Origin of the sequence: Niabella agricola (genome assembly GCF_021538615.1) — a bacterium.
Taxonomy (GTDB): Bacteria; Bacteroidota; Bacteroidia; order Chitinophagales; family Chitinophagaceae; genus Niabella; species Niabella agricola.
The window spans coordinates 2,882,902-2,940,572 of the sequence record NZ_JAJHIZ010000003.1 but is presented as its reverse complement, the minus strand read 5'-3'; the positions used below and the strand labels follow the sequence as shown (position 1 = coordinate 2,940,572).

General features: G+C 41.9%; 48 protein-coding genes, 1 tRNA gene and 3 pseudogenes (1 of these 52 running past the window's edge). 32 read left to right on the top strand and 20 right to left on the bottom strand.

From position 1 onward, the window contains the following. Nucleotides 1-77 precede the first annotated feature (77 nt). Both LL912_RS17715 and LL912_RS17710 read right to left on the bottom strand, forming a co-directional pair. A complete protein-coding gene (locus LL912_RS17715; protein ID WP_235554931.1) occupies nucleotides 78-1,241 on the bottom strand; it encodes a PepSY-associated TM helix domain-containing protein in 1,164 nt (387 codons plus the stop codon). Next, nucleotides 1,222-3,573: a TonB-dependent receptor gene (locus LL912_RS17710; RefSeq protein ID WP_235554930.1), complete on the bottom strand. Its 2,352-nt coding sequence runs from the start codon at nucleotides 3,571-3,573 to the stop codon at nucleotides 1,222-1,224. Before LL912_RS17710 ends, LL912_RS17715 begins: the two co-directional genes overlap by 20 nt. A gap of 340 nt (nucleotides 3,574-3,913) precedes the next feature. On the opposite strand from LL912_RS17710, the gene LL912_RS17705 reads away from it, so the two are divergent. Continuing rightward, the gene (locus LL912_RS17705; RefSeq protein WP_235554929.1) at nucleotides 3,914-4,864 is read left to right on the top strand and encodes a hypothetical protein; all 951 of its coding nucleotides are present in this window, start codon (nucleotides 3,914-3,916) and stop codon (nucleotides 4,862-4,864) included. A gap of 387 nt (nucleotides 4,865-5,251) precedes the next feature. On the opposite strand, the gene LL912_RS26120 is transcribed toward LL912_RS17705, so the two are convergent. Continuing rightward, entirely contained in the window at nucleotides 5,252-6,688 is a 1,437-nt protein-coding gene (locus tag LL912_RS26120) for a glycoside hydrolase family 2 protein (protein ID WP_319941332.1), read from the bottom strand. Between the two features lie 14 nt (nucleotides 6,689-6,702). On the opposite strand from LL912_RS26120, the gene LL912_RS17695 reads away from it, so the two are divergent. The 3 genes and pseudogenes from LL912_RS17695 to LL912_RS17685 all read left to right on the top strand — a co-directional run. Then, nucleotides 6,703-8,241 (top strand): hypothetical protein, encoded by a 1,539-nt coding sequence (locus LL912_RS17695; RefSeq protein ID WP_235554927.1) that lies wholly within the window; start codon nucleotides 6,703-6,705, stop codon nucleotides 8,239-8,241. Nucleotides 8,242-8,251: 10 nt separating this feature from the next. Beyond that, entirely contained in the window at nucleotides 8,252-8,866 is a 615-nt protein-coding gene (locus LL912_RS17690; protein WP_235554925.1) for an SGNH/GDSL hydrolase family protein, read from the top strand. A gap of 122 nt (nucleotides 8,867-8,988) precedes the next feature. Then, a pseudogene (locus tag LL912_RS17685) lies at nucleotides 8,989-9,102 on the top strand (ISAon1 family transposase); the annotation flags it as partial. A gap of 61 nt (nucleotides 9,103-9,163) precedes the next feature. Here LL912_RS17685 and LL912_RS17680 read toward each other — a convergent pair. Continuing rightward, a pseudogene (locus LL912_RS17680) lies at nucleotides 9,164-9,764 on the bottom strand (helix-turn-helix domain-containing protein); the annotation flags it as partial. 98 nt (nucleotides 9,765-9,862) lie between these two features. Between LL912_RS17680 and LL912_RS17675 the strand changes: the two are divergent. Continuing rightward, a protein-coding gene (locus LL912_RS17675; RefSeq protein WP_406603614.1) for an IS3 family transposase occupies nucleotides 9,863-10,971 on the top strand; the annotation gives its coding sequence in 2 pieces (ribosomal slippage) (nucleotides 9,863-10,115 and nucleotides 10,115-10,971; 1,110 coding nt in all). A 964-nt stretch (nucleotides 10,972-11,935) separates the two neighbouring features. Here the strand turns inward: LL912_RS17675 and LL912_RS17670 are convergent. Then, on the bottom strand, nucleotides 11,936-12,619 hold the full coding sequence (locus LL912_RS17670) for an aspartate/glutamate racemase family protein (RefSeq protein WP_235554922.1): 684 nt from the start codon (nucleotides 12,617-12,619) through the stop codon (nucleotides 11,936-11,938). A gap of 267 nt (nucleotides 12,620-12,886) precedes the next feature. Between LL912_RS17670 and LL912_RS26280 the strand changes: the two are divergent. From LL912_RS26280 to LL912_RS17655, 3 genes and pseudogenes are all read left to right on the top strand, one after another. Next, a pseudogene (locus tag LL912_RS26280) lies at nucleotides 12,887-13,132 on the top strand (YkvA family protein); the annotation flags it as partial. A gap of 802 nt (nucleotides 13,133-13,934) precedes the next feature. Next, a complete protein-coding gene (locus LL912_RS17660) occupies nucleotides 13,935-15,287 on the top strand; it encodes a tyrosine-type recombinase/integrase (protein ID WP_235554921.1) in 1,353 nt (450 codons plus the stop codon). Between the two features lie 119 nt (nucleotides 15,288-15,406). Further along, complete coding sequence (locus LL912_RS17655; protein ID WP_235554920.1) at nucleotides 15,407-16,285, top strand: hypothetical protein; 879 nt, start codon at nucleotides 15,407-15,409, stop codon at nucleotides 16,283-16,285. Nucleotides 16,286-16,304: 19 nt separating this feature from the next. On the opposite strand, the gene glf is transcribed toward LL912_RS17655, so the two are convergent. The 6 genes from glf to LL912_RS17625 all read right to left on the bottom strand — a co-directional run bounded on the left by glf (nucleotide 16,305) and on the right by LL912_RS17625 (nucleotide 23,695). After that, on the bottom strand, nucleotides 16,305-17,432 hold the full coding sequence (gene glf / locus LL912_RS17650; protein WP_235554919.1) for a UDP-galactopyranose mutase: 1,128 nt from the start codon (nucleotides 17,430-17,432) through the stop codon (nucleotides 16,305-16,307). After that, nucleotides 17,416-18,165 carry a glycosyltransferase gene (locus tag LL912_RS17645; protein WP_235554917.1) on the bottom strand — a complete coding sequence of 250 codons (750 nt, stop codon included), beginning with the start codon at nucleotides 18,163-18,165 and terminating at the stop codon, nucleotides 17,416-17,418. Before LL912_RS17645 ends, glf begins: the two co-directional genes overlap by 17 nt. Before the next feature lie 11 nt (nucleotides 18,166-18,176). Then, nucleotides 18,177-20,033 carry a glycosyltransferase family 2 protein gene (locus LL912_RS17640; protein ID WP_235554916.1) on the bottom strand — a complete coding sequence of 619 codons (1,857 nt, stop codon included), beginning with the start codon at nucleotides 20,031-20,033 and terminating at the stop codon, nucleotides 18,177-18,179. A gap of 104 nt (nucleotides 20,034-20,137) precedes the next feature. Beyond that, on the bottom strand, nucleotides 20,138-21,694 hold the full coding sequence (locus tag LL912_RS17635; protein WP_235554915.1) for a DUF6734 family protein: 1,557 nt from the start codon (nucleotides 21,692-21,694) through the stop codon (nucleotides 20,138-20,140). A gap of 96 nt (nucleotides 21,695-21,790) precedes the next feature. After that, entirely contained in the window at nucleotides 21,791-23,335 is a 1,545-nt protein-coding gene (locus LL912_RS17630; protein ID WP_235554914.1) for a TlpA family protein disulfide reductase, read from the bottom strand. Between the two features lie 99 nt (nucleotides 23,336-23,434). Continuing rightward, the gene (locus LL912_RS17625; protein WP_235554913.1) at nucleotides 23,435-23,695 is read right to left on the bottom strand and encodes a hypothetical protein; all 261 of its coding nucleotides are present in this window, start codon (nucleotides 23,693-23,695) and stop codon (nucleotides 23,435-23,437) included. A gap of 484 nt (nucleotides 23,696-24,179) precedes the next feature. On the opposite strand from LL912_RS17625, the gene LL912_RS17620 reads away from it, so the two are divergent. Genes LL912_RS17620 through LL912_RS17605 form a run of 4 tightly spaced genes read left to right on the top strand, consistent with a single transcriptional unit; the run spans nucleotide 24,180 to nucleotide 29,803 of the window. Next, on the top strand, nucleotides 24,180-25,880 hold the full coding sequence (locus LL912_RS17620) for a vitamin K epoxide reductase family protein (RefSeq protein WP_235554912.1): 1,701 nt from the start codon (nucleotides 24,180-24,182) through the stop codon (nucleotides 25,878-25,880). Between the two features lie 7 nt (nucleotides 25,881-25,887). Next, nucleotides 25,888-26,220 (top strand): hypothetical protein, encoded by a 333-nt coding sequence (locus LL912_RS17615; protein WP_235554910.1) that lies wholly within the window; start codon nucleotides 25,888-25,890, stop codon nucleotides 26,218-26,220. Between the two features lie 15 nt (nucleotides 26,221-26,235). Then, nucleotides 26,236-28,446 (top strand): peptidase domain-containing ABC transporter, encoded by a 2,211-nt coding sequence (locus LL912_RS26115; protein ID WP_235554909.1) that lies wholly within the window; start codon nucleotides 26,236-26,238, stop codon nucleotides 28,444-28,446. 13 nt (nucleotides 28,447-28,459) lie between these two features. Beyond that, nucleotides 28,460-29,803 (top strand): HlyD family secretion protein, encoded by a 1,344-nt coding sequence (locus LL912_RS17605; RefSeq protein ID WP_235554908.1) that lies wholly within the window; start codon nucleotides 28,460-28,462, stop codon nucleotides 29,801-29,803. A gap of 215 nt (nucleotides 29,804-30,018) precedes the next feature. Here the strand turns inward: LL912_RS17605 and LL912_RS17600 are convergent, their stop codons facing one another. Next, nucleotides 30,019-30,210 (bottom strand): hypothetical protein, encoded by a 192-nt coding sequence (locus tag LL912_RS17600; protein WP_235554907.1) that lies wholly within the window; start codon nucleotides 30,208-30,210, stop codon nucleotides 30,019-30,021. Here LL912_RS17600 and LL912_RS26275 point away from each other — a divergent pair. The 8 genes from LL912_RS26275 (at nucleotide 30,151) to LL912_RS17565 (ending at nucleotide 35,536) form a co-directional block, all read left to right on the top strand. Beyond that, entirely contained in the window at nucleotides 30,151-30,303 is a 153-nt protein-coding gene (locus LL912_RS26275; RefSeq protein WP_406603628.1) for a helix-turn-helix domain-containing protein, read from the top strand. The two genes, LL912_RS17600 and LL912_RS26275, sit on opposite strands and share 60 nt — an antisense overlap. Then, entirely contained in the window at nucleotides 30,300-31,265 is a 966-nt protein-coding gene (locus LL912_RS17595) for a toprim domain-containing protein (protein ID WP_235554906.1), read from the top strand. The genes LL912_RS26275 and LL912_RS17595 overlap by 4 nt, the downstream gene beginning before the upstream one ends. Then, nucleotides 31,265-31,531, top strand: coding sequence for a hypothetical protein (locus tag LL912_RS17590; RefSeq protein ID WP_235554905.1), 267 nt, complete (start codon nucleotides 31,265-31,267; stop codon nucleotides 31,529-31,531). The genes LL912_RS17595 and LL912_RS17590 overlap by 1 nt, the downstream gene beginning before the upstream one ends. Nucleotides 31,532-32,029: 498 nt before the next feature. Further along, complete coding sequence (locus LL912_RS17585) at nucleotides 32,030-32,413, top strand: plasmid mobilization protein (protein ID WP_235554904.1); 384 nt, start codon at nucleotides 32,030-32,032, stop codon at nucleotides 32,411-32,413. Further along, nucleotides 32,410-33,432 (top strand): relaxase/mobilization nuclease domain-containing protein, encoded by a 1,023-nt coding sequence (locus tag LL912_RS17580; RefSeq protein WP_235554903.1) that lies wholly within the window; start codon nucleotides 32,410-32,412, stop codon nucleotides 33,430-33,432. Before LL912_RS17585 ends, LL912_RS17580 begins: the two co-directional genes overlap by 4 nt. 33 nt (nucleotides 33,433-33,465) lie before the next feature. Beyond that, entirely contained in the window at nucleotides 33,466-34,146 is a 681-nt protein-coding gene (locus LL912_RS17575; protein WP_235554902.1) for a hypothetical protein, read from the top strand. A 268-nt stretch (nucleotides 34,147-34,414) separates the two neighbouring features. Further along, complete coding sequence (locus LL912_RS17570; protein ID WP_235554901.1) at nucleotides 34,415-34,987, top strand: hypothetical protein; 573 nt, start codon at nucleotides 34,415-34,417, stop codon at nucleotides 34,985-34,987. 3 nt (nucleotides 34,988-34,990) lie between these two features. Then, a complete protein-coding gene (locus tag LL912_RS17565) occupies nucleotides 34,991-35,536 on the top strand; it encodes a nucleotidyl transferase AbiEii/AbiGii toxin family protein (protein ID WP_235554900.1) in 546 nt (181 codons plus the stop codon). A 670-nt stretch (nucleotides 35,537-36,206) separates the two neighbouring features. Here the strand turns inward: LL912_RS17565 and LL912_RS17560 are convergent. Together LL912_RS17560 and LL912_RS17555 are read right to left on the bottom strand one after the other, a co-directional pair. Beyond that, nucleotides 36,207-36,280: transfer RNA gene (locus LL912_RS17560), tRNA-Asn, on the bottom strand. A 96-nt stretch (nucleotides 36,281-36,376) separates the two neighbouring features. Next, nucleotides 36,377-37,267 (bottom strand): aldo/keto reductase, encoded by an 891-nt coding sequence (locus LL912_RS17555; RefSeq protein WP_235554899.1) that lies wholly within the window; start codon nucleotides 37,265-37,267, stop codon nucleotides 36,377-36,379. Between the two features lie 194 nt (nucleotides 37,268-37,461). Here LL912_RS17555 and LL912_RS17550 point away from each other — a divergent pair, with 194 nt between their 5' ends. Both LL912_RS17550 and LL912_RS17545 read left to right on the top strand, forming a co-directional pair. Continuing rightward, nucleotides 37,462-37,911: a MarR family winged helix-turn-helix transcriptional regulator gene (locus LL912_RS17550; RefSeq protein WP_235554898.1), complete on the top strand. Its 450-nt coding sequence runs from the start codon at nucleotides 37,462-37,464 to the stop codon at nucleotides 37,909-37,911. A gap of 41 nt (nucleotides 37,912-37,952) precedes the next feature. Further along, a complete protein-coding gene (locus LL912_RS17545; RefSeq protein WP_235554897.1) occupies nucleotides 37,953-39,176 on the top strand; it encodes a glycoside hydrolase family 10 protein in 1,224 nt (407 codons plus the stop codon). A 199-nt stretch (nucleotides 39,177-39,375) separates the two neighbouring features. On the opposite strand, the gene asnS is transcribed toward LL912_RS17545, so the two are convergent. Beyond that, complete coding sequence (asnS, locus tag LL912_RS17540) at nucleotides 39,376-40,815, bottom strand: asparagine--tRNA ligase (protein WP_235554896.1); 1,440 nt, start codon at nucleotides 40,813-40,815, stop codon at nucleotides 39,376-39,378. A gap of 313 nt (nucleotides 40,816-41,128) precedes the next feature. On the opposite strand from asnS, the gene LL912_RS17535 reads away from it, so the two are divergent. From LL912_RS17535 to LL912_RS17525, 3 genes are all read left to right on the top strand, one after another. Next, nucleotides 41,129-42,223: a CapA family protein gene (locus tag LL912_RS17535; protein WP_235554895.1), complete on the top strand. Its 1,095-nt coding sequence runs from the start codon at nucleotides 41,129-41,131 to the stop codon at nucleotides 42,221-42,223. 167 nt (nucleotides 42,224-42,390) lie between these two features. Next, nucleotides 42,391-44,112 (top strand): transcription termination factor Rho, encoded by a 1,722-nt coding sequence (gene rho / locus LL912_RS17530; RefSeq protein ID WP_255785744.1) that lies wholly within the window; start codon nucleotides 42,391-42,393, stop codon nucleotides 44,110-44,112. A gap of 200 nt (nucleotides 44,113-44,312) precedes the next feature. Continuing rightward, nucleotides 44,313-45,020, top strand: a complete 708-nt coding sequence (locus tag LL912_RS17525) for an NUDIX hydrolase (RefSeq protein ID WP_235554893.1) — start codon at nucleotides 44,313-44,315, stop codon at nucleotides 45,018-45,020. 22 nt (nucleotides 45,021-45,042) lie between these two features. Here the strand turns inward: LL912_RS17525 and LL912_RS17520 are convergent, their stop codons facing one another. Together LL912_RS17520 and LL912_RS17515 are read right to left on the bottom strand one after the other, a co-directional pair. Continuing rightward, entirely contained in the window at nucleotides 45,043-45,375 is a 333-nt protein-coding gene (locus LL912_RS17520; RefSeq protein ID WP_235554891.1) for a hypothetical protein, read from the bottom strand. 55 nt (nucleotides 45,376-45,430) lie between these two features. Then, nucleotides 45,431-47,617 (bottom strand): S46 family peptidase, encoded by a 2,187-nt coding sequence (locus tag LL912_RS17515; protein WP_235554890.1) that lies wholly within the window; start codon nucleotides 47,615-47,617, stop codon nucleotides 45,431-45,433. Between the two features lie 573 nt (nucleotides 47,618-48,190). Between LL912_RS17515 and nadA the strand changes: the two genes are divergently transcribed. The 4 genes from nadA to LL912_RS17495 all read left to right on the top strand — a co-directional run bounded on the left by nadA (nucleotide 48,191) and on the right by LL912_RS17495 (nucleotide 52,721). Further along, on the top strand, nucleotides 48,191-49,201 hold the full coding sequence (gene nadA, locus LL912_RS17510) for a quinolinate synthase NadA (RefSeq protein ID WP_235554888.1): 1,011 nt from the start codon (nucleotides 48,191-48,193) through the stop codon (nucleotides 49,199-49,201). A gap of 19 nt (nucleotides 49,202-49,220) precedes the next feature. Next, nucleotides 49,221-50,411 (top strand): PQQ-dependent sugar dehydrogenase, encoded by a 1,191-nt coding sequence (locus tag LL912_RS17505; protein WP_235554886.1) that lies wholly within the window; start codon nucleotides 49,221-49,223, stop codon nucleotides 50,409-50,411. A gap of 82 nt (nucleotides 50,412-50,493) precedes the next feature. Continuing rightward, entirely contained in the window at nucleotides 50,494-51,249 is a 756-nt protein-coding gene (fabG, locus tag LL912_RS17500; protein ID WP_235554885.1) for a 3-oxoacyl-[acyl-carrier-protein] reductase, read from the top strand. Between the two features lie 233 nt (nucleotides 51,250-51,482). After that, entirely contained in the window at nucleotides 51,483-52,721 is a 1,239-nt protein-coding gene (locus tag LL912_RS17495) for a chromate transporter (RefSeq protein ID WP_235554884.1), read from the top strand. Here LL912_RS17495 and nadD read toward each other — a convergent pair. Together nadD and LL912_RS17485 are read right to left on the bottom strand one after the other, a co-directional pair. Further along, the gene (gene nadD / locus LL912_RS17490; protein WP_235554882.1) at nucleotides 52,706-53,278 is read right to left on the bottom strand and encodes a nicotinate (nicotinamide) nucleotide adenylyltransferase; all 573 of its coding nucleotides are present in this window, start codon (nucleotides 53,276-53,278) and stop codon (nucleotides 52,706-52,708) included. The two genes, LL912_RS17495 and nadD, sit on opposite strands and share 16 nt — an antisense overlap. Nucleotides 53,279-53,285: 7 nt before the next feature. Then, nucleotides 53,286-53,531 (bottom strand): FeoA family protein, encoded by a 246-nt coding sequence (locus LL912_RS17485; protein ID WP_235554881.1) that lies wholly within the window; start codon nucleotides 53,529-53,531, stop codon nucleotides 53,286-53,288. Nucleotides 53,532-53,590: 59 nt separating this feature from the next. Between LL912_RS17485 and ybeY the strand changes: the two genes are divergently transcribed. The 3 genes from ybeY to LL912_RS17470 all read left to right on the top strand — a co-directional run bounded on the left by ybeY (nucleotide 53,591) and on the right by LL912_RS17470 (nucleotide 57,201). Further along, entirely contained in the window at nucleotides 53,591-54,028 is a 438-nt protein-coding gene (ybeY, locus tag LL912_RS17480; RefSeq protein ID WP_235554880.1) for an rRNA maturation RNase YbeY, read from the top strand. A gap of 489 nt (nucleotides 54,029-54,517) precedes the next feature. After that, nucleotides 54,518-56,386, top strand: a complete 1,869-nt coding sequence (mnmG, locus tag LL912_RS17475) for a tRNA uridine-5-carboxymethylaminomethyl(34) synthesis enzyme MnmG (RefSeq protein WP_235554879.1) — start codon at nucleotides 54,518-54,520, stop codon at nucleotides 56,384-56,386. A gap of 77 nt (nucleotides 56,387-56,463) precedes the next feature. After that, nucleotides 56,464-57,201 carry a DUF2490 domain-containing protein gene (locus LL912_RS17470; protein WP_255785742.1) on the top strand — a complete coding sequence of 246 codons (738 nt, stop codon included), beginning with the start codon at nucleotides 56,464-56,466 and terminating at the stop codon, nucleotides 57,199-57,201. A 240-nt stretch (nucleotides 57,202-57,441) separates the two neighbouring features. Here LL912_RS17470 and LL912_RS17465 read toward each other — a convergent pair whose 3' ends face one another. Beyond that, nucleotides 57,442-57,671: the end of a winged helix-turn-helix domain-containing protein gene (locus tag LL912_RS17465; protein WP_235554877.1), read on the bottom strand. 802 nt of this gene lie beyond the right edge of the window; the window shows 230 of its 1,032 coding nt (coding positions 803-1,032); the start codon falls outside the window, past its right edge; its stop codon occupies nucleotides 57,442-57,444.

The window sequence follows — 57,671 nt, the reverse complement described above, 5'->3', positions numbered from 1 at the left end:
ATTACGTATAATAGACAGCGTAAGGCCTTGCGGAAATGCTCGAACGTTAACTCAGATGCTCCGACAATATATTCAGCTTATACCTGCTTCTTTTTGTAGTATTCTTTTTGCTGCCGGCGTTTCCTTCTTTTCCCCAACCAGATACAAAACCCTGTAACGGGCAGCGATGCAGCGATCAGTCCGGTAAAAAATACAAGGGTACGGCCGGCCAGACCTCCAATGCCGCCGGTGTGGATATCATAGGTCATGCGGTTGGCTTTTTCCCCTGCATTGGCAGCCGCATACAGACCCCAGTTTTTTGCCACGAAACGCTCGCCGGTATACTGGTTAAAGTACAGGTTGTCGGCCGGCGCATACCGGCCTTCTTTCAGGTATAGAATTACCTGAACCGCAGCACTGTCGCTATCCGGCAGGCGAACCTGGTAATGTTCAATACCGGGATAGCCTTGCCTGGCCGTATACAATATTTTATCGATTACTGTGCCGGCTGCTTCGCTGCCCTCATTACGTGAGATAAATTTGGGAGGAGCGGGACGTCCGCGGCCGCCGCTGAACAGCCAGTACTCGGCTTTCATTACCGTTTCAAAGCTCCAGGCCAGGCCGGTAGCCAGAATAAAAACCAGCACCCAACTGGCATAAAATCCCAGTATCCGGTGCAGGTCGTAATTCAGCCGTTTGGGAGAGGCGCGGAATTTAACCGTGTAGCTGCTTTTGCGAGCGTTCCGGTTGCGTGGCCACCACAGTATAAGCCCCGATACCACAATAAGGGTAAAAATGACGGTACAGGTAGCCACTACCGGCTTACCGATGGATGGGGGCAGCCAGAGATACATATGCCCGCGCAGGATAAACCTGAAAAATTCGGTATCCATGTCACGGGTTTTCAGTACTTCGCCGGTATACGGGTTCAGGAAAACGGCCCAATAGTATGAGGCTTTTCCTCTCCGGATAAAATGTACGGTTACGGCCTGGTCCTTTGCATAATAAATGATCCGTGAAGGCTGCTTTCCGGGCAGCTCTTTAGCGGCGATGACCTGCAACTGCGAAACCGGAAGATACGGCCGCTGCTCCGCCTTAACACTGAGATAGGGCTGGGTGAGCCGGGACAACTCGGGCTGAAAAGAATAGATGGCCCCAGTGATACCCATAATAAAAAACACCAGCCCGGACGCCAGTCCGAGCCAGAGATGCAGCCATCGAATGACCTTTTTAAACCTGCTTTTAGAGCTTAAGCGAAACACTGGCGATAAAGTTGGACGGTTTTTGCGGGCTGCCGTTATTGTTCCAGTAGCGCTCGTTCGATAAATTGTTTCCTTTCAGGGCAAAACGGTACCGGGTCACATCATAAAAAACCGATGCACTGAGCAAGGTATAGCCCGGTACTTTGAAGCTATTGGCCGCATCATACCACGAGTCGCCTACATAGTTCACACCCGCGCCAAAGCCCAGCCCCTTGGCTTTATGCTCGGGTATGGAGTAGCTCACCCAGAGATTGCCGATATTTTTCGGGCTGAAAATCACATTTTTTCCCTGTAGCGCGGGTGATGCATTACGGTACCTGTTCTCGTTAAAACCGTAGCCGGCTACAATGTTCATGCCCGGCACAGGGTTGGCAATGATCTCGGCTTCCACACCACGGCTACGCTGGGTACCATCCTGGAAGGTAAAATTTTTGCCGTCCACCAGTTGGGTACGGGTAGAATTGGTAACACAGATATCATATATACTGACGCTTCCGGCCAGTTTGGTATTAAACAGGTCAAACTTTACACCGCCCTCCAGCTGGTTACCATACTGTGGTTTCAGCACAAGGATGGTATTATCGGGCTGGGTTACCGGGGCCAGGTTTACAAACCCGTTCATATAATTACCAAATACGGATAGCCTGTTGGCAATCAGCTGGTATACCAGGCCAAACTTCGGCGACAGTGAAGTTTGCTCATACGCCCCGGTATACAGGCCTGTCAATGCATTATAAGTGCCTTTGGTGGAATAGCGGTCTACCCGCAGGCTCAGCATCGCCAGCAGCTGATCGGTAATGTTCACGACATCGGATGCATAAAGGCTGGCATTTTTTGCAACGGTAGACGTGGTGGAAAAACCCTGCCGGGCCGACATCGAATCAAGCGCAGGCCGGCTCATGCCGCGTATAGGCTGGCGGATATTCATAACGTCGAAATTAACCGTCGCCCGGTACAGATCATTGTAGTTATAGTTATAGTCGATGCCCGCAACCAGGCGATTGCGTACCGATCCGATTTTAAAATCACCGGTAAAGTTTTGCTGCACTTCAATATTGCCAAAGGTTTCCGGTGTTTGATTTCTTACCACCCTGTTAAAGGTAGAGTCGGAGGTCATGTTCAGGGCTGTCCAATACAGGTGATTATAAAAACCTACCGAATACAGGTAGTTGGTCTGCGATTTCCACCGGTCGGATATTTTATATGTTACCTGCGCCTGTATATTATTGATGCCATTGTTTACGTTAATGCTGTTATTGATATAGGATTTTTTATAATCCAGGGGCAGATCTTTAAAGCTGCGGGACGTAATATTAGCCAGGTTGCCCAATCCGAAAGACACTACCGTATAATTACCACGGGTGAGCTCCATATCGAGCACGAACTTCAGGCGATCATTTACCTGGTAGGAAAAGGTAGGAGCAATGGTATAGTTCTTATTAAAGCCCTGGTCCTGGAAGCTGCCTTCCGACTGGGCCGCTGCATTGATACGGAATAATGCGGTTTTGTCTTTATTAACCGGGGTATTGATATCTGCCGTTATCCGGCCAAATTCAAAGCTACCCCCGGCTACGCTGAGCTCCCCGCCAAAGGCTTCGTAAGGACGCTTGGTCACATAATTATACACACCGCCAAACGTTACATTCCGGTTGCTGCCAAACAGTGTACCCGACGGACCTTTGATCGATTCGATACGTTCCAGTATGGCTGGGTTTAGGGGTACGATGGCGCTGGTGGCCATCCCGTTTCTCATACCGATGGTGGTAGAAAATCCCCGCATGCTCAGCCCCATCGAGCCTCCGGCTGAAAAGTTAGGCACCGATCCGGGAATATTACGATACAGGTCTGTACGCTCTATGATTACCTGTTCCTGTATCAGCGCCCGGCCCACCACGTTGTACACCTGCGGGTTTTCAAGATTTTTTAGCGGCATCCGTGCCACGTATTCACTGGATTTATATACAAATTTGTTTTTAGAACTGGTTACAATCACTTCCTGCAACTGGCTGTTCGAGATGGTGATCCTGAAATCGGCGATCACCGGCAGGTTAGCTATTACGGTTACCTGCCGGGTAATGGTTTCGTAACCGGTAAAGGAAGCTTCCAGGTTATAGTTCCCTTCCGGCACTCTGCTAATGGTGTAAAAGCCGGCCTCATCGGTAATGGCATTGCGGCTGGTGCCCACCGCCGTAATGGTTACATAAGGTGCCGGCTGATTATCGCTGGTCGTTACGCGTCCTTTTATAGTTCCCCACTGTGCCCACGCCCCGCTGCCTGTTATCAGTAATATCAAAAGCAGCATTACCTGGTACCGGGTTCCAGGTTGTTTCATCGAAGTCATCTACAATTTAAATTAGGTATGATAAAGAAGTGCCCGAAGGTATCAACACCCCCGGGATAAGCAGTTACGAAATGCGGAAAATCTGCGGAATAGCTGATATTCCAGTTAAAGATTGCCCCCGTCTATAAGCATTCCGTCAGGAGGCCATTTCCATCTTTTTGAAGAACACAACCCGTAACAATTTGCGGGCCACACAAACGAACCATTGTGCCTGTTTCCCGGCCGGCATATATCCACTTGGCATTTTTATTCACAATAGGATCCATCCTGAATTTTATGTATATTTAGTTGACCGGGTACAAAACCCTCCTGGAGTTTCTATTCCTTATTTATGACAGTGAAACAACTTACCAGCATCCTGGTGATCCTGACCGGCTTTCAACCGTTACAAGAGCCAATCCTGCACCAACCAGGCAGCTCCCTTGCAGCACAGTATCCCAATGATGTAGGCATTGAACAGGACCCCGACGTGCTTTATGCAGAAAAATTTAATGATGGGATGCCCAATATCCAGGCCCGGTACAGTGATATAGTCAACAGCGAAGGAATGAGCCTCGATAGTATAGATGTTCCGGCCAAAGGCTGTGTAGCGCTTAAAATAACCAACCAGGGAGGAAAAAATGAGGGCGGGCATTTATTCCGGAAATTTGATCCGGGATTCGATAGTGTGCTGTACCTACGATATTACGTCAAATATCCATCCGGTTCGAAAGGATACATCCACCATGAATCGGTTTGGATCGGCGGCTATGATCCTGCCCCCCGGTATCCGAATCCCCGGGCCGGCACCTGCGGACTTGGAGATCAGCGGATCTCCATAGCCTATGAACCCGTTGGTTCGCGGGATGACATGGACACCTATCTTTACTGGGGGGATATGCGGGCCGGCGCCCGTGGAAAATGTTATGGCAACGATATGATAAACGGCAGCCCGCAATCGAAAAAGATACCCTGGGATAAGTGGATGTGCGTTGAGCTGATGATTCGGCTCAACAATCCCGCATCGGCATCAAACGGCGAGTTGCAGGTTTGGCAGGATGGTGCGGTAGTGGGACATTGGGGGGCCGGTTTTCCAACCGGTAAGTGGCTGGCGGACTCCTGGATGAACGATAGAAGCGGGCAGCCCTTTGAAGGGTTTCGCTGGAGAACAAATGAAAAACTAAACCTCAATTATATCTGGATCGAGTTTTACGACGACACCACCCCTGAAGGCGCCTCGCATCATATCAAATTTTCCAACCTTATTATTGCCAAAAGATACATCGGACCGATTAAACCCTGAATGCTGGCTGCAGGCCATGATTTGTGCCCCGGACAGTTTCAAGTCATGCGTCACACTTTCCTTCTGATTTATTTTCGTAAATTTTAGTCAGGCTGGTTTTAAATAGTTGCCTTCTTACAGGGCATTATCAGGCCAGGTCCATAAAAGGCGACTGCTTAAAATGAACAAGCCAACGGCGAACGATTATATGCCGAATACTTTCAATTTCCTGTTCATAGAACACAGGCTGATTGAGGAACCAACTTCTTCACCAAAAACTTTCTGAAATTTTTTACAACAATGGCTAATTTTCTTTATAATAATTATTAATGATATACCAAGCCATCTTTTTGTTTCCCTTTTCAGAGAGCAACCCCTTTCTGTTATATCCTTTCTGAAAAACCTGGTTCATACGCACGGGCGACTTATAATCAAACAATATCCAGGGAGCAATACCACATAACCCGGGCACCTGCTCAAACATCCGGATTTGATCTTGGTAAATCTTTTTCTGATACTCCTCGGTCCAGACCGGCATGGTGCCTGAGCCGGATGCCCTGTTCCCAAACAAGGATTCGCCACCAAATTCTGAATGAACAGAGGTTTGTCCGGAAACTTCGTTTCCCATTTTGTTTTTGCGGGGTTGCCCTGCCAGGGCAGATACCAGCCAAGGTATTCATTTACAGCAACCAGGTCGGAATAATTATAAATGGAGTCCCATACCGTTATTACATTGTTGGCATATCCTTGTGTATTGGCCACATGTACAATCAACCTTGTGTCATCTGAATTCCGGCATGCATTTGTAATGTTTATCAGCGTAGCATCCCGGTTGGGCGTACCAGGATAGGTTTCGTTCGAGAGTGCCCATATGATAACAGCACAACGATTTTTATCCCTGGCGATCATCTCTTGTTGCATGGCAGTAATTTTATGCGGAACCGTACTGTCTGAAAAATCAATGTGCTGGTACACGGGTATTTCACTCCATACCATTATTCCCATTCTTTCGGCAGTTCTTACCATCGCTTCATTGTGGGGGTAATGCACTAAGCGCACCATATTACAACCAAGGGATTTTGCCGCAGACAGCAACAGGCCGGCATCGTCTGCGTTGGTGCACCGGCGTTTTTTCAAAGGGTTTTCTTCGTGTATATTAACTGCTTTCAGAAATATTTTTTCCCCATTGAGCCACACATTTGTTCCTTTTACTTCAATTGTTCTAAACCCAATCGTGTCTACCAGCTTTTCGTTGCCATTTTCAATCAAAACCAGGTACCTTTTGGGGTTTTGTGGGGACCAGCGTTGCAGATCGGCCTTAAAATTTATTTTAGCATACCCTTTATCATCTGTTTTTAACTGCTGACTAAATTTAATTTCCGGTATTGAAAATCTAAGATGAACCGGAAATGCTTTCCCATCAAGCTGAACCCAGCCGCTAATGGTGTTGGCGCTGCCTTTCTTGAGCTGGATAAAATAATCCTTAATAAACGTTTGCCCGGTAGTTATGATCGCCACATCCCTCGTAATGCCCCCATAATTAAACCAATCAAAGCCCAGTCCTGGCAGGCCATTCCTGACGCGCCTGTTATCCGCTTTAACCATGATCGTATTGATGCTATCGGTCAGCAAATCGGTAACCTCGAACTGAAACGGGGTAAAGCCGCCTTCATGCGATCCTAACTTCACTCCGTTAAAAAAAACATCAGCTAAATAGTTCACTGCACCAAAATACAAGAAGTATCTTTTTCCTTTATTCTTCGGCAGACGCAGGTCTTTTTTATACCACACTACACCTTCGTATAAACTTAATTCTTCCCGCTGTGAATTAAAATCTCCCGGCACTCAGTTACCGCAATATGGTTGATTTTATGGCAGGTGCCAGGCATTATGTGGGAAGTACGAATTTGATAAGGTCTCTCTCCTGGGAATGGCGTGACGGTGATTTTTTCAATTGGGCACAACAAAGTATGGTGTCTTTATACTTGTCCAATCCACAGGCCTTTGATCGGATGAAAAGAACGATCCAATACGAGCATAACAGTAGTTTTCCCTTAGCGTATAAAGGTAAATGGGGGGCATTGGAACCCTATTTACCGGAAGCTCCAGATATTGTTAAATTGATCCATTGGGACGCAGATGTGAAGATAAGTCAGCAGCTGGAACACGAAATGCAAAAGGCTGAACTCGCTTATTTCCTTTACGCATGGCTTTATTTAAAACAATGGCTACCCCAGCAAAATTTTGATATGGTATATAGCTATGTCAAAAAAAAATGGACTAAAAAAGAAGTAGAAAAATACTCGACTACACAATACGATATCAGTCCTGAGCATAATTTGTTGGCATTAAAAACCAAACTAGGGACCACCAAAGGAGAACTGCCTCCAGGGTACTCTGTGATACCGAACCTGATGATGTATGAGGTCGCTAAAAGACAGGGAGAAATCGATGCGGAAAAGTACTTTCATGCGGCGTATAACCAATTGGATTGGATGATTAAAAACATCGACTGGGAGGATCCTATGACAACTAAAGGACAGCGGATGTCCGAAAACATGACCATGAGAGCCTTTGCTTATTTTTTACATGAATATCCAGGTAGAGCGCCTGAAGGTATCCGGAAAAAAACAGAAGATTGGGCTAAAATCATGCTATCACGGTCCGATAACTATTGGGACTTTCGGAAATATAGTAATGATGAATGGGCACCACCAAGCTGGAATGAAACGGGTAACGTACTGGGGTTTCCTGCTGCGGTATTTGCAGCAATGGATATTCTTAAAAACAATCCTATTTCTGATAAATTGGAAATTTTGGCGTGGTCACATTTTGATAATGCTTTTGGTCGAAACCCAACAGGACGACATTATTCTTATAAAGGCCCCGAAGAGGTGGAAGGTGTCGATCTTGGCTGGTATAGCAGGCACAAGGGCGGTATAGGTCTGCTAGATAAAGTTCGCTTTGTTTTTGATGGCTCTCCAAAATCTTTCCACTACCCCAATCATCCAGAGGTTGGAAACCTAGGTTGGACAGAGGGATGGGTGCAGTTCAATACGGCATATAATCTGAGTATGGCGTATTTGACCAACTACTATAGTGAAGTCTCCCTCCAGCGAGAGGGAGCTGAAGTAATTGTGAAGGTTAAAGCTCCGCTAAATTTTGATTACGATAAGGAAGAGTTCATGGTTGTCGAGTTGAAAAACGAACGCGGAGAAAAGCTGAACGTAACGTTAAAGGAAATTTCTCAATACTCAGATATGTTGGTTGGAAAAGTGAAAATTCGAAAGGGAAAAATCATGAACAACAAGGGACAGCTGTTTTCTTCGAAAGGTGACCTGATTACCGCCAGTTATGGATTTGGGTTTATGAAGAAGGAAGCAGGATTGCGGCTATAAATAAAAAGATATGAACAAGATGTTGAATATACAAATCATGATGATCTGTTTAGTGTTGATGGTTCCCTTGGGACTTCTACCGCAAGAAGGAAAACCGAATCAAGCATCTCCCATTACGTTAATGGGATTGGGTGATTCGATTACAGAGGGAGGGGCTAAGACCTCATCTTATCTTTTTTCGTTATGGAAAAAACTAAAAGAAGCGGGGTATAATGTCAACTTTATCGGACCAAGGCAGACGACCTTGAAAGATATAACTCTTAATCATTCAGGTTTTGGTGGACAGAACGCCGAATTTTTAGAAAAGCGAATCGATAGTATCTATCGGGAGTTTCCGGCTGATGTGGTATTGTTACACTCAGGTCACAACTATTTTGTTGAAGATAAACCGATTTCTGTAATAATCGAGGCACAAAAGTCTATCATCTCAAAGATAAAAGCGATTAATCCAGGTGCCGCAATCTTTGTTGCACAGGTCATCGAGAGCGGGAAATTGCCAAAGTATTCTTATATCCCCGAATTGAATAAGAAGATAAAATCCTTAGTAGATGATTTACAGAAGACCTGGTCCGGGGTTTATTTGGTAGGCCGGCTGCTACATTCGATTGGAGATATGATACAATAGAAGACAAAGTGCATCCTAATGACAGAGGAGCTGAAAAGATGGCGGAGACCTGGTTCAAGGAGGTGAAAAAATATGTAGAAAAAAAACTGGCAACAAGGAAATTATGATAAAACTATTTTAACAACCGGAGTACCAATGCTGCCGCTGAATCTTTGAGCGCTAAAATTAAAGCCTCCAGAGCCGCTGCAAGAGGCGTAAGAGATATTAACTCTTCCCTGTGTAAAGTCATGATTTGATCCGACTGTAAGGAATGATTTTTAAAATTTTCAAAAGGGTTAGGATTAAAAATTTAAGCTGTTTACTGGTATACAACTTTGCAACAGCTAACGGCTATAAGCGTCGATAAAGGTCCGCTGGTAAATACGCCCAACACCTTTGATCGTTCCAACATAGTAGGTGTCCTGGGAGCCAAGATAACCCGGGCGCTCTGTCTCTATTTCGCCATGAGCCTCCTGCCTTTCCCGCTTACGTTCCATTGCTATCGTCTGAGCCTCTGTTAACACCCCTGAGCCATCCGGGCTTCTAATGCCTTCAAGCGTTTTTCAAACGTTTCTAAATCATGTCGTTGCCACACGCACCGAACACCTGCCGCTGAAATAAAAATCCCTTCCCGGCGCAGTTCATTACTGGCTCTTAACTGGCCAAAGGCAGGATTGATGAAGGCCAGTTTTACAACGGCTTCTTCAATAAAAGGCTCCACTCTGTTTTTGGGGATTGGCTTACGACGGCTGACTTCCCGAAGGGCTTCTTCGCCTCCGGTCTCGTAAAGTTGTTTGATGCGATAAAAGCTATCCCGACTTGTACCCATTAACTTGCAGGCTCGGGTTACGTTGTTTAATTGTTCCGCTAAATGGAGTAATCCAACGCGGGATTTGATTAACTTAGTCTCTAAATTCATAATCTGACTTTTTGGGGTTAATTAATATATTATGTAAGTATCCCTAAAAACCAGACAGTTTAAAATTAGAGAGATTTACTAAATTTAAACTGTAAAAAATGAAAAAGACAAGATTCACAGAGACACAGATTGTTTCAGCCTTAAAGCGCCAGGAAGGCGGTATACCGACCAAAGAACTCTGTCGTGAGCTGGGCATATCCGAAGCCACTTTCTACAATTGGAAGAGTAAGTATGGCGGCATGGAAGCCTCAGATGTGAAGCGCATGAAAGAGTTGGAAGAAGAGAATGCCCGATTAAAACGCATGTATGCGAACCTGGCAATGGATAACGAGATATTAAGGGATTTGTTCTCAAAAAAAGGCTGGGCCCTGCCACCAAAAGGCAATTAAGCAAGGAGCTTGTAAAGGAGCGAAAGATACCGGTGAGCCGGGCCTGTAAGATAATCTCATTACCACGATCCCAATATTATTATTCGTCAGTCAAGGACGACTCAGCAGTAATAGAAGCCTTGCAGGAGTTGGCATTTGCCCATCCATCGTATGGCTTCAGAAAGCTCTTTGCATATTTACGGCGCTCAGGAAAAAACTGGAACCATAAAAAGGTTTATCGTGTGTATAAGCAGTTAAAACTTAACAAAAAACGCAAGGGTAAAAGAAGGCTCCCGGCACGTATAAAACATCCCCTGCAACAACCCGAAACGGTAAATAAAGTATGGAGTATGGATTTTATGAGCGATAGCATGACAGGTAACCGGAAGTTCAGAACCTTCAATGTAATCGATGATTGCAGCCGGGAGGCATTGGCTATTGAAGTGGATACCTCAATATCTTCAAGGCGGGTGATCAGGACACTCAACAGGGTTATCGAAAGCAATGGTAAGCCCATGGCCATAAGAGTGGATAATGGTCCGGAGTTTACCTCAAAGGATTTTGAGCTGTGGGCGAAGGAACAAGGGATTAGTATCCTGTATATCCAACCCGGAAGGCCTATGCAAAACGGCTATATTGAACGATTTAACCGACTTTACAGGGAAGCTGTATTGGATGCATATTTGTTTTTTGACCTCTACCAGGTAAGGGTACTAACACAGGAATGGATGGAAGAATACAATCACAAAAGACCACACGAGTCACTGGACAACCTGACACCGCTTGAATACAAAAAGTTGGCTGGTGAAAAGAAAAATATTCAACTTATAGCTGTCTGAAAAAGGGGGTACTTACAATAGCCTACCGCCGTATTACCGGAAATAACGTATATTTTGTTGTTTTTAGTGAACGTGACCGGGTAAATAGAAGTAAAAATGTCCTGTGCCCTCTCGCCTGAAGGTAGAATTGATGTATCAATAACAGAATAAAATCCATCATACTTTACCAGGGTAGTATCACCCTTTGGAGGGTTACGAAAATAGCCAGGAAAAGTTAATTGTTTAGCCTTCAAACAAGAGGTAAAGAGAGTAGCAGCGGCTATAGCAGTCAAAAAAATCAAATTATAACTTTTTTTTGTCCCATAAGTCCTTTGTGTCTCCTTAAACAATGATTTTTTCACTTTCTAAAGATCTACTAAATTTTTGAAACTCTGCTATTTTTGCTTTAACGTATTGGAATTTTAGCAATTACATTTGCTTAGTAAAAGAGATAATTGGGGTTAAATCCTCCATAAAGGCCATAATAATCGCTCAGACGATTTCTATCTGGAACGTTGAAATTGGATCCATCGCTTGTCATGTAGGATCGTTATTCAATGTGTCTATCCAATTATTCGTTTCAGTATTTCACATTGTTCGCCTGATAAGAGGTTGGGAATAATAGCATAACCGTTTGTGTACATTGTGTCGGTTATGGTTTGGCAATCTATATTCTGCAACTTTTGCTTTATCATTTTATAACTGAAATGCCTGCGTCCACCGTTAATTCCGTTCCGTGTATGTAAGAAGCTTCCTTCGAAGCAAGAAATAGTATGGAATGGCCTATTGAGTTTTTTATAATGTTGGAGTACCTGTCTGTTGTTTGGGCAATATTTGAACAACAGGATCAAGGGGACCTCTATGTGTAATATGTCACCAGCCTTTGATTTTTTCTTGTGTTGTCATCTAAATATGTGCTCATTTGTGCTATAAAAATTAAAGATTACAGAATATTCCCTGATCGATATCAATAATCTGTAAACTATCATTCAGAAACGATAAAATCAACAATTGCTTCGGAATGGATTTTAGCAGTATCAAAAACCGGGATGGTAAAATCTGCCTGACTGATCAGCATTGGAATTTCCGTACAGCCCAAGATAATACATTCAGCACCCCGGTCTATCAGATCTTTTACAATAGCAATATACCGGGTCTTTGTCTCCGGGTTAATGAATCCCACGCCTAATTCGTCCTTTACAGTGTATTGGATGTAGTCTCTTGTTTCCTGCAGTTCGGGGATCAAAACTTCCAGCCCGTATTCTTCGAGTTTGTCCCTGTAAAAGTCCATTTCCATTGTAAATTTGGTGCCCAATAACCCGACTCTTTTATACCCGCTTTTATTCACGGCTTTTGCCGTTTCTGCGCCGATATGGATAAAATGAAGATGTACTGCATCCTGGAGCCGATCTGCAAAAAGATGTGCGGTGTTGGCACAGAGTACAATACCTTCTGCTCCACTTCTTTTGAGGCTTTCGCAGGCATTTAATAACAATTCATAAGCGTTTTCCCAGGTTTTAGCCTGTACATCCCCAAAATTCAAAGAGTAGATAATACATTCGGCAGCATTCAACCCACCAAGTTTTGCATTTACCCCTTCATTTATAAATCTGTAATAGTCCAGTGTAGATACCCAGCTGATGCCGCCTACAAGTCCGATCTTTTTCATCTGTTTGTTTATTTTTATTCCTCAGGAAACCCTGTTGGGACCAAATGTCTGTTCTTTCTTTCAAATTTAATAAAAAATCTATAGTGCTATAGGACAATAGGGGACTTACTGCGATTAATTATGAGGATTATGAAGCTGTTGTCCAGCTTAATATATATATGTGATTCTAAATGGTGTAAAGGTTTTTCGCCTTAACTGAGCAAACGTAGATTATTGATGTACTAATGACATTGAGTGAAGTAATGACTCCCAGCGGGATTTACAGTAGGATATTTATTAAGTCCAATAAACCTTATTCCTGACTTCATTCCAATTTTGGGATTATTGGACGACCTTATCATTGTCCCGCTGTTGATACGGGCAACAATTAAATTAATACCTAAATCAGTAATAGACTATATAAAATCAAACCTTGATGATAATGAAGGGTTGCCAAAAAAGTGGTATTACGCCATGCCAATAATTATTTTATATGGCTTGGTTCTATTTATTCTCTTTAAGCACATACGTTAACACGAAGTTTCTATGCAAGTTCCATTGTTGCTTTTTCTCGCCTAGTTTCTTCCGAATTTTATTAGCAAAACTTTCGAAGGAATAATGGCATCTGTACAAATTTTACTGATTATTAAGAATAGACCCCTGTCAAAACAGGGGTCGCAACCAAAACTAACTGCTTATGAGAAAATTGACTATTCTATATAAGATCCGGCAAATAACAGGCCAATTAGCTAAGTGATTGTAGTCACTATTTAAAACAATTTTTTCGCATTGCTTTCCGGATATACCAGCATCAAGAGTAGTTGGCTGCGTGGAAGATCTTTAGTATCCAGCGCAATGGTGCTCGGCCCAAAAACCTTTTCCACCAAATTCATTTTCGACGGTCCTCTTATTAATCACTCGCAATGTTTGATATGCAGCGAAACTCATATTACAATGAGTTTTTATCTCCCAATAACTGTTGATTTCACAGGGTTTTTAATAAAAATTGAGAGCCAGAACTTAGTAGGAAAATGTTTGTACATTGTTTGTACGTGAGGCGTAAAAAAGGCAGTTACTCCGTTGTAACTGCCTGATTATCAAGCTCCCCCTGCTGGACTTGAACCAGCGACCCTCTGATTAACAGCCGCGATCAGTCGCTTTTCTATCTTAATCAGAGTGAACGAAATCTTACTTAATCGTTTATATTTCAATTATTTATATCGAGTGCAGTAATTTTGAATAAACCTATGAACAGGTGTTTTAACCCTGGTTTACTGGCAAATTACTGGCAAATTTTGAAGCGAGGGTATTTGTGAATTTTGAAATATAGCAAGCCATGTCTGTATCAATTGTTATTACGCTCGACACCCGTAGAATGAAAAAGAAAACGGGAACCTATCCTGTGAAATTACTGGTCACAAATAACAGTGTGCCCAAACGGTATCAAACCATTTTTGATCTTTCTGAACAGGATTTCAATGCCATTTCGGCAAAGAATATGTCGGCTCATCTTCGTACCATACGCGATGAATTGAAGCAAATTCAGCGCAAGGCAGAAGATGTAGCCACGGACTTATCGCCATTTACCTTCGCTGAATTTGAAAAAGATTACATCCTGAACAATCCTTCTTTTCACCAGCGAAAAGCCATAAAGGAAACTACAGCTTTAGTAAATCATCAGTTCAATGAAGTGATCTACGACAACCGGTTCCCTATCTTTCGCTTACCCAAACCAGAACCCGATACTATCCTCGCAACTTTCCTGTTTTACATCAGCAAATTGTTGAGCGAACATCGGATCCGTACCGCGGCTAATTATCAGACAACCTATAATACTATAGCCAGGTTCCGGGGAAATGTGCGATTTATTGATATCAATGTCGTGTATCTGAAAAGGCTGGAGGCCTGGATGTTGGAACAGAACTATTCCAAGACGACCGTTGGAATTTACACCCGATGCCTGCGCGCTATCTTCAACGAAGCCATTTTCCAGGGAATTATTAAACGGGAAAAATGTTATCCCTTCGGCCGTCGATTATACCAGCCACCATCTTCCCGCAACATTAAAAAGGCGCTTACTTTAGAAGATGTAAGTAAAATCTATTACTATCAGCCGGAATGTGAACGGGAACGAAAAGCGAAAGATTTCTGGTTGTTCTCCTATCTCGCCAACGGAATTAACCCTACAGATATCGCACACCTGAAGTACAAAAATATTGATGGGGAATACCTGGTTTTTGAAAGGGCTAAAACCGAAAATTCCACACGGCTGGATCCCCGGCCGATTACTGTTTTTATTACTGAGGATTTACAGAAGATCATGGACTATTGGAGTAACAAAGACAAAAGCCCCGGTAATTATATTTTTCCAATCCTTGAATATAATATTACTCCATTACGACAAGTAGAATTAATTGAACTTTTCGTTCAGGCTATTAATGATTGGATGGCTAAGATTAGGAAGAGGTTGGGCATTGAAAAGAAGGTCACTACCTACGTAGCAAGACGTACTTTTTCTACTATAATGAAACGAGCAGGAGTGAGCACAGCTTTCATCCAGGAATCACTGGGCCATACAAACATTAAGACAACAGAAAATTATCTGGATAGCTTTGAAAATAAAGTAAAAAAAGAATATGCAAGTCAATTGACGGCGTTTAAAAACCCGGGGCCAGTAAAGTCGATGTAGACACCACTGATCCACATAATCTTTTTAAATTATAGTAACTTTATTAAAAGCGCCTATGGACATCCGGTTATATGTTCATTTGCTTTGTCTGTATTTTTTTGAATTAAAAATGAAAAACAATGAACTGGAAAGATTTTATTGATAACAACATGCTACTCCGAAATATGACAGGGGACTTGTTTGGAAGGGCCGAGTACTCTAATGCCCCAGGTGCGTTCACCCCCTATTTTCAATACAGGATTGGTCCAAAGCGAAATGACTACTTTCTTTACTTTCCGAAAGAACCTTTTTTGATCCGATATTATAATGAGTTCTTTAACAAACTTTCTGGACTGTTGGGCGCTGACATTTATAAATACATAGAGTTTCACTGGGAGCGATATGAAAATAAGCCGGATTTTCTTCGTTTTTTACGATATGAGTTAAGTGATCGCTTGAAAAAGAAGCTTTCTTCTACTTACAAGCAGAAGTATCAAACAGCAATGGAATGGACTTTGGAAAAGCAAACGACATGGCAGGCGGATCAACAAAAGTTACTTAGGAACGAAGTTGAAAATAGCGTTCAGGAAATTATTAGTCATCAAAATGGGGCTACTTCTATCAGTACTGAATCTGTCGCACGGCAGATAAGTGAAAAAGTTCAGGATTATCTGGATAAAATTACTTTTGCAGCGGAAGAAAAACTGGCTACAGCCTTCCTAAAACTCCCTTCAGGCGACATCGAACTGAATAACCGAAATCATGAAGAAAAACTCATTCAATTTTTTCTGCTTCTAAGAGAGGTAAAGGCCCCTCTCCACATTGGGAAGACAGAACAGCTCTTTAAACGATTTGCAGATATTGATATCGCCTCAATTTTACACCTTCATTTTGATAGCTATTGGGACAAAAAAGTCCCTACTCTCCAAAAAAATATCGGACAACTAAATAGCCAGATCAAACCGAACGATCCCCGGATCAAAAAGCTTGCAGACGCAATGCGAGAGTTTTTTTATTGAAAACTTTCTTACATTACAACTACCATTTCATTTCCTCCTTTTTTACTACAGTAAGTGCCGAAGCAATTACTTGATGCATATCGTAATAACGATAATCGCCTAATCGCCCTCCTATAATCAAATTGGTTCGCCCATTTGCCAGTTCTTTATACTTTTTATAAAGTCTATTATTTTTATCATCGTTAATTGGATAATATGGTTCTGTCTCCTTGGAGTTAGAAAATGTAACAGGGTATTCTCGTGTAATAATTGTATGGTTTTGATTGCCAAACTCAAAATGTTTATGTTCAATGATACGGGTATAAGGAACATGGGCCTCAGTATAATTGACCACCGCATTTCCTTGGTAATTAGCTACCTCCAATCTTTCGTGATCGAAGTGAAGACTTCGATATTCCAGTTTTCCCAATTTGTAGTCAAACAGTTCATCTAGCATTCCTGTATAAACAACTTTCTCAGCCATATCATCTAACATTATTTGGTTACTAATATAGTTAATGTTGAGGCGAACTTCTTTTTCGGCTAATAATCCTTCGCTCAAACGGTTATATCCACCAATAGGGATGCCCTGATACAAGTCATTAAAATAATTATTATCATATGTAAACCGGACAGGAATACGTTTAATAATCTCGGGGGGGAGCTCCCTAGCATCTTTACCCCATTGTTTTTTGGTATATTCTTTTATAAAACTATAATAGATATCATAACCGACAAGAGACAATGCCTGCTCTTCAAGATTGCGTGGTCGTTTTATATTGATTGCATTTACTTGTTGTTCTATTTTCGCTCTTGCAGCTTCGGGTGTTGTTACTCCCCAAAGTTGCTGAAACGTATTCATATTAAAAGGCAGATTATACAATCGGCCGTTATACATAGCAAGCGGGCTATTAGTATAACGGTTAAAAGAAGTGAAGGCATTTACATATTTCCATATAGCCTCGTCATTAGTGTGAAAAATATGAGCACCATACATATGCACATTAATTCCATCCCAATTTTGGCAATAAATATTTCCGCCGATGTGATTCCGTTTGTCGATAACGAGGCATTTTTTATCCCGTTTGTACATTTCATGGGCAAAAGTAGCGCCAAATAAGCCCGCACCAACAATTAGATAATCGTATGGCTTAACCTTGTTGTTCATCGTGTGTTATTCTCACTTTGTATTTCTTCTTCAATCGCTCAAATAATGAATGTGGATGAAATTTCCTATATAAATCAAAGCCCGCCTCACGCAATTTATTATTATAAAAATGAACAGCATAAGTCATGTGTGAAAACCTTACATATGCGTTTTGAAATAATATTTCTGAGGAAGAAACAGAAACTGGTATAAACACATTCGGGTCTAAAATAAAGTCTTCCAGACCATTTTCTTTAATTTTTATTGTAAGAATATCCGCCCCTATCGCAAACCAATTGACAGTTGACAAATCCTCCGTTTTGTAAATAATACTGAGACAGTCACTCATTAATTTGCACCGTGGAGGGACTTTAATATTGGAAATTGCGATTACACATTGATCAATGCCACATAATTCCGTTGCAAAAACATAGTCCTCCTCCGCGTCAAAATATTTCATACAAACTACATCCATATCAGTCCACCAGCCACCATATTTGTATAGAAGCTCATACCGGAACCAATCGGAAAAAGTTGCATAACTGTTATATTTATCTTTAAAGATTCTTTCCTTTTTAATAATTTTATTAGCGTCTTTTAGAACTGTTCCCTTAGGAACCTCCATTTTCTCATAGGTATACAGATGAAATTCATGACCGTGAAAAAGAAAAGAGTTTATACACAAAAGTGCCAAGGGATTTAAGCGTGACCCGATCCAAAGACCGCGGATAATCTTATTTGCGTTTTCATCCATAATGCAAATTTTTAATTATTTTGTTTCTTAGTGGCTATAACATTTTCGAAAAAGGTTAATAAATCATCTATGTAGTAATCAAAGGAAAAACGTTCCCTGTTTCTCCAACAATTTTCCTTTAACTGATTAAGGGTGTCCTTTTCATTCAGTTGACCTCCCAAATCGTCAAAAGACCTAAAAAGCACTCCAATCTGTAGCTTTTCCAGCAGCCTCTGAGAAGAAACCTTATGGCCATTGTTATTTTTTTGAATCATTGGCAGTCCGCCGACAGCAAGTGTTGACATTCGTGCCGGGTAATTTAAATCGTCCCAACTGCAGCGGATTAATTCGCCTTGGTTTTCGCTTTCAAAACAATGCAGCCAGCCGGCATCATATTGGGAAAATTCCTTGGACCAGTTCTCCGGTTTACAATGGGAATGAAGATGTAAATATCCACTAGCCATTTGCTCGCTCTCGTTCACCCACGCTTTCCACTTTTTTTGGTAAAACTCCCCATATAGATGCAAGTGAACTTTGTGACTAGCAAGAACCGCCATATCAGAGGGTGTTATTCCATATGGCCGGCCTGCCATTACAGTGTGTGTTTCACCATCTGATGAGGACAACAAAGGAGAACGAATATCAGTAAACCATTTTTTAGGAGGAAGATCTCCGTCCAAAATGTACGACGGACGATTTTGATCTCCAATAAATTGCTCGTACCAATCTTTGCATTCTTCATTAATGTAAATGCGGCCATCTGCATTATAGTATAGCTCAAACAATTCTTTCCAAATTCCTGCATTCCTGCAAAAAAAAGGTCCTTCTTTAAAGTGCCAAACAAATGGGATGTCCGGATTTGACGTCATCACATAATGTGCGAGTCTTACAGCCTGTGTATTTAACAGGGCATAAATGATATCCGGCCTGACTTCCTCAATTTGCTTTTTTAAATGTTCTACATTTAGAGTAATTATATTTCCGAAGGAAAACGGTCCTACTGAGTTATGAAGATCTGGATTAGGAATCCATACTCCAAAAAGCCGGTGGCCATGCTCTTCAAGCACCGACAACCTTTCTGGATTGAAACCTAGTTCTCCAACTATAAGGATCTTTAGCTTTCCTGGCGCAATCCTGATATTTTGCCTTTCAGTTAATTTTTTTTCTTCATTAATGCACTCTCCGCCATCAGTGTAAAAGCTAAGCGATTCTTTGACACCATAGTATTCTTTATAAAAGGGTAATCCCCCACCAAACTTTTTACTAATGATTTTATGACGTTGCAGTGGATGGCTGACCCATTCACAGGATATATTTTTCGAACCAACAAATTGCCCAACCTGCTTTAGTTGCTCCCAAAACATTTTATTTAAATCAGCAGTAACAAAAACATCTCGTTCAACCCATTTAAAGGCAGTTTTTCTGTGCATTACCTGAACCAGTTGCAAACCCTTGTCCTCTATAGGTCCGACAGTTCTTTCTACGGATAGGCCGGTTGCATAATTATCGCTATTATTATAAGTTAATCCAGAATAACATAATACCGCATCAGATCTTACCGACAAAGTTGAAAATAAGGATGAGAGATGGTCTGCATAATAAATATCATCGGAGGGTAAGTAACTAATATATTCATAATTTGCGTACTGAATACCTAAGTTCAAACAAAATCCTAATCCTTTATTTTCGCTATTCTTGTAATAATGAATTCTGCCTTCTTGAATATATTCCTGTACTAGATCTTCTGTATAATCGGAAGATCCGTCATTAACTATAATCAGCTCCCAATTATTAAAATGCTGGGCAAAAAGGCTAGTTATAGCCCTTTTTATAAAAGCACCTTGGTTATAAGTAGGCATAATGACCGAAATCCCTGCTAGATTATTCATACCTTTATATTCTGATTTTGGTCTTTTCCTGCGTCCTAAATTTAATGGAAGCCCTCAGACCAATACTTTATAAGAAGCAAAATCAAAAACCAAAAAAATCTCAGTTATATTTTGCTTTCATCCCCTGACGTTTGTACGACAAATAATATTTTATTAGTAATCAGATATTCCATTTTTAAAAGCATTAACTCATTAAAAGATTTCTCTTCACTTTTCCCCCCACTTTTGGGAAAATAATGTTTCGCCGATGTAGTTAACTGACTATAGGAAATCTCTTGCTCGGCAAGTATTATTAAATTAACACTGATATCATCCAGCGCCACCTCTCGAAAGCCACTGAAAAACATCTCTGGTAAAATTCCTATAACTATATCTTTTTTGTTAGATGTTTTTAAACCAATGTAGCCCTTCTCCGCTATCTGTAGAGTTGTCCAATCATTAGCAGAATAAACAACTTCCAAATACGGATTTCTTTTGAAAACTGTTGCTTGCTGAACTTCATCGCTTGCCGACAAAAAAGCAAGCGATGAAATTGAATCCATTTCCAGTTGTTTTAATATGGCTGCATCCTTCTTTTTAAATTTTGTACAGAGCTGTTTAATTTTTTGTTCGTAGGCAAAAAGAGCTTTTATCACTAAATTTTCACTTTGACTTACATAACTTTTTAACTGAACTAATGATTTAAAACTGATCTCAGAATCAAGTCGTTTCAATAAACGTTCTGTTCTAGTGAAAGAGAAAGCTGTTTTGTTATTAGGGACTTGTAATGAATGAGCCTCCCGTATTTTAGATGTGTAGAAATAATGCTTTTCTTTAAATAGGGCAATGATGCGCAAATATAATTCAGGATTTTCGTGAAAGAGATGCCGAGCTACCCAATCGCAGATCTCCTTATCACGTTTGTAAGCACCGATTAAATGCAGGTAACGTAATTTATTTGCATTGGGAAAAAATGCGACCTCGGACCTAGTATATCCGTTATCGCCAAATATTTTATCTAATAAACAGCTAACTTGTTTTTTATTTTGTTTAGCTAATGAATAGAAAAGTAGTTGTTCATAAAGTATGTTGAAGTTGGTATTCAATTCAACAGATTTGTTTTTTTCAATAAACTTCATTGCCGTTGCAACATATGTCTTGAAGAATGCGTTGTCGCTCCCACCCAGAATACCAGCATTGTAAGCTCTGAGGTTTGTAGAATACAAATTTGATTTAAGCCATTGGGGCATATATTTTAGCTTTTCTACCAAAGGGGCAAAAACCTGATAGTAATGCCCGGTTCCCTTTTCTAAATTCTGTGCAATCAAATTAGCCGATAACAACTTTTCTTCAAACGGATGCCAAACAAAAACATCACCATCTACATGTAGAAAAGCTTCGTCTTGTTTTGCGTAAGTTAATAACTTTGGAATAGCCCAGAGATCTGTTTGCACATCCAGCTTTGAGTACTCGTTCAAAATACTTGAATAGGGAAGGTTAAGCTCGTCTTTAAAAAGTTCGACCCCAGAAGCATCTGTATAGAGATTTACAGTTGAGTAATTACTCGTTAATTTCAAACAACTTAGGGCCCATCCCATAATGTGATGTTGTGGGCTAAGCCAGCCAAAGCTATCTTTTAGGAGGTTTTTGTCATTTACCCAAAGTGTCTGGCAAATAGTCATATGGCAAAATAGGTTAAAGTGAAGGGCGGGCGCAATACATATTTACAATCACTTTCCAAGTGTCTTTAATATACATCAGAAAGAAACCAATAACAGTTACCGCGTTCCGTATAAATAGTGACCAATTTTTTTCGAGAAATGTTTCTGTTGGCTAGGCCGAACAAGATTTGTATCTACGATTCGTCCTGTGCTATCAATAAAAAAATATCGTGGAATAGTTCGATTGTTTTCTGCTCCATTATAAATTCTTTTTATAATGTCCTTTTGCAACGCGTAAGTCATCATTACATGAGTGCCAGATAAATGGTACGCGTAGATATCATTAATCATCACATTTTTATCCGTCATTGGGTCAAGAGAAATGTATAAACGTTTAATATTGTAATTCCTAAAATATTGCTCTAGTTCAGGATTGTGTAGGAACTCCTGTTTGCAGGGCACACACCATGTTGCCCAAAGATCCACCAGAACATTTTCATTTTTAAAGTGCTTTGAAATAATACTATCGATATTGTCTTTATTACCAATTGCAATGATTTTAACTTTAGACAGAGAATCTTCTTTTGTCCAAGGGAAAAATCCAAAAACCGGAGGTTGTAGGTATTTATTAAATGGACTGTTTGGATAATATGCTTTATATGTATCAACATCCCTTTGATTATAACTACCTCCGAATAATCGTTTCAAACTAATTAAGCTCAATGCCCAAAGACCTTCCGCTAGTTGTTTCGGTGCATATTGATGCAACGCCAGATTCCTATTCAAGAAATATTTATGCCCATTTATAGTAACATATCTATCCAATGCGGTTCCATTATTTCCTTCTTTTAATGCTCGCAAATAATCTAATTGCCAACCTGAAATAAAGCCGGAAAAGAAACTGTTTCGAAATAGAGGATCGGAGAACGGTAGTTGATACTTACTATAGAACGCTCCAAGAAATTCCATCTTTTCTTCAGGTGAGTAATTTCTGCTTTCCTTCACTTGGCCAGCGACTGCACTGACTAAATAGTTCTTGATGATTGACGTAACAAAAATGTGATACGGTTTGGAGACTTCTCCTTTTAAATAAAGGTTATCAAACATTTTTGTCTGAGTATTCAATAACGAGTCGAAAAGTGTTAACCTCCTTAGTCCTCCATACCAGTTTGAATTTTCTAAGAATTTTCTAAAGTCCTGATACATCCCAATAGGTGGAAAGCAGTGTGTTCTAAATAGAGTGTGTCCCGCATTATTCTTTCCTTTAAATTCGACTGCATCTACTATATTGGAATTGCCTTCAAGCTTCGGAACATTGATCCTCAAATTAATTGTGTCCCCGGGGATACCCAAAAAATCTATCCGATTGGAGCCAATTATTATGCCTAATTGAAAGGGTTCTTTAAGAGGAATACTTCTTTCGAAGTTGCCGTTCGAATCTACCCTCAATTCGTATGACGAATCAACAATATGAATAGTATAAAAACCGCTGATAGGAGTAACTACAAAAATCCTTTGTTTATCAGGGCTAAGAATGGAGCCACTTACAACAACTTGGCTTTTACCGATTATAGAAAAGTATAGGATACTTAAAACTGTAAGAAAAATATTTTTTGCTGAATTTAGTTTGAAAAGATGCGAATCTAGGGCGGAGTTTATCATAAAATATACCACTGGTTAATAAAAATAAACAGTTATTCAAAATATCAATAATTAGCATAGTTCTTCATGATGTTTCCAACACCAGATTCGCATGCTTTTTTAACAAGTAACCTCGGGATTTCCACATGTTACCCAACCACATTCAGAAGTTGCTCCAGCGCAAGCCGCAGAAGTGGAACTATCAATAGTGCTCTGCTCTGGAGTAGATGAACCCTGGTATTGCCATGCGGAGCCGCTGTTAGCGCCTCCTACACAATGGCATTCATAACGTTGTTCTCCACCCATTACCTTTTTCATTTGCTCTCTTGTTAAGATTTCGGTAGCTCCCAATTCAAGCACCTTGAGTTTTAACTTTTTCATTGTTTTTACATTTTAAAATTAGAAAAAATGATTTAACAATACAAAGTTCTAACCCCCTAATCTATTATATTTAGAACGAAAAAATATTATTTCTCCTTTAAAATCTGTAACATTTTAGCATTCTGCCATTGTATTATCCGCAACCGCCCAATACTTTATGGCCAAAATTGCTACTATCATACACATTTATCCTGACCTCCCCTCAATCTAAAATTGCTTTCTAATATCTGGAAACTGCATAAACGAAATATGCAGGGTATAAGGTAACTGCTAACCACTGTTACACCATTTAATGTTAATCAAATTAATTCCCCTAAAAACCCAAAGACACCACGTTAACCTAAAAAACGGTGTCTGTGCTATCATTTAAAAGAAATTTTATAAATTTGGTAGGTAGTCCTTACTTTAAACTACGGAAATGAAATAACCTTTATGATTATTTGCTTAGGAAAATATCACCAATATCTAAAACATAACCTATCCAATGTTTCATCTGCTAAAAAACCTGCTGGAGCCACAAACCAATGTGCCCGAAGCCGCCTGCCTATTAGCGCAGGAGCTTGGCTTGAAAATTACGAATACAACCCTTACTCGGGAAATACTAGAACATCCCAACTATCAAAGCCTACTTAGTATAAGTGACGTGTTAAATCGATATGGGGTCGATAACCTGGCAATCAGCTTACCGGGAGAGCAGTTGTCAAAAGTACCGGTTCCTTTTGTAGTCGCTTTAAAGGGTGCGAAACAAAAAATAGCTTTTTTCAGTGTTGTAAGAAATATTGAAGGTGACAACGTTTATTATTATGACCCTGAAAAACAGAAGTGGGCAGTACTGCCTTTAATTGAATTTCAACAAAAATACATAGGGAAAGTACTGATGGTTGAAACCAATATCGAAGAGCCTATAAAAGAAAAGGACTATGAAAAAAAGTTAAACAAAGAACGGCAAAATAAATTAATGAAACAACTTGCAGTTCTTTGCATTCCAACTATTTCGTTGGTAGCTTGCATTACCGCTATCATGCAAGCGGGTTTAAGTGCCCTATTGCCCACGGTTTTTACACTCCTTACCTTAACAGGATCAACCATTGGAGTGCTGCTGCTTTATTACGACTTAGACAGGCATAATTCTGGGCTCCAGCAGATTTGCAGTGGAGGCAAAAAGATAAACTGTAATGCTATTTTACAATCGAAGGCCTCCAAAATTTTGGGAGTGAGTTGGAGTGTTATTGGATTTTCATACTTCATAGGCCAGCTCTTCTTATTACTTGTAATTGGGGTTACGCATCCTACAGCACTATTTATGGTAAGCTGGATAAATATGGTAACGCTTCCTTATATATTTTTCTCTGTGTATTATCAGTGGCGTGTAGCGAAACAATGGTGCCCTTTATGCCTAAGTGTGCAAACCATACTTGCATTACAATTTATTACAGCTTTGACAGGAGGATGGTATTTGATATCCCCTGCGGTGGCTCTAAGTGTACAATGGATATTACCGTTAATTGCAGGTTTTATTATACCTTTATTTGCGGTAACAATAGCTGTTTCTGCTCTAGAAAAAGCCAAAGAAGGTAGAAAATATAAAAATGAATTGCACCGCCTTAAACTGAATCCAGAAGTATTTGAAGCTGTGTTGGAAAAACAAAAACAGCTGGCAACATCAACAGAAGGCTTAGGCATAATTATTGGCAAGCGGGACGCACAATTTAGGATTATAAAAGTATGCAACCCCTATTGTAGTCCCTGTGCTGCCGCACATTTAACTCTGGATGAACTTCTGCGTGAAAATGAAGACATACACGTCCAGATTATTTTTACAGCCACTAACAACGAAACTGATATTAAAGCTCCCCCCACCAAACATTTACTAGCCATCGCAGAAAAAGGGGACGAGGCTCTAACAAAGCAGGCATTAGATGACTGGTATTTAGCCAAGGAAAAAGACTATCAAAAGTTTGCTGCAAAATACCCAATTCCGGCCTTAAATGAAGGAAATGGTGCGCCAGCTCGACAGACTGAGCAAATAGAAGCCATGAACGAATGGTGCAACAACACGGGAATTCAATATACACCAACAATTTTCATACTGCGTCCGTCAACAAGGGATGATGTCAATGCGAAGTGGTACCAATTACCTGAAGCGTACACAATTAACGAGTTAAAATATTTCTTGTCTAAATAAAAAACCTATGGCTATTCTAAAACATATAAATCGCATCAGATTTATAGATCACATGATTAAAAAGAAAGCAACTGGAGATTTGGAGAGCTTCGCTAGTAAAAATAATTTATGCAAAAGCGCCATGGCCGGAGTAATACAAGAAATGAAAGAACTGGGATTCCCTATAAAATTCGATCGGATGCGTAATACGTACTATTACGCTGAAGACGGAAAAATGGTCGATGCTCTTTTTATACGAAATGGTCATATTCTGTCTCGAGAAGATATCGCCAAAATTGAGAGCGGCGGAGAACTTTGTTTTTCTGAAATCACTGTGTTCAAATTGTGTGAAAACCAATAAAAAACTATCTCAAAAGTGAAGGTTGCCTTCTATAAACAGCTTAATGCCATGGATTGCGGACCAACCTGTCTGCGGATAGTTGCTAAGTTTTATGGAAAACATTATAACGCTGATACATTGCGTCAGATGGCTGGCTTTAGCAAAGCGGGTGTTTCCTTATTAGGGATTAGCGATACAGCTGAAAAAATTGGTTTTAGAACAAGGGGGGCTAAACTATCCTTGAAACAATTGACAGAGGCAGCATTGCCAGCTATCCTACATTGGGATCAACATCATTTTGTTGTGTTGACCGAAATCAGAAGAAAAAAAGTCAAAATCGCTGATCCAAGCAAGGGGTTGCTTTCATATACCACAACAGATTTTTTAAACCATTGGGCCTCCTCTAGCGATGAACAGGACAATGCTATTGGAATTGCCCTATTATTGGAGCCCACACCTGCATTTTATGAAAACGAAGGGGAGAAAGAAAAAAAACTTAACTGGTCGTTGGTATCAAAATATCTACAGTCAGCCCGGTGGCAAATCGTGCAAGTATTTATTGCTTTACTGATCACATCCCTGTTATCCCTAGTATTTCCATTTCTCACTCAAAGCGTTGTCGATACTGGAATTAATACACAAAACCTTCAATTCATAGTAATTGTCCTGGTTGCTCAGGTAATGCTTACCTTCAGTCAAACTGTTGTAAATTTTATTCGAAGCCGGATATTGCTAAGGGTGTCTAATGTATTAAATATTCAGATTTTGTCTGACTTCTGGATCAAACTTACGCGGCTCCCTGTTTCCTATTTTGATCTTCATCATATTGGGGACACTTTGCAGCGCATTGGTGATCATCGCGCGATTCAGGGCTTTCTTACGGGAACTGCTTTAAATACGATCTTCTCATTTTTTAATTTTATCGTATATGCAATTGTGCTAATGATCTATAGCGTTGAATTATTCTTTATTTTTTGCATAGGCAGTATCATATATTTTGTTTGGGTTCAGCTGTTTTTACGAATAAGGCGAAAGTTAAATTATGAAACCTTTCACTTATCAGCTAAAGAAAATAATGCTACGTTACAATTGATCCAGGGTATGCAGGAAATCCGATTGAACAACGCCGAAAAGCAAAAACGCTGGGAATGGGAGAATATACAAGCAAACGTATTCAAGCTGGGATTTAAAAATCTTAACTATAGCCAAGTACAATCTGCGGGTGCCACTTTTATTAACAGCCTGCAAGGCATCGCTATTAGTTTTATTGTGGCTAAACTAGTAATTGACGGAAAACTAACATTGGGGGCCATGCTGGCGGTACAGTACGTCATAGGTCAGCTCAGTGGTCCAATACAACAATGGGTGGGCTTTGTGCAAAGTCTACAGGATGCCAGAATAAGTATGGAACGGCTGAACGAAATCCATCAATTGGATGATGAAGAAGACATAGAAAAAAGATATATCACACAGCTGCCAGATTGTAAATCCATCGCTATTAGCGATCTTACTTTTACTTATCCCGGTGCTGGTAATGATCCGGTTCTTGAGAATATTAACTTGATAATTCCGGAAAACAAAGTGACCGCTATTGTAGGCGTCAGCGGCAGTGGAAAAACTACCTTGGTAAAATTGCTACTGAAAATATACGAGCAGTACGATGGAGAAATAAGAATTGGTACGCAGATCCTAAATAATAAAGAAGGATTAAAGTTTACTTTTCTCAGCCACCACTTCTGGAGGAACGAGTGTGGTGCTGTATTGCAAGATGGTTATATCTTTAATGATACAATTGCCCGGAATATAGCAGTAGGAGAAGAAGAGATTGATTTGAACCGTTTGATCCAAAGTTGCCGCATTGCTAATATTCAATCCTTTGTTGAGGCGCTCCCCAATGGGTATTATACAAAACTGGGCGCCGAAGGTACCGGCGTCAGCCAAGGCCAACGCCAACGGATACTGATAGCGCGAGCAGTGTATAAAAACCCTTCTTATTTGTTCTTTGATGAGGCAACTAATTCTTTGGACGCTAACAATGAAAAGGAAATCATAGAAAACTTAGCACGGTTTTTTATGGGCAGAACCGTAGTGATTGTTGCGCATCGTTTGAGTACTGTAAAAAATGCAGATAAGATTGTCGTACTGGACCAGGGCAAAATCGTTGAAGAAGGAACCCATGAGGAACTCTCCAATTTAAAAGGAAAATATTATGAACTTGTAAAAAACCAACTAGAACTGGGTAATTAAAAACTCTGCACGTATGGGTAAAGGCATTAAAGTGGCTGAAGAACTGTCCCAAGAGGGATTAAAGGAATTTTCATTAAACAAAACCTTTCAAGAGCGGTCAGATATCGCCCAAGAGATCATAAGTCGCAAACCCGACTTTTATGAAAAATGGGCTTTGCTGTTATTTTCTACAGTGCTATTATTATTGACGACAAGTACTTGGTTTATTAAATATCCTGACATTATCGAAGCCGATGCCTTTCTTACGGGTCAAAATGCTCCTAAAGAGATTGTTCCATATCAAACGGGCAAGCTAACCGTGCTTTTCGTTAAGAATAACCAAAAAGTTAAACAAGGAGAATTTCTAGGTTGGCTCGAATCAAACGCCGATCCAAATGAAGTAATTGATCTAGCCACAAGACTTGACAGCAGTATCAAATTGGTAGGTAATGGTAGCCCCGGTCGGATAGCCAAACTTTTTGGAAAGCGTTTCAACGTGCTTGGAGAACTACAAACTGACTACCAAACTTTTACTACAACCCTTCTACAATATAGTGACTATCTCGTTAATGGCTTTTATTCGAATAGGAAAGCCATGTTACGTAATGATATTGTATCTCTTCAGACCATGAAGAACAAAGTGGCTGAGCAGAAAAATTTTATAACAAAAGATAATGAGCTTGCTAAAAATACTTTTGAAATGAATGAAAAGCTTTTTAGAGAGAAGGTAATATCTGCCGAGGAATATCGTCAAGCACAAAGTGCCCTTTTAAATAAAAAGAAAGCAGACCCACAGGTAGATATGAGTATATTAGCCCAGCAAAATCTTATAAGTGACAAGCAGAAGGAAATTGATCAACTCAATATTGATATCTTTCACCAACAGCAGACATTTGAGCAAGCTTTACAAACGCTAAAAAGTAAAGTTGATGATTGGCTACGCCATTTTACTATTCGGGCTCCTACAGATGGTATAGTTGTTTTTGCCGTTCCATTACAGCAGAATCAATTTATTGAAGCAGGAAAAATATTGGGTTACGTGAATCCCTCAGACACCAAATACTATGCAGAAATTCGCCTATCTCAAAACAATTTTGGCAAGGTCGATACCGGTATGAAAGTACAGCTAAGATTTGACGCCTATCCATATCAAGAAACAGGATTTGTTTCCGGTACCTTAAACTATGTATCCTCAATTTCCGTGGACAGCGCATTTTTAGGAAGTGTGCGTCTGGATGGGGGGTTGATTACGAACCAACAAAAAACCATTCAATACAGGAATGGGTTGAGCGCCCGAGCTCTAGTAATTACAAAAGATATGCGGCTATTGGAGCGGTTGTATTATTCGATAGTAAAGGCTACATCTATTAGTAAATAGAACGATAAGAATCATAATTTATTCCCCGTCCAAAAGCTTACACAGACAAGTATACAATCCAGCGAGTGGTCTAATTTATTCACCCTGCCATAATTAACCGCCCTTAATCGGCTTATTATCAATCATTGAGAATACACGATGCATCGTGCATTGACTTTGCCTTTTCCTTAACTCATCTTGCCTCCATAAAACGAATTTTTATGGATACATTTTTTTTACCTAATGAAGGAGATTTTCGCCGGTGAATCAGGGACGCCATTAAAGAATGCCTGGAAAATATTCCCGCGCCCACAAATCAAAACAATGAGGAAGGCGAGCCCTTGCTTAACCGGAAAGAGATCGCAGGCATGTTCCGGATCTCCCTTGTAACCCTGCATGATTGGATGAAGCGCGGCCTGCCTTTTCATAAACAGGGCGGCCGGGTTTACTTTATCCGGTCTGAAGTATTGGAATACGTGAAACAAAAAAAGAACATTCACTATCAACCGAATGAAAAATGAAACGCTTTACTACAACCGACGCAAAACAAATCGACCTAGTCGATTACCTGGAGTCTCTGGGTCACTATCCTGACTCCCGGATACGCCGCAACCCGGAATACTGGTATTTATCCCCACTGCCCGGCAGAAGTGAAAACACTCCTTCGTTTAAAGTTGACCGGAGAAAGGGCCTGTGGTATGATCATGGGATTGGCAAAGGGGGCAGTATTGTTGACCTCTGCATGTTGTATCACAGCTGTAGTATTCCGGAGGCATTGACCAGGTTGCAGGATTTTCTTTCTTTTCATCGCAATCCGTTGCAAAACTTATCGCATTCGGGTAATGTTCCGCTCCCTGATAAAGAGAAGAAAATCCAGGTGTTATCTACCGGCCCAATTGTGTCATCCGCGCTCATTGCTTATCTGGGGCAACGGAAAATACCGCTTGGAATAGCCCGGGGATATTGCCGGAAAGTACAATATGAGCTCAATAACAGAAAATATTACGCCATTGGTTTTGCTAATGATGCTGGGGGTTACGAGTTGCGCAATACGCATTTTAAAGGCAGCGCAGCACCCAAAAACATATCCTTTTTAAACAACAGCGCCAATGAAATCAGCGTTTTTGAAGGCTTCTTCGATTTTCTAACCTATGCTGCCATTCAAAAGACTGCCGTCAATAATACAAACATTTTAGTGCTCAACTCCCTGGCTTTTTTGGAAAAATCCCGCATGCTGATAGAGCAGCATGCTTCCGTTTATCTATACCTGGATCGTGATAACGCCGGGCTAAAATGTACGGCTCAGCTTGTAAAGGAAAATTCAAAATACAAAGATCACAGCCTGCTTTATGAGGGCTATGCGGACCTGAACGAATGGCTGACCCGGCAAAACCGCTCCTTACAGAAGCAGGGACAGGCAAAAAATGAAATTGATGAAACGATTCATCGTGTCCAAAAGCGGAGCTTAGGCCTTGGCAGGTAATGAAATATTTTTTAACGAAAAAAACAAAAACAATGGCAGATTTTAAGAAAAGAACATTGCATTTAAGTTCAGGAAAGCAGATCCGGTTTTATGGCGACAGCATGGCTATTGGGCCAGCGTTACAGATCGGGGAAGGATCAGCCCCAACAATTTTTTCCTACATAGAGCCGCAAAATGTTGCGGGCAGTGCAGATACAACCGCACTTCTTCCTCAGGTCAGCAACGAAAAAACGGCACCGGTTCGGTACAAAATCCATTTGGTTTAACAGATACAGACCTCCATGAAATTGCCGATTACAATATCCAGCTATGGATGAACCTAAAAAATAATCTCCGCAAATATGGTGTTGACAATCCGAAAGTTTTCAACAAGGATGAGCTGCGGTAATACAACAACTGCCAATTTTTCCGCCGCGAATTATTGCATAAAAGAAATGCCCCGGGAATTATAAAACGGCGATTAAGCCGGTAACATAGCTTTCCTTAATCCCCATCGAAGGGAATGGCAAGGTGTACCAAATGTTGCACATTGGCCCCTTGCTGTTTAACTCCAAAGTCGTAACAGTTAAATAGCATTTAAAGCCTCCTACAGCAAATAAAATGACGAACATTTTGAACGATCAAATACGGGAAAGCCTTTTCGACGTTGAGGTAGCCAGCAATGGTTTGGTAATACCAAAACGGCTGGCCCCTCATCCCGCTGGGGCGTGATTCGGGGGCTTCTCATGCCGCTTGGGGTGGCATTCGAAAAATAAGACAATCCTATGAAGCAGGAAGATAAACCTACTAAAAATAAAGGCGGCAGGCCGTTTAAGGCCATTAAACGTAATGTAGTGCTGGCGCTTAAATGCAGCCGGTATGAGCAGGTACGAATCGCCGGTAACGCTAAAAAAGCAGGGATGACTTTATCAGAATTTTTGCGCTCAATGGGGCTGCATGGACAAATTGTCGTAACAGAAAAAGCGCTGCCCAAAGAAGTTTTATTGCTTACCGGCACCCTCAATCACATGGCAGCAAACCTGAACCAGCTTACAAAACGGCATAACAGTGTAACGGATATTTTAACGCCGGTGGATCGTGCAGCGCTGGATATTTTATCCAAAGAGCTGAAGGGAATTGCATCCTCCATTAAAAATTATTTACAATGATCGCTACAATAACCATAGGAAAATCGTTTGCCCATTGTATTGGTTACTGTTTGGAAGATAAGCAGCGACTGACCGATGAAAAGAAAAAAGAATTGACGGCTGGCGATGGTTTACGCCATAAAAACCGGGCGGAGGTACTGGCCTATAACCAGTGTTACGGGAATAAAAAGGAGCTGACCGAACAGTTCGGAGACGTAAAAAAACTGAGCAAACGGGTAGAAAAACCCGTGTTGCATGCCTCTATCCGGTTGGCTCCTGGAGAAACACTTGCCCGCCACCAGTGGTTATCCGTTGCAGAAGAAATGGCCAAAGAATTAGGTGTTGCTGGTAACCAATACCTTGTCGTTCAGCACCACGACACCAAAGAGCAGCACATTCACCTGGTAGCGAACCGGGTGGGCTTTGACGGGAAAGCCGCCAGCACCAGTAATAATTTTTACAAAATGGACAAGCTCTGCCGGAGATTGGAAAAGCAATACGGGCTTACCCCCGTGCTCAGCCCCAAACAATTTTTACCCAAGGATCAGCAGCTATTGCCCAGGCATGATGCCCGGAAAGAAAAGATGAAGAAAGACCTGAAGCATTGTCTCAGGCAGGCGACAAACCTGGCTGACTTCTCCGGAAAAATGGAGCAATTGGGCTATACTGTTATCAAAGGGCGGGGAATTACATTTATTGATGACAAAAAAGTGCGGGTAAAAGGTTCAGAGCTGGGCTATTCCTTAGCCACCATTGAAAAGATCCTACAGGCAAAACAGGTGCTGCAAATAGGGCCCGATGGCCAAAAAGTCGACAAACCGTTCTCCCCGCACACACCTTTTATCCCAGGAATACTTGATTCAGGATTAAGCGATGTGAGCAAGGTCGACTTCCAGATTGCGAGCGCAGCAGCCGACCTGGTGGCCGAACTTTTTAAAACCTATTACCCCGCACCGGACGAACTGTCTGCAGCCGAGGCCATGAAACAATACTACCGCTACAATAAAAAGAAGAAGAAAAAACGCGGCTTTGGCATTTAGTAAACTTTTCTAAAAACAGAAACCTATATCATCATGGAAGAAAAAATAAACACCGAGGAAAAAGAATCAGTACTGTTTGTGTTGAATGAATTTTCTGAAAGGTACCAGGAAAGCAACAAAAATATTACGGCCCTGACGGGTGAAGTTAAAGAGCAGCATGGGAAAATTCAGCAGGTTATTGATAACCAGCAGCAGCAGAAACTTACCGAAAATAATACAGTAGCTGTAGTAAAAAGGGAAGCAGAAAAATTGGGGTATATTATCAGCAACCAGAATTTTCCTGCTAAGGAAATAGAAGCACTGCGCCGAGAATTATCCGCTGTACGTGAACAGTTATCCGAACCGGTGATCCAAAAATTGGAGCATCACCATCATGTACATAAGATCATTGTTGCCACCGGGGTTCTTTTTATTGCAGTCTGCCTGCTTTGCTGTGGGTGGTACAACACTTATCAAAAGCTGGAGCAATTCCAGGGAAATGACACCAAGTACCGGCTTATGCGGTTAGATACTGCCTTCACTCCACTACAGCGCTACCTGGACAAAGTGGACCAGGCATATACCAATAATTCAGGATTGAGGGATTCAGTGATTACAAAAGAGGAAGAAAATAGAAAAAATATGGGCCTGCTGCAGGAAGCATATAATAGAGTGAAAGAGGCAGAAAAGCTAAAATCTGAAGCCGGCAAATTACGGAAAGCGGCGGGGCATTGATGAATCAGATAATATTTTGTACTTTAAAATTGGTGTTTTTCATAGGTTAGCAACGGCCAGCTTTTTCAAAGGCAGGCCTTTTTACTCAGCAAGAAATATCCCTTTTAAGAGGTTCGATCCCTTCCAAATTAGGCTTTTGAGTAACTTGTCAGCTTATTGACATTTATTGACTATAATATAACACACTGATAATAAATTTTATATCACAATATTTGCATGAATTTTTAATTATTTTTCATACATTTTCCTTTATTTGTACCTTTGCATTATGAGTAAGTTACAGGCTTTAAAAAGAAATTTAAGGCCGGGTGAGGTATACCGGCGGCGAGATTTAGAGAAATGGTCTAAATCTGTAGACCGGCATTTGCAACAACTGGTAACAGACGGAACCCTGGAAAAACTTTCCGGAGGACTTTATTATGTGCCTAAACAGACCGTGTTTGGCAAAGCACCGGCCAATGACAAAGAGCTGATAACGTCCTTTTTAAAAGATACAAACTTTCTTCTTACCTCCTATAACGACTACAATACTCTGGGCGTAGGAACCACTCAACTCTACAACACTAAGAAGGTATATAATTTAAAACGCCACGGCGAGTTTAAATTGGGAAACCGAGTTTTTAACTTTGTTCGCAAGCCTTATGTACCGCTGAAAGTAACAGATGAGTTTCTGTTGGTGGACCTTGTAAATAACATAAACGAACTGGCAGAGGATCGTGATGTTGTGCTGGAGAAAGTAAAAGAAAAAACAAAAGGCATGGATGCGCGCCGGCTCAAAGCATTGGTGAACCGGTTTGGAAAGGTTGCTACCGTCAAATTTTTTAATCCTTTGTTGGCATAAGCTATGGAAGAAATATACCTGCACGAACATAATGATTTTGGTGACCTGCTCCGGATATTACAAGATGAGACTGGAATACTGGACACACTTATTGAAAAAGATTACTGGATAATGCACAGCCTGTACGGGCTAAAAAAACAGGGATATAACTTCCAGTTGAAAGGAGGAACCTCTTTATCCAAAGCGTATGGAATCATTGACCGCTTTTCTGAAGATATAGATATCCATATTGATCCGCCAGCAGTATTAGGCATCAACGAAAATCCAAAAAACGATAAACCAGCTAATTCTCAAAAGAAAAAGGAGTATTACGACCAACTGGCAGCGGAAATAAACATACCTGGAATAATTAAGGTAACGCGCGACACCGAATACGACAATACAAAAAACTATAATAGTGGTGGTATCCGATTGTTTTATCACCAGTTGACGGCAACCCGTCAGGGTATTAAAGATGGCATTTTACTGGAAGCCGGGTATGATACCGTAATGCCCAACAAACCGGTAACAATAACATCCTGGGCCTATGAAAAGGCCAAACCAGATTGATGGAAATTTTGAAAGGGAGAACTTTTACCAGGGAGCTATTTATAGAGTCAGTTTTAGTTCAGGGAGGATCGTTATAAATTTCATTTCAAAGTATGAAGGCGAACTTACAATATTGAAACAAACCTGAGTTTACGGGCAAAAACTACCACGATTACTGCAAGTAACCCACAGGTTTCGCTGACCAAAGCAATTTCGATTTATTTGTGATTATATAACTATTTCCAATTTCGGCAGAAAAGCTTAATATTCTTATAAATGGCCGCCATTTGGTGATTCTTCAATTAGATTGTTTTTGACAGTTTCATTTTGAAGGAAAATGCCGTTTAGATCAATCAAAGGTGGCCCATTTTGGCAGCGTCACCGCCTTATTTCGGAGAGACAATATTAATATCGGTTGGTACTAATCAGCTCCCGGTTTTTTGGTTCCACGTTGAAGGTTTTGCTAATTGACCAAAAAGTCATCGTAAGAATAATTTGGGCATTAGATATGGGATATGGAAAGTTTCTAATAGTGTGTAGCTATTTCATTAGAACGATCTGTATTGTTTGAAAAAGCAGTAAATTTATACTGTTAACAGCTCTTTGCTTCACTGCTAAATATGCCACTGGCAAATTACTGGCAAATTTAAAGGGCCGCGTAGTGCGACCCTTGTAAATAGTTGATTTTCAGCTCCCCCTGCTGGACTTGAACCAGCGACCCTCTGATTAACAGTCAGATGCTCTAACCAACTGAGCTAAGGAGGAATTTATTCACTTGATCACTTAGATATACATCCGGGCGATTAAGGGTTGCAAAAATAAGGATATTTTTATTTGAAAAGGAATTATTTCAACTTTTTTTTATTGGCGGTGCTGCGTGTAAAATACTGGTGGCAAAACCCCTGATAATCGTTGCAGCTCAGCAGGTTCTACCGGCTTTAGGGCAGCCAGCAACTCCTTCAGCTGCCCCCTGGTACGAATTCCGGCAACAACACTGGTAACCGCAGGATTTTGCAATACATATTGTACCGCCAAGGCCTGCGGCGAATAGCGGCCGGCTAATGCTTTGATGGCCTGCTGTAACTGCATTACCTGGTGCTTGCTGTACTCCAGGTATTCCCTTGCCGGTTTATCAACCAGCATACCCTGTGCCAGCGCACCTCTTACCAGCACCCCCTTATTGTGTTCCTTTAATAAAGATAGCACCGCTTCCTCCGGTCTGCGGTCCAGCAGGCTGTACTGCACCATTACCGATTCAATGGAAGAACGGTCTACATATTCTTTCATCACGTTTGGACGGATGCTGCTGATCCCATAATGCCGGATCTTTCCCTGTTGTTTCAGTGTTTCAAAGGCATCAATGGTCTCGTTGATGTTATCCTCAATGGTTCCTCCATGAAGCTGGTACAGATCTATATAGTCCGTCTGCAGCCGCTTCAAACTTGCTTCCGCGCAGCTTAGGATATAGTCACGACGAGGGTTCCAGTCCCAGCCGGAACCGTCGGCCCGCCATTGATTTCCCACCTTCGTAGCCAGGAAAATATTCTTCCGGAAGGGTTTTAAGGCCTGGCCGACCAGCGTTTCGTTTTCGCCTTTATCGTAAAGATCGGCCGTATCAAAAAAATTGACACCACCGGCTACCGCTTCTGCAACTAACTGCATACTTTCTTCCTTTGATCCGGTTAACGACATGCAACCAAAAGCGAGTGCGGATACAGACCACCCGGTTGTTCCTAAACTTCTATATTCCATAATGACAAATTTCTAAAACAACAGGCATCTTTTAAAGATTGTTTTCATAATCAGTAAAGTTTCCTTAAAACACATCACAAATGTTTGTTTGTGTGTTTTTTTTTATAATTTTCCATGATAAGGACCGGAAATGCTGTGCAGCAGTGCCAGCCGGCGCTTGTGCTGTGAAAAACAGCTTTACAAAATCGGAAGCTATGTCCATCGAGGAAAAAATAAGCCAACGTCAATTTAAAAACAGCTATCATAAGTTAGCCCTGAACCTGATCTATACATCCAGCAGCCTTCAGTATTTTTTAAAAGCCGGTTTTAAAAAAGAGGGACTTACGGTACAACAATATAATATATTGCGGATCTTAAGGGGAAGCTTTCCTAAACCCCTTTCTACATTGCAGATACGGGAAAGAATGATCGATAAGATGAGCGATACCAGTCGCATTGTAGACCGGTTGGTGTTGAAAGGCCTGGTTACTAAATGCACGAACCACATTGACAACCGGCTGGTAGATGTGGTAATTACCCCGGAAGGACTTGACAAGCTGGCCCTGCTGGATGAAACCGAAGACCGGATTGCTACCTTCTTTCATAATGTAAGCACAGAAGAAGCCGAACAGATTAGTGCGATGCTGGATAAGCTGCATGTTTGATTGGTTTTTTATTAAGTTTTGTTGGGCTACATTTGTAAGCTATGACGTTGATCCGCTTTTTCCTTTTTGGTCTTTTTGTAACACTTATCAGCCTCCCAAGCCTTGCCCAGCAATCTCAATATGAATTTCGCGGTGTGTGGATTGCTACTGTATTAGGTATTGACTGGCCTCCGCAAAATGCCAGCGTGGAGCAGCAAAAAGCAGAGTTTATCCGTCAGCTGGATCTCCATAAACGGAATGGCATGAATGCCATTCTTGCCCAGGTGCGGCCTAGTGGTGATGCTTTTTACCCTTCACCATATGAGCCCTGGAGCCAATGGCTGACTGGCGTACAGGGCAGGGCCCCTGTGCCATTTTACGATCCACTGGCCTTTATGATACAGGAAACTCATAAACGGGGCATGGAGTTTCATGCCTGGTTAAATCCGTACAGAGCAGAGTTTTCTATTGGTAAGTCTTCTATCGCTTCAGATAATATGATCCGGAAGCGTCCGGATTGGTTTGTTACCTATGGCACCACCCGGTATTTTAATCCTTCCAACAAACAGGTACAACAGTTTGTGATCGATGTAGTAAAAGATATTGTGCGCCGTTATGATATCGACGGCATTCATATGGATGATTATTTTTATCCATATCCCATCGGCACCAAGCCCTTTCCGGACGATTATGCCTATAAACAATCCGGAACCAAACTCAGCAAGGCAGATTGGAGACGCGCCAATGTAGATTCGATGATCCGAAACCTGAACATCGCTATTAAAGCGGTAAAACCCTGGTGCAAATTCGGGATCAGTCCATTTGGCGTGTGGAGAAATGCCTCACAGGACCCGGCCGGCAGCAATACAAAAGCGGGGCTTACGAACTATGACGATCTGTACGCCGATATTCTACTGTGGCTGAGAATGGGATGGATCGACTATGTTACGCCACAGCTATACCGGGAAATCGGCGATCACCTGATCCCTTTTGAAACAATGGTAGATTGGTGGGCCAAACATAGCTACGGGCGCCACGTTTACATCGGTCATGGTGTATACCGGTATTACGAAGCTGGCAATACCAACTGGAGAAAACCTTCCCAGATACCGGACCAAATCAAATTATTACGCAAGAACCCGGGTATACAGGGTAGCGTTTATTTTAACAGCAAGAGTTTTGATAGAAATCCTGCCGGATGGAACGATTCGCTGAAAAACAATTATTACCGGCTTCCGGCAAAAATTCCACCGATGTCCTGGTTACCGGAACGGCCAAATCATTAAATGAAAAAAGGGCTGTCTCAAAAGTCCGTCATTTCGAGCGTAATGTAGTGAAGCCGGGAAATCTCCCATACATCATTTCCAGGCAATGAGATTTCTCCTCCCGATAGCAATCGGGACCGCTTCGTCTCGCAAGGGCGGGATCGAAATGACGGTTTCGGACTTTTGAGACAGTTCCTTTTTTATTGACTATATGAGAAAACTAGAATTCTGCGCTCTTGGGAGTACGCGGAAAAGCGATCACATCCCGGATATTGCTCATACCGGTTACAAACTGCATCATCCGCTCAAAGCCAAGACCGAAACCGGAATGCGGCACCGTTCCAAAACGGCGGGTATCCAGGTACCACCAAAGTTCCTCTTCCGGTATTCCCATTTTTTCCATTTTTTCCAGTAATACATCCAGCCGTTCTTCCCGCTGTGATCCGCCTACAATTTCGCCAATGCCCGGCGCCAGGATGTCCATTGCTGCTACAGTCTTCCCATCCTCGTTGATGCGCATATAAAATGCTTTAATGGATGCAGGGTAGTTCATCAGGATCACCGGCTTTTTAAAATGTTTTTCTACCAGGTACCGCTCATGTTCACTTTGCAGATCCATTCCCCACCCGGTAATCGGGTACTGGAATTTCTTTTTCTTGTTATGGTTGCTGTCCTTTAAAATGTCAATGGCTTCGGTATAGGACAGGCGCTGGAAATCGTTGTTTAATACAAATTCCAGCTTTTCGATCAATCCCATTTCGCTGCGTTTATCCTGCGGCAGCTGCTTTTCTTCCTCTGCCAGGCGCTGCGCCAGGAAATCCAGATCCTCCCGGTTGTTTTCCAATACATACCGGATAATATACTTAATAAATTCCTCGGCAAGGTTGGCATTGTCTTCAAGATCGTAGAAGGCCATCTCCGGTTCAATCATCCAGAATTCGGCCAGGTGCCGCGCGGTATTGCTGTTCTCAGCCCGGAAGGTGGGGCCAAAGGTATAGATCTCGCCAAAGGCGGTAGCGCCTAATTCGCCTTCCAACTGCCCACTTACCGTTAAATTGGTCGATTTTCCAAAAAAATCTTCCTTAAAATTAACAGATCCATCTTCGTTTCTTGGCGTATCTTCAAAGGGAAGGGTGGTTACCCGGAACATTTCCCCGGCACCTTCCGCGTCACTGGCGGTAATGATGGGGGTGTGCAGGTATACAAATCCTTTATCGTTGAAAAAACGGTGTACGGCAAATGCCAACGAATGTCTTACACGGAAAACAGCACCAAAAGTATTGGTCCGGAAACGCAAATGCGCCTTTTCTCTTAAAAACTCCAGGGAGTGTTTTTTAGGTTGCAGGGGATAGGCTTCTGCATCCGAGTCGCCGAGTATCTCAATCGTATCGGCCTTTACCTCCAGCTTCTGGCCCTTTCCTACAGAAGGCACAACGGTTCCGGTTATCTTCAGGGATGCCGAGGTGGTAACCCGTTTTAACAAGGATTCATCAAACATCCCCAAAGTAGCCACCACCTGCAAATTCGTATTGGTAGATCCGTCATTCAAAGCGATAAACTGGTTATTTCTGAATGTACGTACCCATCCCATTACGGTTACTTGCTGTTCTGCGGGCTCCTGCTGCAGGAGTTCTTTAATTTTAATCCTTTTGTTAAACATATTAGTATTTCTTGAGCGGCAAAGATAGTCACAAGAAGTGTTTTTGCCACCGTTGTATATTAAGCACCGCTATATCGTTCATCACCGGGCTGCTTCAACAGGTAAACGATGCGCGAACCGCACAACACGCTGTTTACAATTTTTGCAGCTGGCATTACCATTGATCTGCGCCGGAATGTAAATGATTCGGGCATTGACGAACCATTGTGTTCTGAAATGGATTTATATTCCGACACGCGATCTTTACCGGATAAAACCTTTTGGCGCTTTAGGAACATATGTTACACCAGTGATTCTGTCTATCTTTGCATCAATGATCCGACTGCTTTTTGTTATTACCGCTAGCCTTTTGATAACAGGATGCCATGACATCCGGCCTAAGCCTGCCGCACCTGTTACTGAACAAAAGGAACCGCCTGTTAAAGAAAAAGAAGGGGTAACCATCACCGCTGTGGGCGATATGATGCTGGGGTCCGACTTCCCCGATCGCCGCAGGATGCCAAAAAGAAACATCCTTATTCCCCTGGCTGACTCCCTGAGATCGGGCGATTTCCTGATCGGAAATCTTGAGGGAGTAATTACCGGCGCATCCCTCCCCGAAAAAAAATGCGTCAATCCTAAAAACTGCTATGCCTTCCGTATGCCGCCGGGATCTGAACAATACTTTAGAGAAGCCGGTTTCGACTTTTTAAGTCTTGCCAACAATCATTCCGGTGATTTTGGCAACGCCGGGTTGATACAAACCATGAACCTCCTCGAAAAAAGTGGCATCGGCTTTGCCGGAATCAAACATCACCAGGTACATAAGATCATTCACAAAAATGGGATCCGTTACGGAGTGATTGCAGCCGGTTTTGGCTGGAGGCATCTTCATATAAGCCATCCGGAACAGACTACCGCATTAATACGCCGTATAAAAGATAGCACCGATCTGCTGATTGTTTATTTTCATGGTGGAGCAGAGGGGGATGGAATGGACCGGGTGCTGAAACAGAAAGAATTGTTTCATGGAGAGGACCGGGGAGATATGCACGCATTTGCCCGGGCCTGCGTGGATGCCGGCGCCGACCTGGTTTTGGGAAGCGGTCCTCATGTGGCAAGGGGGTTAGAGCTGTACCGCAATAAGCTAATCGCCTACAGCCTGGGAAATTATGCGACTTATGGCCCCATAAGCCTGAAAGGTTCTCTGGGTATTGCACCCATTCTGAAGATACAGGTAAACAAAAATGGGGATTTCGCCGGTGGCCGGATCATTTCTACCATACAGCTGCCCGGGAATGACCAAACCCCCCGTCTGGATACGGCTAAAACAGTAGCTGTCAGGATGCAGCAGCTCAGCCTGAAAGACTTTCCCAAAAGCCCGTTAAGAATTACCCAAAAAGGGGAGATTATTGTTAAAAAATTTTGATTTTTCCCAAAAGGTAGTAATTTTGCTCAAGAAATGACCCTATCAACATATGATCATCTCTGCTGAATGATAATATCAATTATCATTTGTCAATCCAAAAAACTTGAATTCTTTACCAAATTATTATCACACTTAAGATTTAATCTTTTGATTAATCCCGCACATTTATGTATGATATTTTACAATTGAACGATATGCTCGTTCCTGAACTGTTAGACATTGCCGAACAGTTAAAGATTCCTAATGCCAAAAAATTGAACAAGCAGGACCTGGTTTACAAAATTTTGGATAGCCAGGCTGTAACCGGTTCTAAAGCCTCCTCTGAAGAACGCCCCAAAAGAAAACGCATTGTAAAAGCCACTACCTCTATTGGTACAGAAGAAGCTTTTGTGGAAGAAGAGGGAAAAGAAGAAGAACCTGCTGAAAAAACCGTAAAGGCACCTGCTAAAAAAGCAGCAGCTAAAAAAACAGCCGCCAAGCCGGCGCCTGCAGCTGCCACCCCGGCCGGCAAAAAGAAAAAAGCTCCTACAAAAAAAGAGGAAGAAGAGCCTGTTGCAAAACAAGAACCTGCTACTGCTGAAAACAGTAACGGGGAGGCGGAAGAAACCGTATTTAAAACCGATGCGGCCACCGAAGCCTTTATTTTACAGGCTTTGAAGGCCACCGAAAAATATGACGCTCCTATTCCAACCATTTTGGAAGAAACAGAATATCCTGTCGAAAATAAAGTATATGCTTCCAAAAAGGACACGAACCCTTCATTTAACGTAGAGTTCGACGGAATGATCCTGAGCGAAGGCGTTCTGGAGATGATGCCGGATGGTTATGGATTCCTCCGGTCTTCTGACTACAACTATCTTTCCAGTCCCGATGATGTTTATGTATCTCCTTCGCAGATAAAATTATTTGGTTTAAAAACCGGCGATACCATCCATGGTGCGGTACGTCCTCCAAAAGAAGGAGAAAAGTATTTTGCGCTGTTAAAAGTGGATACCATCAACGGTAAAAAACCGGATGAAGTAAGAGACCGTGTTCCGTTTGATTACCTGACGCCGTTGTTCCCTTACGAAAAATTAAACCTGTTTACACGTCCATCCGACCTGTCAACAAGAATCATTGATCTCTTTACACCTATTGGTAAAGGTCAGCGTGGACTGATCGTAGCGCAGCCAAAAACCGGTAAAACCATGCTGTTGAAAGCCGTGGCTAATGCGATCGCAGAAAATCACCCTGAATGCTACCTGATGGTCGTACTGGTAGATGAGCGCCCGGAAGAGGTAACCGATATGGAGCGGAGTGTAAGAGCAGAAGTTATTGCTTCTACTTTTGACGAACCAGCAGAGAAGCACGTAAAGGTTTCTACTGTGGCACTGCAAAAAGCAAAGCGTCTGGTAGAATGTGGTCATGATGTAGTGATCCTTCTGGATTCCATTACCCGCCTGGCCCGCGCACACAATACCGTGTCGCCCGCATCGGGTAAGGTGTTGAGCGGTGGTGTTGAAGCAAACGCTATGCAAAAGCCCAAACAATTCTTTGGTGCCGCCCGTAAAATTGAAAACGGGGGATCGCTGACCATCCTTGCGACGGCTTTAATTGATACTGGTAGTAAGATGGATGAAGTGATCTTTGAAGAATTTAAAGGAACCGGTAACATGGAATTGCAGTTGGATAGAAGACTGTCCAATAAAAGAATTTACCCGGCTATTGATCTTACCGCATCTTCTACAAGAAGGGATGACCTTCTGCTTGATAAAGATGTATTGCAACGAATGAATTTACTACGGGTGTACCTGGCAGATATGAAGACAGAAGAAGCAATGACGGAACTACTTCGCCGCATGAAGGGCACAAAAAGCAACGAAGAGTTTTTGGCAAGTATGAATTCCTAAAAATACAGGCGCAGATTTGGCCTTTTAAGAAATGCGATACCTTTTGGTATCGCATTTCTTTTTTCAGCATCGATTTTTCTAAAAATAAAATATCCCGGTACCCTGTTTTATTCATCGGCAGAACCATTACTTTTGTTGGTACAAACCACACAATAATTGTCATTTTGAAAATTCTACTTTAGAAAAACCAGGCATTTTTTATGGCGGCAAAATATAGTAATCAATCACGTTATACCGTAGCGGTGGATTGCATCGTTTTCGGGTACGACGGACAAAATCTGAAGATCCTGCTGATAAAACGCGCGCTTACTCCGCTAAAAGGCCGGTGGAGCCTGATGGGAGGCTTTGTTGCAAAAAATGAAAGTGCCGACCAGGCGGCAAGCCGGATCCTGGCTTCGCTGACCGGTCTTACAGATATCTACCAGGAACAGTTTTATACCTTTACAAATCCCGGCAGGGATACGCAGGAACGCACCATTTCCATTGCTTATTTTTCACTGATCGATTTAAAAAAATACAGGGAAATTTTGAGCGATGCTTACCAGGCCGAGTGGTTTTCAATAAAGGACTTCCCCAACCTGATCTTTGATCATGAAGAGATGGTAAAAATGGCAAAAAAAAGATTGCAGTATAAAGCTACTTCCCATGCTATCCTTTTTGAACTGCTTCCCGATAAATTTACACTTCCGCTTTTACAAAGTCTTTTTGAAGACGTATTCGAAACCAGTTTTGACAAAGGTAATTTCAGCCGGAAGATGCTTTCTACCGGGTTATTGTTGAAACAGCGGGATAAGGATAAAACCGGGTCAAAAAAGGGCGCTTATTTTTATAAACTGGACCGCAAAAATTATCAGCAAAACCTGCATAAAATCTTAAAGCTGGTGCCCAATCCAAATAACGTCCTGTAAGGCTTTGATTCGTTGGCCTTTTTCAGGAACCTGCTTCCGCTGATTTATCAGCAGCAGCTCCGGCATCTGTTGCGGTGGCCTCTGTCTTTTTGTTTCCAAAAAGATCCTGCATCCATTTTTCCGCCCCGGGGAAATGCTCTTTCAAAGAGTCCATGCCCTTGGTAGCCAGCTCTGAAAAATAATCCCGTGCCTGCTCTGCGGAGGCAGTGGCATCATCTTTTAATTTATTGGCTTTCTCTTTAAGATTGTTCATCATTTTCTCTTTCTCTTCATCACTCATACTGGTGTATTTACCGGCGGCCAGGCCTGCCAGGGCTCCCAGTATAAAGGTGGCAATGTGTTTGTTGTTTACCATAAGAAATCGATTTAAGTGAATCAAATAGATCTTAAATATACTAAATTTTACCCGTTTACTTACGGGAACCAGGTATTGCATGAGCCAACTTCATTTCCCGGATCAAATGACCCGCTCCCGCATATTTTTCAATAAGGAATAACACATACCGGATATCTACCATAATGTTCCGGCAAATGGAAGCATCATAACTGATATCGCTCATGGTGCCTTCCCATACCCGGTCAAAATTGATGCCCACCAACTGACCATTTGCATCCAGTACGGGGCTGCCGCTGTTGCCGCCTGTTGTATGATTGGAAGCAATAAAGCATACCGGCATCCGGTAACCGCCAGCGGGGTTTTTTACCCCATAACGGCCATACTCTTTCTTTTGATACAGCTGGCGTAATTTTTCCGGTACATCAAATTCATAGTCGCCGGGTTTATATTTTTCCATAACGCCATCCAGATAGGTGTAGTAATTGTAAGCGATCCCATCTGCCGGCTTGTAGTCATCTACTTTTCCAAAACCCACGCGCAGGGTGCTGTTGGCATCCGGATAAAAACTTCTGTCGGTAAATACTTCCGTCTGGGCCTTCATATAATCCCGCTGCAGCCCGTTGATCCGTGCCTGAAGTTCGTTCAGTCTGGGAGCTATTTCCATGTCGTACAGATCGGTCATGCCAATAATCAGTTTTGCGGCCGGATCTGTTTCGAAGTACCGGAAAATTTCTGAGGGATCCGACGTCGCACCTTTTAATACTTTTGACGCATCAAGAAAAAAATTCCCGGCATACAAAGCGCCGGCCCATCGTTGATAATCGTTTCCATACTGTTCAAATTGCTGCCGGGAAACAGGTGCTATATAAGATGCCTGCTGTTCCATATACAAGGGAAGTAATGCTGAAAAAATATCTTTATCTACATCAATGCTCAGGTTCTTGTAAAGCTCCGTAAGGCTTTCCAATTGTTTGGCCAGCTCTTTTTCATAACCCGGTTTCCCGGTTGCCGCTTTCAAGGTCCTCAATTTTTTAATGATACTGAACAACTCAATCTTACTGGTAATTTCAAGATAATAGTCGCGTGTAAGGGCGTAAGGTTCTATAGCTTTATAGGCGTTGTTCAAATCCCGAAGAGTAAGGCCATACCTGGCTTTCAGCAGGTCGCTGGCATCCAGTCGTTTTTGAAAAGCAGCTTCATACTGCAATTTTTTTTGTAATCCATCGGTACGCTTCAGTCCCAGTATTTCTCCCTGCCATTTCTTCCAGGCATTAGCAATTCCCGCATATTTTGAAGCATACTTTATTTTCAGTTCTTCATTTGCACGCATATACCGGTTCATAACACTCAATGTTCTGTCTCTTACCAAAATTTTGGCAGGGTCATTTACTTCCATGATCTGCCGCACCGCCTCACTGGGAAGATACTCTGTAGTACGGCCCGGAAATCCGAAAACCATGGTAAAGTCATCCTGTTGCATTCCTTTAAGAGAAATGGTCAAAGCCTTTTTAGGCACGTAAGGCACATTATCCGGTGAATATTCAGCCGGCTGATTATTTTTTCCTGCATAAATCCTGAAAACGCTAAAATCGCCAGTGTGCCGCGGCCACATCCAGTTGTCTGAATCCTGCCCGAAATTTCCGATGCTGGAAGGAGGAGCGCCCACCAGCCGCACATCTGTATAGGTTTCGGTTACAAACAGATAATATTTATTCCCTTCAAAAAAAGGACTGATCAGCACATTTTCGGAATTGCCCAGTTTTGTTGCTTTTTTCAATGCGCTGATGTTCCGGTCAACAATGCTTTGCCGCTCCGGTTCTTTCATTTGTCTGGATACTCCTTTTAATACCTGGTCCGACACATCATCAATGCGCACAATAAATGTTACATACAAACCGGCGTTGGGTAATTCTTCGGCGCCATTCCGCGCCCAGAAGCCGTCCCTGATGTAATTTTTATCCAGTGTTGAATGTTTTTGTACCGATTCAAACCCGCAGTGATGATTGGTGAGCACCAGTCCTTTTTCAGAAACAACCTCGCCTGTGCAAAATCCGCCAAAGCTTACAATTGCATCTTTGAGGCTTCCTTTATTAATATCATAAATATCTTTTGCACTGATTTTCATCCCCAGCTGCTGCATCCGTTTTTCATTCAGGCTTTCCAGTAATTGCGGGAGCCACATTCCTTCATCGGCTTTTGCCAGTCCCATGCAAAGCAATCCGGCCGTCAGGCCGAAAAATTTTTTAAAAAAAGTCATCATTTTCAGCATTATAAAGCAGGCAAGATAAAGTAAATTTACTTACTTACTTACATTCGTTTTTAATACTTTCCATTGCTTTTTCGTCTTTTTAGAGGCCTTTTTGTCCCCAACACCCTGTGAATTACGTATTAATAATGTGTATAACCCACTGTGAAACGTGTATGTGAAATGTATTACCGGATAAAAGTTTGCCTTGCCGGTGTCTGTTTAGAATTTTTGGTGGACTGTCTTCAGTTTATACCAACAATATTAACATAGTGTAAATTTACTATGTCTTTCATCCGTTGTAAACATTCCGTAATTCACATTTTTGTGCATAAGCAACCGTAACCAATATGATTCGTAACTTCATTATGTGAATAACTGTGGAATAGCTGTGGGTAACCGTAACCCGGAAAAAAATAAAATTAGTGCATAAAGCAGTTATCCACTAATTCACAGCCGTAATAATAATAGAGATTTTTAAATAAATAATTAATATAAATATTATTAAAAGGAAAAAGGGCGGTTTGAAAAAACTTTGATTTTTTATTTGGCTTGGTCGTATCATTGCAGGTACAAAATTTTTCAATCATGAATTCAGGTATTTTGGAAACAGCAAAAAATGATTTGGACCGGAATGGCTTTCTGGACATTGCCGTGGATCCGAAGTTGGATCTGTTTGTTGAAATTGAAAAATTGAAAAAAGAGAAAAATGCCGTGATCCTGGCGCATTACTACCAGGAACCGGATATCCAGGATATTGCAGACTACATCGGCGACAGCCTGGGATTGGCACAGGAAGCACAAAAGACGAATGCGGATATGATCGTTTTTGCGGGCGTGCATTTCATGGCGGAAACAGCGAAGATCCTGAACCCGACGAAGAAAGTGGTGATCCCCGATTTTAAAGCGGGTTGCTCATTAAGCGACAGTTGTCCGCCGCCGTTGTTTCAGAAATTTAAAGAACAGCATCCGGATCATGTGGTGGTGAGTTATATCAACTGCAGTGCGGGCATTAAAGCGCTGAGTGATGTGATTGTTACGAGTAGCAATGCGCGGGTGATCGTTGAAAGTTTTCCCAAAGACCAGAATATTATTTTTGCACCGGATAAAAACCTGGGGGCCTATATCAATAAGGTTACCGGAAGGAATATGTTGCTATGGAATGGTGCTTGTATGGTACATGAAATTTTCAGCCTTGAGAAGATCACAAGGTTGAGGCATCAGCATCCAAACGCCAAGCTGATCGCACACCCTGAATGTGAAGAGCCTTTATTGCGGATGGCAGATTATATCGGGTCTACTACGGGATTGCTGAAATATACCCGGGAAGACGACGCTACCGAGTACATTGTGGCTACAGAAACCGGCATCCTTCATCAGATGGAAAAGGCTAGCCCGGAGAAAACGTTTATTCCAGCCCCTCCGGATAATAGCTGTGCCTGCAACGATTGTCCGCATATGAAAAGAAATACACTCGAGAAGCTTTACCTCTGCATGAAGTATGAGTTGCCGGACATCATTATGGACGAATCCTTAAGATTGGCGGCCAAAAAGCCTATAGACCGGATGTTGGAGATCAGTGCTGCAGCTGGTTTGTAATTGTCTTCCATAATAGCGTATGATAAAACGATTGACCTTTTTGATGGCCGTAGTGGCGTTTTTTCCGTTTATGTTGTTTTCGCAACAGGATATACAGCGAACAACCCAAAGCATTTATCTGAAAAAAGGAAGGTCGTTTCAGTTAAAAGTTCCCGTGGGATATCGTATAGATGTGGCTGTTCAGGGATTGGAGCGGCCACGTTTTTTTTCAAAAAGCCCCGATGGGCGCTTGTTTGTTACCGATATGCATGACCGGAGTGATAACAGGAAAGGGCGGATACTGATTTTGGAGCAGTGGGATGCAAAGGAAAAAACATTCGGAAAAGTCACTACTTTTCTAAGCGGTCTGCATAACCCCAACCAGGTAGCGTTTTATGCTTCGGGCGAACAGACCTACATCTATATTGCGGAAACTGGTAAACTGAGTTATTACAAGTATTTACCCGGTGATTCTGTACCAACCGGGAAACCTGTGGTGATTGCCACTTTTCCGGATTATGGATTGAGCTATAAATACGGTGGATGGCATTTGACCCGGAGTATGGCCTTTTATAGGAATAAAATTTATGTAAGTGTGGGTAGCAGCTGTGACGCTTGTATTGAAACGGAGGATATACGCGCTACAGTTGTTGAAATGGACCCGGATGGTGGTCATCAACGGATCTTTGCACGGGGCATCCGGAATGCAGTGGGAATAAAATGGGTAAAGGATGCACTTTGGGTTACCCATATGGGCAGGGACAACCGCGGGCCAGATAAGCCAGAAGAATTATTCCACACTGTTACGGATAATGGTTTTTACGGATGGCCATATTATTATCAGTACCGGAAAACCATTATTGCAGATACACAGTTCTTAAAAAGTAAACGGTCCTCATTTGTGCGAAAGCCCCCTGTTGCGCCCTACGCATTTAAAGCACATTCGGCTCCGTTGGGGTTTGAGTATGTGGCAGATTTTGAGGATCCGTTATTGAACAATACGTTTTTGGTGGCGTTGCACGGAAGCACGAGCGTATGGAGGCAGCGGGGAAATGCCATTGTGCAGTTGACAGCAGATGGCGGATACCGCGAAGTGATCAGTGGTTTTCTTCAGGGTAAAACAGAAAATGTGCGCTATGGAAGGCCCTGCGATATCATTCAGTGGAATCAGCATTCATTTTTTATCAGCGACGATAAGAACGGAGTTATTTATTTTTTTGGGAAACGATGATTCCTGCGTTGATTCTTTAATAAACTTTATTGTAACAAAATAATTAACTTTATTTGCAGCTGTTATTAAACCATTTGTTTTTATGAAATTACTTGAGAATAAAATTGCCATAGTTACCGGTGCGGCGCGTGGAATTGGAGAAGCGATTGTGGATAAGTTTGCAGAACAAGGTGCTTCTGTAGCCTTCTCTTATGTAAGCGATAGCAGTGCGGAAAAGGCAAATGCTTTAGTAAACAAATGGAGTGAAAAAGGCGTAAGGATCAAAGCATGGCAGAGTAACGCCGGAGACATGGCAGCTTGTGAGACTTTTGTAGCGGACGTATTGAAGGAGTTTGGTACGGTTGATATTTGCGTGAATAATGCAGGAATTTCCAAAGATAATTTGTTGCTGAGAATGACACAGGAACAATGGGAAACAGTACTGCAGGTGAATCTGAACAGTGTTTTTTACATGACCAAGCAAATCATTAAACCGATGATGAAGGCCAAAAGTGGCAGCATCATTAATATGAGCTCGGTGATCGGGATAATGGGAAATGCCGGTCAGGCCAGCTATGCAGCCAGTAAGGCGGGGATCATCGGGTTTACAAAGAGTGTGGCAAAGGAGCTTGGAAGTCGCAATATCCGCTGTAACGCTATAGCGCCAGGCTTTGTAGAAACCGATATGACCAGCTATCTGCATGATGGAGATGCATCGGCTAAGTATCTTTCAGATATACCATTGGGAAAATTTGCAAAAGCAGAGGATATTGCCAATACCGCCTTGTTCCTTGCTTCGGATATGGGATCCTATATCACCGGTCAAACAATCAGCGTTTGTGGTGGACTAAATATTTGATGGCCTGCGCTTGCGGGTCAGGTTATTTGTCTTTTAAAGGCAGCAGTAAAAAGGAACGATTCATTCGTTCTTTTTTTGTATCAGAATGTATCTGTGGATCGATGTATCGGGAGTTCATTCATTTTGGAAAGCATTGATTAAAGTAGTAACTTTTGCGGAAAGTTTTATAGTAGCATCTTTTTGTCTACTTTTATCAGGAAAGTTTCAGAACTGAATCATTGAATCATCTGCAGATGTTGCTGAGGCATTTACATTTTTTGAAGTTGGTATTGCTGCATGGCTTAACCGCTTTCGGAGGTCCTCAGGCCCATCTGGCTATGATGATGAAAACCTTTGTAAAGCAAACCCCTTATATAACTGAGAAGGAGTTGATGGAATACAACGCATTTTGCCAGTTGTTGCCCGGCGCTTCATCCACGCAAACACTTACCCTTATCGGCTTTAAGCGGGGCGGGATTCCTCTGGCTATTCTCACCCTGCTTGTTTGGATCTTACCTGCTTGCTCCATCATGGGTGCACTTTCATTTTTAGTAAATTATCTGAATGGAGAAGATAGTTTGAATATTTTCAGGTTTATTGTGCCCATGGCGGCCGGTTTTTTAATATATGCCTGCGTTTCGGTTTTTCCTTTTTCGGTGAATAATACCATTACGTTGATAATTGCGTTGGTATCGGGTCTGATTACATTCTTTTTCTTTGGACGTCCTTTTATTGTTCCGTTACTAATTGTAACGGGAGGAGTTGTAACCAACCTAAGTAAGAAACGGATTCCGCAGGTAGACGTAAAACCGGGTAAAATCCAGTGGTGGAATATTTGGCTGTTTGCGATTATTTTTATTCTTGCTGGTATTTTTAGTGAGCTGGCGCGTAAGAATGAGTGGGAGTACCGTAAGCCTGTAAATCTTTTTGAGAATAATTACCGGATGGGAAGTTTGGTTTTTGGTGGCGGAAACGTGTTAATGCCCATTATGTATGAGCAGTACAGTGTAAGACCAGACGAGGTTAAGGAGAAAAATCCGAACGCGATAAAGATCGACAAAGCAGAGATGCTGACGGGAATCGGTATGGTTCGGGCAATGCCCGGACCCGTTTTTTCTATTGCTTCCTATACGGGAGGATTGGCGTTAAAAGATATGGGCGCTTCCATGCAGGTAGTAGGGGCCATTATCGGAATGGCGGGTATTTTTTTACCAAGCGCGTTACTCGTACTTTTTTTCTTCCCGATCTGGAATATGTTGAAGAAGTACTCGGTAATCTACCGGTCGCTGGAAGGTATTAACGCTTCGGTAACGGGGATCATGCTGGGTTCAACCGTATATATTGTAAAGGATCTGGCAATATTTGATATTGGTTCTATTGAGATCACCAACCTGGCCGTGGTTTTGGGAACATCAGCCGTGCTGATTTTTACAAAACTCCCTGCCCCGGTTTTAGTATTCCTTTGCTTACTACTGGGTTATTTTCTAAAGTAACCCGATTTTTCAATCTCTTCTATTACTGCCTCTGGCAGCAGGTACCGGATAGATTTCCTGGCCCTGATAAGCTGACGGATGGCTGTAGCCGATATTTCAAGCAGCGGCGCATCCAGTATTTTTATACGATCACTTAACCGGGTATCAATTTCAAAACCGGGTCTTTTATATATTAATATATTAAAATTTTCTAATATATAATTATAATTCTTCCACCTTTTTATATTCTGAAAACTATCTCCGCCGAGGATTACTGCAAACTCATGTTTGGGATATTTCTCTGTTAGGTGCGCCAATGTTACAGCGGTATAAGAAGGTCTGGGTAAGGTAAATTCGATATCGATGGCCTGCATCCGCGTATCTGTTTCAATTGCCAGGCGGGTAAGGTGTAGGCGCTGGTTTTCATTTAGAAGTGCAGCGGTTTCTTTTAGAGGGTTATGCGGAGAAACAACGAGCCATACTTTTTCAACCAATCCCTCATTCAGGATGTGGTTGGCAATAATCAGGTGCGCATGATGGATTGGATTAAAGGAACCAAAGAATAAACCAATTTTCATAGGAGGATCAATAGTTTATGGTAGACACGACGATAAACCGAGCCTCATCCAACCTAAGGCTGAGCGTATATCCTGCTACTGAAATGGATATCGGATCATTTAATGGGGCGATCTTAATAATTTCGATCTCTTCACCGGGCAAGCAACCCATTTCCATCAATTTAAGGAAGATCTCTTCCGTAGTGAATTTTTGTATGCGGGCACGCTGTCCCGGCTTTAGATCTGAAAGAAGAAGTTCCTTTTGTTGTTCCATACTGCAAATCTAGCTATTGTGGGTTGTGTTTTATTTACGAATTTTGAAAAAATATCAGTGTGAAGCATTTACCTCAAATAACCTTTTCCTTTCGTAAAAATATATCGCTTAAAGACCGGAACCGGCTGAAGCATTCTCTTGCTATTCTATTTAGAGAAAACAACCGGGAGCTGGATATGTTGCATTACGTGTTTTGTGGTGATGAAGAGATCCTGGAAATCAACCGGCAATACCTGAAACATGATTACTACACGGATATTATCACCTTCGATTTGCGCGAAAAGCCTTCTGAGCCGATGGTGGCGGATATTTTTATCAGTGTTGATACGGTTCGTTCCAATGCCCGGGGATTAAACCTGTCCATTTCCAAGGAGCTGCACCGGGTAATTTTTCATGGGGCCTTACATTTATGTGGTTACAATGATAAAACAGAGGCTGAACAGAAGCTGATGCGGACAAAAGAAGATGAATGTCTTCAGCGCTATGGGTTTAAATAACGTTTCACGTGAAACAGAAAGTGGTTTACCTGGTGTATTGAATATAGACCTAATAAATTTGTTTCACGTGGAACGATCGTAGTATTTTATAAATTAGTATAAGGCCTATTTATATTTAATATTGGGAAGGAATAGTAATAGGGTATCCATTGTTTCACGTGAAACGTTATGTGCGACCAACAAATTGGAATAATAATGGGTCCGCCTTGTAATGTTGAGATATTGCTTTAGCAGTGGCGTTTCTAATTAATAGGGATCATGTATTATTCCGGCTGTTTCACGTGGAACAGGTTATGAAATAAAAAAACTCGCGTTTAATTATAGGCTATAGGCTGGATTGATTTAAGGATTTGTTTCACGTGGAACGATAGTATAACGCAATACCTATAAATATAGGAGTAAAATAATGCCTGTCTGATTTAGTGGCTGAGTTTACCCGATAATGTATCTGGGAGTTACTTATAAAAGGAATGGCGTAATTTTGCACGCATGTTTCCAGAATATGATGTAATTGTTGTTGGTGCTGGGCACGCAGGTTGTGAAGCCGCTGCCGCTGCCGCTAATATGGGTTCCAAAACCCTGTTGGTAACCATGAATATGCAGACTATTGCTCAAATGAGCTGTAATCCGGCAATGGGGGGTATTGCGAAGGGACAGATTGTTAGAGAAATTGATGCCCTTGGAGGGTACTCCGGGGTTGTTACGGATCTTTCCATGATTCAGTTCCGGATGCTGAACCGGTCAAAAGGTCCCGCCATGTGGAGTCCCAGGGCGCAAAGCGATCGGATGTTATTTGCTGCCAAGTGGAGAGAAATGCTGGAACAGACACCTAACCTTGATTTCTATCAGGATATGGTAAAGGGTTTACTTGTAAAGGATGGGATTGTAAGGGGGGTAATCACCGGTTTAGGACATGAAATTCGGAGTAAGGCGGTTGTATTAACAAATGGAACCTTCCTGAATGGGATCATTCATATCGGTGAAAAACAATTTGGGGGAGGACGTGTGGCAGAAAAGGCCGCCAGTGGTATTACCGAGCAGTTGGTTGATCTGGGATTTGAAAGTGACCGTTTAAAAACCGGAACACCTCCCAGGGTAGACGGAAGGAGCCTGGACTATAAAAAAATGGAAGTACAGGAAGGAGATGCCGATATCGTTGGTTTTTCATTTACAGATACGCCGAAAATTGATGCCTCTAAACAGCGCTGCTGCTGGATCACTTATACCGATCAGAAAGTACATGATATGTTAAAGACAGGCTTTGATCGGAGCCCGATGTACGCCGGACGCATTGATGGAGTGGGACCGCGTTATTGTCCGAGTATTGAAGACAAGATTAATCGCTTTGCAGACAAGGAGCGACACCAACTCTTTATAGAACCTGAAGGTTGGAACACCGTAGAAATTTATGTGAACGGGTTTTCTACTTCGCTGCCGGAAGAAGTGCAATATGCAGCGCTCAAGATGGTTCCCGGATTTGAAAGCGTCCGTTTATTCCGGCCGGGCTACGCTATCGAATACGATTATTTTCCCCCCACCCAGCTTCAAAACACATTAGAAACTAAAATAATATATAATTTATACTTCGCTGGTCAGATTAATGGAACCACGGGGTATGAGGAAGCCGCCTGCCAGGGAATCATGGCAGGTATCAATGCTCATTTGAAGGCACACGGAAAAGATCCGTTTACATTGAAAAGAAGCGACGCCTATATCGGCGTGTTGATTGATGACCTGATTAACAAAGGGACTGAAGAACCATACCGCATGTTTACTTCGCGAGCAGAATACCGTACCCTGCTTCGCCAGGATAATGCAGATGCACGGCTTACCCCTATCAGTTATCAATTGGGCTTGGCTTCAGAGGAAAGAATGGATAAAATACGGCAAAAAAATAAAAATATAGTCAATATTAGAGCTATATTAAAAGAAACTATGCTCCGGCCTGAGGAAATCAATGGGTTTTTAGCCGATCATAATTCTTCCCCGATTCAGGAAAAACAAAAGGCAGAAAAGCTCTTATTGCGACCGGATATTGAGTTGGACAACCTGGTGGACGCCATACCTTTTTTGAAGGAACAGGTAAAAAATTATACCAGGGAGGAATTGGAGCAGGCTTCCATCCTTACCAAATATGAAACGTATATTGAAAAGGAGCGGGAACTGGTAAACCGGATGAGTGAAATGGAAAATCTGTCGATTCCCTCCGGTTTCGATTATACGCGATTAAGTTCTCTTGGAAATGAAGCCAAAGAAAAATTAAATCGTATCCGGCCGCAAACCCTGGGGCAGGCCAGCCGGATTTCCGGTATTAAACCCAGCGATATCCAAATCCTGATGGTATATATGGGTCGGTAAGGCAAAAAAAATAATCATTCGGTTCAGTAACAAGCCTGTCTGTTAAATCCGTTTTTCATCCGCGGTAAAAATCAGTTATGTTTCGTAGTTGCACAGTATTCATTGCAATCCTTTTTTTAACTATCACCCAACGGTGTATTTCTCAAACCCAAAGTAAGGAGCATCTTTCCGGCTTTTTGATGACGTCGCTTACTTATAAATTCAATTCCAGGTGGATGGCTTATACAGAATTGCAGGCGCGTTCCATCGAACATTTTACACCGCTGGATTATACTGAAACCAAGGGCGGGATCGGGTATAATATTGATAAGAACAATCAACCCTTTATCGGGTTTGGCCGATATATTACATACCGGGAACATGAACGTTATCAACGGGAGCTACGCCTTTGGCTGCAGTATACGTTCACCAACAAGATCGGTAAATTGAAAATGGATCACCGGGGCCGCGCCGAGCAGCGTTTTTTCCACTATCCTCAAACGGATGTAAACAAAACCGATCAGCGGTTTCGTTACCGGCTCAGCGCTACGTTACCCATCAACAGCAAAAAAGTGGAGCCCAAAACTTTTTTTATAAACGGATTTGAAGAGTTGTTTTTTGGTCCCAAAGCAGATCTCTTAAAAAGGAGTCGCCTGTTTGCAGGATTTGGCTACCAGTTTACAAAAACTGTAGGTACCTCTACAGGGTATATGTGGCAACGGGAATTAGCTCCGTCGGGAAACAGAAACCTGCATTTTATTTATTTAGCGCTGAATTTTGTGCTGGATAAAAAAGGGGATCATGAACGGCATATTGATGTGCCCGTAGCCGATTAGCAGGAGTACGAATTATTTCGTTCATTTTCGGATCTACACCTTTTCTTTAATATAGAACGACCATAGCTCTGCCTTCAGACAAGGCCTTCATTAACTGAGCGGCTGCCATTTTAAAGTATGCGGATAACAGAGCAGCTTTATACAAAGAGCCTATTGGCGATTAACCTTTCAAGTCGGACGCATAATTTACTTTAAACGATTAAGCAAACGCCTATGATCGGGCGCCTATGCCTTCCAGATTTATAATGATTTTCTTTTAATGAGTTTTGTGGGATTACGTTTTACTACGATTTGATCACCCAGCACCACTTCGGCAACGGACCTACCCATGGCCTCAAAGTCTGTTGAGATCACCGTGATACCCCCTTCAAGAATTTCTTTTACATCGGTATCATTATAGGAAATCAGTCCCACCTCTTTCCCAAGGGTCAGCTTTTTTTTACGGGCCAGCTTTATCAATGCCACGTCAT

Excerpts from the sequence above, each read along its gene's own strand:
- LL912_RS17670 (WP_235554922.1), bottom strand. The coding sequence starts at position 12,619 with ATGAAAAAGATCGGACTTGTAGGCGGCATCAGCTGGGTATCTACACTG.
- LL912_RS17620 (WP_235554912.1), top strand. The coding sequence starts at position 24,180 with ATGTTTCATCTGCTAAAAAACCTGCTGGAGCCACAAACCAATGTGCCC.
- LL912_RS17515 (WP_235554890.1), bottom strand. The coding sequence starts at position 47,617 with ATGATGACTTTTTTTAAAAAATTTTTCGGCCTGACGGCCGGATTGCTT.
- LL912_RS17705 (WP_235554929.1), top strand. The coding sequence starts at position 3,914 with ATGACAGTGAAACAACTTACCAGCATCCTGGTGATCCTGACCGGCTTT.
- LL912_RS17630 (WP_235554914.1), bottom strand. The coding sequence starts at position 23,335 with ATGATAAACTCCGCCCTAGATTCGCATCTTTTCAAACTAAATTCAGCA.
- fabG (WP_235554885.1), top strand. The coding sequence starts at position 50,494 with ATGAAATTACTTGAGAATAAAATTGCCATAGTTACCGGTGCGGCGCGT.
- LL912_RS17625 (WP_235554913.1), bottom strand. The coding sequence starts at position 23,695 with ATGAAAAAGTTAAAACTCAAGGTGCTTGAATTGGGAGCTACCGAAATC.
- LL912_RS17470 (WP_255785742.1), top strand. The coding sequence starts at position 56,464 with ATGTTTCGTAGTTGCACAGTATTCATTGCAATCCTTTTTTTAACTATC.
- LL912_RS17570 (WP_235554901.1), top strand. The coding sequence starts at position 34,415 with ATGAGTAAGTTACAGGCTTTAAAAAGAAATTTAAGGCCGGGTGAGGTA.
- LL912_RS17585 (WP_235554904.1), top strand. The coding sequence starts at position 32,030 with ATGAAGCAGGAAGATAAACCTACTAAAAATAAAGGCGGCAGGCCGTTT.
- LL912_RS17545 (WP_235554897.1), top strand. The coding sequence starts at position 37,953 with ATGACGTTGATCCGCTTTTTCCTTTTTGGTCTTTTTGTAACACTTATC.
- LL912_RS17580 (WP_235554903.1), top strand. The coding sequence starts at position 32,410 with ATGATCGCTACAATAACCATAGGAAAATCGTTTGCCCATTGTATTGGT.
- glf (WP_235554919.1), bottom strand. The coding sequence starts at position 17,432 with ATGAACAACAAGGTTAAGCCATACGATTATCTAATTGTTGGTGCGGGC.
- LL912_RS17565 (WP_235554900.1), top strand. The coding sequence starts at position 34,991 with ATGGAAGAAATATACCTGCACGAACATAATGATTTTGGTGACCTGCTC.
- LL912_RS17495 (WP_235554884.1), top strand. The coding sequence starts at position 51,483 with ATGTTGCTGAGGCATTTACATTTTTTGAAGTTGGTATTGCTGCATGGC.
- LL912_RS17595 (WP_235554906.1), top strand. The coding sequence starts at position 30,300 with ATGAAACGCTTTACTACAACCGACGCAAAACAAATCGACCTAGTCGAT.
- LL912_RS17535 (WP_235554895.1), top strand. The coding sequence starts at position 41,129 with ATGATCCGACTGCTTTTTGTTATTACCGCTAGCCTTTTGATAACAGGA.
- LL912_RS17485 (WP_235554881.1), bottom strand. The coding sequence starts at position 53,531 with ATGGAACAACAAAAGGAACTTCTTCTTTCAGATCTAAAGCCGGGACAG.
- LL912_RS17600 (WP_235554907.1), bottom strand. The coding sequence starts at position 30,210 with ATGAAAAGGCAGGCCGCGCTTCATCCAATCATGCAGGGTTACAAGGGA.
- nadA (WP_235554888.1), top strand. The coding sequence starts at position 48,191 with ATGAATTCAGGTATTTTGGAAACAGCAAAAAATGATTTGGACCGGAAT.
- mnmG (WP_235554879.1), top strand. The coding sequence starts at position 54,518 with ATGTTTCCAGAATATGATGTAATTGTTGTTGGTGCTGGGCACGCAGGT.
- LL912_RS17550 (WP_235554898.1), top strand. The coding sequence starts at position 37,462 with ATGTCCATCGAGGAAAAAATAAGCCAACGTCAATTTAAAAACAGCTAT.
- LL912_RS17555 (WP_235554899.1), bottom strand. The coding sequence starts at position 37,267 with ATGGAATATAGAAGTTTAGGAACAACCGGGTGGTCTGTATCCGCACTC.
- LL912_RS17635 (WP_235554915.1), bottom strand. The coding sequence starts at position 21,694 with ATGACTATTTGCCAGACACTTTGGGTAAATGACAAAAACCTCCTAAAA.
- LL912_RS17645 (WP_235554917.1), bottom strand. The coding sequence starts at position 18,165 with ATGGATGAAAACGCAAATAAGATTATCCGCGGTCTTTGGATCGGGTCA.
- LL912_RS17505 (WP_235554886.1), top strand. The coding sequence starts at position 49,221 with ATGATAAAACGATTGACCTTTTTGATGGCCGTAGTGGCGTTTTTTCCG.
- LL912_RS17590 (WP_235554905.1), top strand. The coding sequence starts at position 31,265 with ATGAAATATTTTTTAACGAAAAAAACAAAAACAATGGCAGATTTTAAG.
- LL912_RS17690 (WP_235554925.1), top strand. The coding sequence starts at position 8,252 with ATGAACAAGATGTTGAATATACAAATCATGATGATCTGTTTAGTGTTG.
- LL912_RS17710 (WP_235554930.1), bottom strand. The coding sequence starts at position 3,573 with ATGAAACAACCTGGAACCCGGTACCAGGTAATGCTGCTTTTGATATTA.
- LL912_RS26275 (WP_406603628.1), top strand. The coding sequence starts at position 30,151 with ATGTTCCGGATCTCCCTTGTAACCCTGCATGATTGGATGAAGCGCGGC.
- LL912_RS17615 (WP_235554910.1), top strand. The coding sequence starts at position 25,888 with ATGGCTATTCTAAAACATATAAATCGCATCAGATTTATAGATCACATG.
- LL912_RS17520 (WP_235554891.1), bottom strand. The coding sequence starts at position 45,375 with ATGGTAAACAACAAACACATTGCCACCTTTATACTGGGAGCCCTGGCA.
- asnS (WP_235554896.1), bottom strand. The coding sequence starts at position 40,815 with ATGTTTAACAAAAGGATTAAAATTAAAGAACTCCTGCAGCAGGAGCCC.
- LL912_RS17575 (WP_235554902.1), top strand. The coding sequence starts at position 33,466 with ATGGAAGAAAAAATAAACACCGAGGAAAAAGAATCAGTACTGTTTGTG.
- rho (WP_255785744.1), top strand. The coding sequence starts at position 42,391 with ATGTATGATATTTTACAATTGAACGATATGCTCGTTCCTGAACTGTTA.
- LL912_RS17605 (WP_235554908.1), top strand. The coding sequence starts at position 28,460 with ATGGGTAAAGGCATTAAAGTGGCTGAAGAACTGTCCCAAGAGGGATTA.
- LL912_RS17525 (WP_235554893.1), top strand. The coding sequence starts at position 44,313 with ATGGCGGCAAAATATAGTAATCAATCACGTTATACCGTAGCGGTGGAT.
- nadD (WP_235554882.1), bottom strand. The coding sequence starts at position 53,278 with ATGAAAATTGGTTTATTCTTTGGTTCCTTTAATCCAATCCATCATGCG.
- LL912_RS17640 (WP_235554916.1), bottom strand. The coding sequence starts at position 20,033 with ATGAATAATCTAGCAGGGATTTCGGTCATTATGCCTACTTATAACCAA.
- LL912_RS17695 (WP_235554927.1), top strand. The coding sequence starts at position 6,703 with ATGGTTGATTTTATGGCAGGTGCCAGGCATTATGTGGGAAGTACGAAT.
- LL912_RS17660 (WP_235554921.1), top strand. The coding sequence starts at position 13,935 with ATGTCTGTATCAATTGTTATTACGCTCGACACCCGTAGAATGAAAAAG.
- LL912_RS17655 (WP_235554920.1), top strand. The coding sequence starts at position 15,407 with ATGAACTGGAAAGATTTTATTGATAACAACATGCTACTCCGAAATATG.